The 56,594-nt window shown below is 61.1% G+C and carries 48 protein-coding genes and 8 pseudogenes (2 of these 56 only partly in view); 25 read left to right on the top strand and 31 right to left on the bottom strand.

Translation table 11 applies throughout. The annotated features are described in order from the left end of the window. The 5 genes and pseudogenes from ACZ9DP_RS11890 to ACZ9DP_RS11870 form a co-directional block, all read left to right on the top strand. Positions 1–597 carry the 3' portion of an SDR family oxidoreductase gene (locus tag ACZ9DP_RS11890; RefSeq protein WP_476201839.1) on the top strand. Its footprint begins 198 nt before the window's first position, so 597 of the gene's 795 nt are visible here — the last part of the coding sequence; its start codon lies off the left edge, out of view; its stop codon occupies positions 595–597. A gap of 16 nt (positions 598–613) precedes the next feature. After that, positions 614–1,312 (top strand): HpcH/HpaI aldolase family protein, encoded by a 699-nt coding sequence (locus ACZ9DP_RS11885; protein ID WP_476201837.1) that lies wholly within the window; start codon positions 614–616, stop codon positions 1,310–1,312. A gap of 30 nt (positions 1,313–1,342) precedes the next feature. Beyond that, entirely contained in the window at positions 1,343–1,546 is a 204-nt protein-coding gene (locus ACZ9DP_RS11880) for a hypothetical protein (RefSeq protein WP_476201835.1), read from the top strand. A 172-nt stretch (positions 1,547–1,718) separates the two neighbouring features. Then, positions 1,719–1,887 (top strand): annotated as a pseudogene (locus ACZ9DP_RS11875) (DDE-type integrase/transposase/recombinase); the annotation flags it as partial. 110 nt (positions 1,888–1,997) lie between these two features. Then, positions 1,998–2,107 (top strand): annotated as a pseudogene (locus tag ACZ9DP_RS11870) (ABC transporter permease); the annotation flags it as partial. 53 nt (positions 2,108–2,160) lie between these two features. Here the strand turns inward: ACZ9DP_RS11870 and ACZ9DP_RS11865 are convergent. Both ACZ9DP_RS11865 and ACZ9DP_RS11860 read right to left on the bottom strand, forming a co-directional pair. Then, positions 2,161–2,367 (bottom strand): annotated as a pseudogene (locus tag ACZ9DP_RS11865) (helix-turn-helix domain-containing protein); the annotation flags it as partial. A 374-nt stretch (positions 2,368–2,741) separates the two neighbouring features. After that, entirely contained in the window at positions 2,742–3,488 is a 747-nt protein-coding gene (locus ACZ9DP_RS11860; RefSeq protein WP_476201834.1) for a helix-turn-helix domain-containing protein, read from the bottom strand. A 92-nt stretch (positions 3,489–3,580) separates the two neighbouring features. Here ACZ9DP_RS11860 and ACZ9DP_RS11855 point away from each other — a divergent pair, with 92 nt between their 5' ends. Continuing rightward, on the top strand, positions 3,581–4,765 hold the full coding sequence (locus ACZ9DP_RS11855) for a hypothetical protein (protein ID WP_476201832.1): 1,185 nt from the start codon (positions 3,581–3,583) through the stop codon (positions 4,763–4,765). Positions 4,766–4,790: 25 nt separating this feature from the next. Here the strand turns inward: ACZ9DP_RS11855 and ACZ9DP_RS11850 are convergent, their stop codons facing one another. From ACZ9DP_RS11850 to ACZ9DP_RS11815, 8 genes are read right to left on the bottom strand one after another with little or no spacing between them, the layout of a single operon-like run. After that, on the bottom strand, positions 4,791–5,804 hold the full coding sequence (locus ACZ9DP_RS11850) for a succinylglutamate desuccinylase/aspartoacylase family protein (protein ID WP_476201830.1): 1,014 nt from the start codon (positions 5,802–5,804) through the stop codon (positions 4,791–4,793). A 31-nt stretch (positions 5,805–5,835) separates the two neighbouring features. Further along, positions 5,836–6,180, bottom strand: a complete 345-nt coding sequence (locus ACZ9DP_RS11845; RefSeq protein WP_476201828.1) for a RidA family protein — start codon at positions 6,178–6,180, stop codon at positions 5,836–5,838. 37 nt (positions 6,181–6,217) lie between these two features. Then, positions 6,218–7,528 (bottom strand): alanine racemase, encoded by a 1,311-nt coding sequence (locus ACZ9DP_RS11840; RefSeq protein ID WP_476201826.1) that lies wholly within the window; start codon positions 7,526–7,528, stop codon positions 6,218–6,220. Continuing rightward, the gene (locus ACZ9DP_RS11835; protein ID WP_476201825.1) at positions 7,521–8,477 is read right to left on the bottom strand and encodes an amidohydrolase family protein; all 957 of its coding nucleotides are present in this window, start codon (positions 8,475–8,477) and stop codon (positions 7,521–7,523) included. The genes ACZ9DP_RS11840 and ACZ9DP_RS11835 overlap by 8 nt, the downstream gene beginning before the upstream one ends. Then, the gene (locus tag ACZ9DP_RS11830) at positions 8,474–9,415 is read right to left on the bottom strand and encodes an ABC transporter permease (RefSeq protein ID WP_476201823.1); all 942 of its coding nucleotides are present in this window, start codon (positions 9,413–9,415) and stop codon (positions 8,474–8,476) included. Before ACZ9DP_RS11830 ends, ACZ9DP_RS11835 begins: the two co-directional genes overlap by 4 nt. Then, positions 9,412–10,374, bottom strand: a complete 963-nt coding sequence (locus ACZ9DP_RS11825; RefSeq protein WP_476201822.1) for an ABC transporter permease — start codon at positions 10,372–10,374, stop codon at positions 9,412–9,414. Before ACZ9DP_RS11825 ends, ACZ9DP_RS11830 begins: the two co-directional genes overlap by 4 nt. After that, complete coding sequence (locus tag ACZ9DP_RS11820; RefSeq protein WP_476201820.1) at positions 10,371–11,885, bottom strand: sugar ABC transporter ATP-binding protein; 1,515 nt, start codon at positions 11,883–11,885, stop codon at positions 10,371–10,373. Before ACZ9DP_RS11820 ends, ACZ9DP_RS11825 begins: the two co-directional genes overlap by 4 nt. 21 nt (positions 11,886–11,906) lie before the next feature. Next, a complete protein-coding gene (locus tag ACZ9DP_RS11815; RefSeq protein WP_476201819.1) occupies positions 11,907–12,977 on the bottom strand; it encodes a substrate-binding domain-containing protein in 1,071 nt (356 codons plus the stop codon). A 215-nt stretch (positions 12,978–13,192) separates the two neighbouring features. Here ACZ9DP_RS11815 and ACZ9DP_RS11810 point away from each other — a divergent pair, with 215 nt between their 5' ends. Next, positions 13,193–13,984, top strand: coding sequence for an IclR family transcriptional regulator (locus ACZ9DP_RS11810; RefSeq protein ID WP_476201817.1), 792 nt, complete (start codon positions 13,193–13,195; stop codon positions 13,982–13,984). Positions 13,985–14,161: 177 nt separating this feature from the next. On the opposite strand, the pseudogene ACZ9DP_RS11805 reads toward ACZ9DP_RS11810, so the two are convergent. Continuing rightward, positions 14,162–14,300: pseudogene (locus ACZ9DP_RS11805) on the bottom strand (AraC family transcriptional regulator); the annotation flags it as partial. Between the two features lie 142 nt (positions 14,301–14,442). Then, positions 14,443–14,747: pseudogene (locus ACZ9DP_RS11800) on the bottom strand (hypothetical protein). A 383-nt stretch (positions 14,748–15,130) separates the two neighbouring features. Here ACZ9DP_RS11800 and ACZ9DP_RS11795 point away from each other — a divergent pair. Continuing rightward, positions 15,131–16,321, top strand: coding sequence for a Fic family protein (locus tag ACZ9DP_RS11795; RefSeq protein WP_476201816.1), 1,191 nt, complete (start codon positions 15,131–15,133; stop codon positions 16,319–16,321). A gap of 221 nt (positions 16,322–16,542) precedes the next feature. Then, entirely contained in the window at positions 16,543–17,019 is a 477-nt protein-coding gene (locus ACZ9DP_RS11790) for an N-acetyltransferase family protein (protein WP_476201814.1), read from the top strand. A 151-nt stretch (positions 17,020–17,170) separates the two neighbouring features. Here the strand turns inward: ACZ9DP_RS11790 and ACZ9DP_RS11785 are convergent, their stop codons facing one another. After that, on the bottom strand, positions 17,171–18,022 hold the full coding sequence (locus ACZ9DP_RS11785; RefSeq protein WP_476201813.1) for a sugar phosphate isomerase/epimerase family protein: 852 nt from the start codon (positions 18,020–18,022) through the stop codon (positions 17,171–17,173). A 322-nt stretch (positions 18,023–18,344) separates the two neighbouring features. On the opposite strand from ACZ9DP_RS11785, the gene ACZ9DP_RS11780 reads away from it, so the two are divergent. The 4 genes from ACZ9DP_RS11780 to ACZ9DP_RS11765 are packed head-to-tail and all read left to right on the top strand — an operon-like array spanning position 18,345 to position 22,154. Further along, positions 18,345–19,232, top strand: a complete 888-nt coding sequence (locus tag ACZ9DP_RS11780; protein ID WP_476201812.1) for a sugar phosphate isomerase/epimerase family protein — start codon at positions 18,345–18,347, stop codon at positions 19,230–19,232. A gap of 60 nt (positions 19,233–19,292) precedes the next feature. Then, on the top strand, positions 19,293–20,459 hold the full coding sequence (locus ACZ9DP_RS11775) for a mandelate racemase/muconate lactonizing enzyme family protein (RefSeq protein ID WP_476201810.1): 1,167 nt from the start codon (positions 19,293–19,295) through the stop codon (positions 20,457–20,459). 5 nt (positions 20,460–20,464) lie between these two features. After that, on the top strand, positions 20,465–21,157 hold the full coding sequence (locus ACZ9DP_RS11770; protein ID WP_476201809.1) for a FadR/GntR family transcriptional regulator: 693 nt from the start codon (positions 20,465–20,467) through the stop codon (positions 21,155–21,157). A gap of 22 nt (positions 21,158–21,179) precedes the next feature. Then, on the top strand, positions 21,180–22,154 hold the full coding sequence (locus tag ACZ9DP_RS11765) for an NAD(P)-dependent oxidoreductase (protein WP_476201808.1): 975 nt from the start codon (positions 21,180–21,182) through the stop codon (positions 22,152–22,154). 85 nt (positions 22,155–22,239) lie between these two features. On the opposite strand, the gene ACZ9DP_RS11760 is transcribed toward ACZ9DP_RS11765, so the two are convergent. The 6 genes and pseudogenes from ACZ9DP_RS11760 to ACZ9DP_RS11735 form a co-directional block, all read right to left on the bottom strand. After that, positions 22,240–23,319 (bottom strand): ABC transporter ATP-binding protein, encoded by a 1,080-nt coding sequence (locus tag ACZ9DP_RS11760; RefSeq protein ID WP_476201807.1) that lies wholly within the window; start codon positions 23,317–23,319, stop codon positions 22,240–22,242. Continuing rightward, positions 23,319–24,428 carry an ABC transporter ATP-binding protein gene (locus ACZ9DP_RS11755; protein WP_239601527.1) on the bottom strand — a complete coding sequence of 370 codons (1,110 nt, stop codon included), beginning with the start codon at positions 24,426–24,428 and terminating at the stop codon, positions 23,319–23,321. The genes ACZ9DP_RS11760 and ACZ9DP_RS11755 overlap by 1 nt, the downstream gene beginning before the upstream one ends. A 197-nt stretch (positions 24,429–24,625) precedes the next feature. Further along, positions 24,626–25,585: a carbohydrate ABC transporter permease gene (locus ACZ9DP_RS11750; RefSeq protein WP_022713859.1), complete on the bottom strand. Its 960-nt coding sequence runs from the start codon at positions 25,583–25,585 to the stop codon at positions 24,626–24,628. Position 25,586: 1 nt separating this feature from the next. Continuing rightward, a complete protein-coding gene (locus ACZ9DP_RS11745; RefSeq protein WP_022713860.1) occupies positions 25,587–26,492 on the bottom strand; it encodes a carbohydrate ABC transporter permease in 906 nt (301 codons plus the stop codon). 148 nt (positions 26,493–26,640) lie between these two features. Then, positions 26,641–27,948, bottom strand: coding sequence for an ABC transporter substrate-binding protein (locus ACZ9DP_RS11740; protein ID WP_476201805.1), 1,308 nt, complete (start codon positions 27,946–27,948; stop codon positions 26,641–26,643). A gap of 370 nt (positions 27,949–28,318) precedes the next feature. Beyond that, a pseudogene (locus ACZ9DP_RS11735) lies at positions 28,319–28,961 on the bottom strand (TetR/AcrR family transcriptional regulator). A gap of 101 nt (positions 28,962–29,062) precedes the next feature. On the opposite strand from ACZ9DP_RS11735, the gene ACZ9DP_RS11730 reads away from it, so the two are divergent. The 4 genes from ACZ9DP_RS11730 to ACZ9DP_RS11715 are packed head-to-tail and all read left to right on the top strand — an operon-like array spanning position 29,063 to position 32,774. Then, positions 29,063–30,259 carry a Tm-1-like ATP-binding domain-containing protein gene (locus tag ACZ9DP_RS11730; RefSeq protein ID WP_476201803.1) on the top strand — a complete coding sequence of 399 codons (1,197 nt, stop codon included), beginning with the start codon at positions 29,063–29,065 and terminating at the stop codon, positions 30,257–30,259. Positions 30,260–30,271: 12 nt separating this feature from the next. Next, the gene (locus tag ACZ9DP_RS11725; RefSeq protein WP_476201802.1) at positions 30,272–31,114 is read left to right on the top strand and encodes a phosphoenolpyruvate hydrolase family protein; all 843 of its coding nucleotides are present in this window, start codon (positions 30,272–30,274) and stop codon (positions 31,112–31,114) included. 25 nt (positions 31,115–31,139) lie between these two features. After that, positions 31,140–31,553 carry a cupin domain-containing protein gene (locus ACZ9DP_RS11720; protein WP_074071283.1) on the top strand — a complete coding sequence of 138 codons (414 nt, stop codon included), beginning with the start codon at positions 31,140–31,142 and terminating at the stop codon, positions 31,551–31,553. 33 nt (positions 31,554–31,586) lie between these two features. Further along, positions 31,587–32,774: a M24 family metallopeptidase gene (locus ACZ9DP_RS11715; RefSeq protein WP_074073003.1), complete on the top strand. Its 1,188-nt coding sequence runs from the start codon at positions 31,587–31,589 to the stop codon at positions 32,772–32,774. 69 nt (positions 32,775–32,843) lie between these two features. On the opposite strand, the gene ACZ9DP_RS11710 is transcribed toward ACZ9DP_RS11715, so the two are convergent. Next, positions 32,844–33,437 (bottom strand): DJ-1/PfpI family protein, encoded by a 594-nt coding sequence (locus ACZ9DP_RS11710; RefSeq protein ID WP_194731672.1) that lies wholly within the window; start codon positions 33,435–33,437, stop codon positions 32,844–32,846. Between the two features lie 55 nt (positions 33,438–33,492). Next, the gene (locus tag ACZ9DP_RS11705; protein WP_239601512.1) at positions 33,493–34,191 is read right to left on the bottom strand and encodes a GntR family transcriptional regulator; all 699 of its coding nucleotides are present in this window, start codon (positions 34,189–34,191) and stop codon (positions 33,493–33,495) included. A 92-nt stretch (positions 34,192–34,283) separates the two neighbouring features. Between ACZ9DP_RS11705 and ACZ9DP_RS11700 the strand changes: the two genes are divergently transcribed. From ACZ9DP_RS11700 to ACZ9DP_RS11685, 4 genes are read left to right on the top strand one after another with little or no spacing between them, the layout of a single operon-like run. Beyond that, positions 34,284–35,309 (top strand): Ldh family oxidoreductase, encoded by a 1,026-nt coding sequence (locus ACZ9DP_RS11700; RefSeq protein WP_476201800.1) that lies wholly within the window; start codon positions 34,284–34,286, stop codon positions 35,307–35,309. A gap of 5 nt (positions 35,310–35,314) precedes the next feature. Beyond that, a complete protein-coding gene (locus ACZ9DP_RS11695; protein ID WP_476201798.1) occupies positions 35,315–36,544 on the top strand; it encodes an iron-containing alcohol dehydrogenase in 1,230 nt (409 codons plus the stop codon). 15 nt (positions 36,545–36,559) lie between these two features. Further along, on the top strand, positions 36,560–38,047 hold the full coding sequence (locus tag ACZ9DP_RS11690; RefSeq protein WP_476201797.1) for an NAD-dependent succinate-semialdehyde dehydrogenase: 1,488 nt from the start codon (positions 36,560–36,562) through the stop codon (positions 38,045–38,047). A gap of 11 nt (positions 38,048–38,058) precedes the next feature. Beyond that, the gene (locus ACZ9DP_RS11685; RefSeq protein WP_476201795.1) at positions 38,059–38,895 is read left to right on the top strand and encodes an alpha/beta hydrolase; all 837 of its coding nucleotides are present in this window, start codon (positions 38,059–38,061) and stop codon (positions 38,893–38,895) included. Between the two features lie 444 nt (positions 38,896–39,339). Here ACZ9DP_RS11685 and ACZ9DP_RS11680 read toward each other — a convergent pair whose 3' ends face one another. The 6 genes and pseudogenes from ACZ9DP_RS11680 to ACZ9DP_RS11655 form a co-directional block, all read right to left on the bottom strand. Beyond that, the gene (locus ACZ9DP_RS11680) at positions 39,340–40,230 is read right to left on the bottom strand and encodes a ribokinase (RefSeq protein ID WP_476201794.1); all 891 of its coding nucleotides are present in this window, start codon (positions 40,228–40,230) and stop codon (positions 39,340–39,342) included. Beyond that, positions 40,227–41,099 (bottom strand): MurR/RpiR family transcriptional regulator, encoded by an 873-nt coding sequence (locus tag ACZ9DP_RS11675; RefSeq protein WP_476201792.1) that lies wholly within the window; start codon positions 41,097–41,099, stop codon positions 40,227–40,229. Before ACZ9DP_RS11675 ends, ACZ9DP_RS11680 begins: the two co-directional genes overlap by 4 nt. Continuing rightward, positions 41,096–42,069, bottom strand: a pseudogene (locus ACZ9DP_RS11670) (ABC transporter permease). The gene ACZ9DP_RS11675 and the pseudogene ACZ9DP_RS11670 overlap by 4 nt, the downstream one beginning before the upstream one ends. 17 nt (positions 42,070–42,086) lie before the next feature. Then, positions 42,087–43,595: a sugar ABC transporter ATP-binding protein gene (locus tag ACZ9DP_RS11665; protein WP_476201790.1), complete on the bottom strand. Its 1,509-nt coding sequence runs from the start codon at positions 43,593–43,595 to the stop codon at positions 42,087–42,089. Between the two features lie 62 nt (positions 43,596–43,657). Then, the gene (locus tag ACZ9DP_RS11660) at positions 43,658–44,704 is read right to left on the bottom strand and encodes a sugar ABC transporter substrate-binding protein (protein ID WP_476201788.1); all 1,047 of its coding nucleotides are present in this window, start codon (positions 44,702–44,704) and stop codon (positions 43,658–43,660) included. 26 nt (positions 44,705–44,730) lie between these two features. Continuing rightward, a complete protein-coding gene (locus tag ACZ9DP_RS11655; RefSeq protein ID WP_239601483.1) occupies positions 44,731–45,720 on the bottom strand; it encodes a sugar phosphate isomerase/epimerase family protein in 990 nt (329 codons plus the stop codon). Between the two features lie 367 nt (positions 45,721–46,087). Here ACZ9DP_RS11655 and ACZ9DP_RS11650 point away from each other — a divergent pair. After that, a pseudogene (locus ACZ9DP_RS11650) lies at positions 46,088–46,356 on the top strand (XRE family transcriptional regulator); the annotation flags it as partial. 57 nt (positions 46,357–46,413) lie between these two features. On the opposite strand, the gene ydiJ reads toward ACZ9DP_RS11650, so the two are convergent. The 4 genes from ydiJ to hglS are packed head-to-tail and all read right to left on the bottom strand — an operon-like array spanning position 46,414 to position 53,706. Continuing rightward, complete coding sequence (gene ydiJ, locus ACZ9DP_RS11645; protein ID WP_476201786.1) at positions 46,414–49,449, bottom strand: D-2-hydroxyglutarate dehydrogenase YdiJ; 3,036 nt, start codon at positions 49,447–49,449, stop codon at positions 46,414–46,416. A gap of 33 nt (positions 49,450–49,482) precedes the next feature. Beyond that, positions 49,483–50,718, bottom strand: coding sequence for a pyridoxal phosphate-dependent aminotransferase (locus ACZ9DP_RS11640; RefSeq protein WP_476201784.1), 1,236 nt, complete (start codon positions 50,716–50,718; stop codon positions 49,483–49,485). 14 nt (positions 50,719–50,732) lie between these two features. Next, complete coding sequence (amaB, locus tag ACZ9DP_RS11635; protein WP_476201782.1) at positions 50,733–52,265, bottom strand: L-piperidine-6-carboxylate dehydrogenase; 1,533 nt, start codon at positions 52,263–52,265, stop codon at positions 50,733–50,735. Between the two features lie 46 nt (positions 52,266–52,311). After that, positions 52,312–53,706 (bottom strand): 2-oxoadipate dioxygenase/decarboxylase HglS, encoded by a 1,395-nt coding sequence (gene hglS / locus ACZ9DP_RS11630; RefSeq protein WP_476201780.1) that lies wholly within the window; start codon positions 53,704–53,706, stop codon positions 52,312–52,314. Positions 53,707–53,813: 107 nt separating this feature from the next. Between hglS and ACZ9DP_RS11625 the strand changes: the two genes are divergently transcribed. The 3 genes from ACZ9DP_RS11625 to ACZ9DP_RS11615 form a co-directional block, all read left to right on the top strand. Next, positions 53,814–54,713, top strand: coding sequence for a LysR family transcriptional regulator (locus ACZ9DP_RS11625; protein WP_476202269.1), 900 nt, complete (start codon positions 53,814–53,816; stop codon positions 54,711–54,713). Between the two features lie 299 nt (positions 54,714–55,012). After that, positions 55,013–56,041, top strand: coding sequence for a LacI family DNA-binding transcriptional regulator (locus tag ACZ9DP_RS11620; RefSeq protein WP_239601474.1), 1,029 nt, complete (start codon positions 55,013–55,015; stop codon positions 56,039–56,041). A 259-nt stretch (positions 56,042–56,300) separates the two neighbouring features. Next, positions 56,301–56,594: the start of a sugar ABC transporter substrate-binding protein gene (locus ACZ9DP_RS11615; RefSeq protein WP_476201777.1), read on the top strand. 648 nt of this gene lie beyond the right edge of the window; the window shows 294 of its 942 coding nt (coding positions 1–294); it begins with the start codon at positions 56,301–56,303; the stop codon falls past the right edge of the window.

Raw genomic sequence — 56,594 nt, 5'->3', positions numbered from 1 at the left:
CGCGAAGAGATCTTCGAGGCCGTCACGTGGATCAAGGATAGCGTCGGACCCGTCGACATCCTGGTGAACAACGCCGGCAGCGCAAGCAAGGTGCTGAACGCGCGTTTCTTGAGCGAGGCCGAGTGGAACGCTACCATCAATGTCAACCTGACGGCCGTCTTCAACCTGACCCAGGCAGTGCTTCCTGACATGATCGCCAGGGGTGAGGGAACGATCATCACGGTCTCGTCGCTCGCCGTGATCAACCCCAACCTGCTCGGCGGAGCGGCCTATGGCGCTGCCAAGGCCGGCGTCAAGAACTTCATGACCTTCCTGCACAACACCTATCGCAATCAGGGGATCCGGGCGACGACGATCCTGCCCGGCGAGACGAATACGCCGATCATGGACAATCGCGCGCGGCCTCCTTTGAAGGAGGAACGGGCCGTCATGATGGATCCTCATGACGTCGCCCGTGCGATCGCCCTCTGCGCCAGCCTGAACAAGAGCGCTGTGATCCCCGAGCTTCACATCTGCCCGACATTCATGCGGGACACGTCCGCAGACATCGAAATTGCGCGTTGGGTCGGAGCGCCCGCCGATATGCCGATAAAGTAGAATTGGGAGGACATTGATGAACGGAGCGAAGTTGCGCGCGCGGCTGCAGGCCGGCGAGGCAGTCACCATGTATACGCCTCATCACTCGTCGTCGGGCCTGGCAGCCCGACTGGTGGAGCTCGGAGCTGATTCCGTGTTCGTCGACTGCGAACACGGAAGCTGGAGCTTCGAAGATGTGCGCATGACTGCGCAGATCGTCCGGTCCGTTGGCGGAGCGGCGATCGTCCGGCCTCATTCACACGAGCGCCCGCTCATCATCCGCTACCTGAATGCTGGCGCTGATGGAATCATGGTCCCGATGGTGGACACGGCCGAGCAGGCTCGCGCCATCGTCGATGCTGTCCGTTACGCACTTCCGTCCGACTTCGACAAGCGCCTCGTGGTGGCGATGATCGAGACGATGGATGCCATAGACAATCTCGACGAGATGCTGAAGGTTGATGGCATCGACGTCTTCTTTGTTGGACCTGGCGATCTCTCGCAGAATATGGGCTATCCGCCGGCTCCACCCTTCGGCGAGCCGCGTCCTGAAGCGGTCGTCGACAAGGTCGCGGTCGCCGTCGACAAGATCCGCGCAGCAGGCAAGGTTGCTGGCACGCTGGTCACCGCCGACGAACTGCCTCATTGGCTGCAGAAGGGTGTTCAGTTCCTCTACATCCACACAGATCCCTTCCTGCGCCGCGGGATTGCCGGCATCAGGCAGACGCTTGCTTGAAAATGGAAGACGACTGGATGACCTCCACTGGTGACCGGTTCACAGAAGGGCCTTGTGCTGGCCCCGAAAGACGAAGGCTGTGAGGCAGCAATCTCCGTCGTCGACGTAACCGAGGCGATGCCGTCGAGCGGGACGTGGATCGATCGAGCAAGGGCGTTACCAGCAGGTGGAGCCACCATCGACGCTGAAACTGGGGACGACGGGCAGATTTCGGCTTCATTGGCCGGGGCGTAGCAAACATAATCGTCTCCGCAAGACAATGACCCAACCTTCAGTCTCGTTTCAAAATTGAGAGAGAACTCTTCTGTACCGCGGTGTCCAAGAGCATCGAAGCGTCGGCGCTCAAGTCAAAGCACCTTCCGATCAGTTGGTCGCGCTTAACGAGGAACATCGACAGCTGAAGGCTTGGCATCTGGACGAGGTTGTAATTTCCATCGAGGGCCGAAAACACTGGCTTTGGTACGCCGTCGACCAGCATGGTTCGTTCTCAATGAGATCATTCAGACTCTCCGAAATACCAACGCCACCAACGCTTGCGGATACGGCTTCTGAAGAAGCGGCTCGCTCCAAAGCGAGCGGATGAGAGACGATGGCGATGTTAAAGTCAAAATGCACGCTGCGTGAGCGGGAATAATCGTCGCGATCTCTCTAATTACGATGGTCCACGATTTGTCATTGGGCCGTACCGGTGATGGCGGCGGTCAATGTCGCGTCGATGATCTTCATCCTCGCGTGATCTTCCTCTTTGAAAAATTCGGCGGATTTTCCGTCCAACTCCATGGTGGCAGCAAATGAGCAGCATCGATATCGAACTCGTTTCCGTCAGCAAATCCTTCGGGGCGATTCCCGTCGTCAAGGACAAGGTCGATGTGACTGACGCCGAGCGCTTGAGCGAGTTCGTAGAGCGTGACGATCGTTGGATTGCGCTTTCCCCTCTCCAGGTCGCTTAAGTACTGCTGGCTGAAGCCCGGCCGCAATTCCACCTCCTCCTGCGTCAGACCCTTTTCATGACGCAGGCGCGCAAAATTTCGGCCGACCAGCGCGCGCATATCCATGCGTCAGCGATGCCAGTCCGAACTCTGTTGGGCTGCCCTTCACAAGGCCTCAGTTGAAGACGGTGCCGTAAAACGCTTCCATAAAGCCTCCTCCAGGTAGCGCCCGAGCGCTCCAATCCTTGTGCTCGCAAGCTCAGGCCATTCCCCGTGTTTTCTTGAGCATCGTCGCCTCAGCAGCCCACTCCAAGCTTAGCGTGGTCAACGGTGTGGAAGACTCCGGGACAACTGGTATGTCATGCTTACCACGGAAACATCGCCTGGTACGTGAGACCAAGCCGTGCATATGCACGAAAAGCGCGCCAATCGCTGCGTTGTTATTGACTGCGAAGATCGCGGTCGGCCGCGCCTTCTGTGAGCGATCGCCGTGGACGTTCCTAATTTCGGGCTGCGTCACGAAAGCGAGCAGTGAATCCGGTGAGATGGCGGAAGCTGCGAGCAAAGGCACTCAATTCGCTATAGCCCAGTTGATCGGTGATGACCGGGATCGACAGGCGCGTGTTGGCAAGCAAACTCTTCGCGATCTCCATCCGCACAAGGTTGCGCAGTTCAGCATAATTGACACCGCATTCGGCAAGCTTGCGCTGGAAGCTGCGTAGGCTCATGCCGAAATCTCCCGCCGCGTCCTCTATATCGATGCTCGCATGCCGGCAAAGCGCTGCAGCGATCCATGCCTTAAGCGCCGTGACAAGATCGAGGCGTTTTTCACGGCGACAGAGAAGATCCGACAGTTCGCTGGCGATACGCAAATGGTGTTGGGCGTCGCCGCCGGTGCCAATCGGACGATCGAGAAACCTCTTAAGAAAAACGATTGCGTTTTCCCGGCGCCCGAATGCTAAGGGACAAGCAAAATGTGAGCGATAAAGCGCCAGATTGTCACCGGGCATGTGCTCAAACTCTATGCAGGACGGCCTCCAATCCTCTCCTATCGTCGTTGCGAGCAACGAGTTCAGCACGCTCTCTGTGAAATCCGCATCCTGGGTTTTATGGCGCACCGTGTTGTCATGGATCGAATAGGAGAAGCGCGCAAAGTCGTTCTCCACCACCAGTGCGGAGCGGGTATGTGTGGCGGTCTTCGTGCTGACCACGGACAGAAGCATGACCTCAGCGACGAGATAATCCATTCAGGAGGGACTTGACGATTAAAGGCCCATTACAGAAGACACTATTATGGACACGTGTTCTATAAAATGGACAGATTTGTAGGGAGTACGCCATGCATCTTTCCATCTGGGCTTACCCCTGGGATATCCAGGACCAGGGGCTCGCAGCACTTGCCGCCGACCTTCGCGGCCGTGCGGGCCTCACAACGGTCAGCCTGGCGACCTCCTATCATGCTGGCCGGTTCCTTCAGCCGCGGAGCCCGCAGCAAAAGGCCTATTTCCCCGAGGACGGGACGGTCTACTTCCGGCCGGATGAAAGCCTATGGCAGGACAAGGTGATCCGGCCGCTGATGGCCAGGAACGTGGACGAGCGCGGCGACATGCTGGAAGCGCTCGTCAGGGGACGCGACACGACGGGTCTCAAGGTCTCCTGCTGGACGGTCTGCCTCCACAATACCCGTCTCGGCATGCTACATCCCGATCACGTGACGCGGAACGCCTTTGGCAATCCCAACTATTACAACCTTTGCCCCTCCAGCCCGGCAGCGCGCGCCTATGTTGTCACCCTCGTGCGCGACGTCACGACGAACTACCAGCCCGATATGGTGGAACTCGAAAGCCCGAACTTCATGGGATTCGCGCACGAATACCATCACGAGAAAGACGGTGTCGGCTTGAACGGCGAAGACGATTTCCTTCTGTCACTCTGCTTCTGCGACCATTGCACGGCGCGCGCCGAAAAGACCGGCGTGCCGGTCGAAGGTGCGCGCAGATCGGTCGTGCGCTTCATCGCGGAACTCTGCGAACGGGCTGTTCCAGAACGGCAGTTTCCCGACTTCCCGGCAGCCGGGATCGATGCCTTTCGCGACCATCCTGATCTGCACGGCTATCTTGCCTGGCGCAGCGAACCGGTGACCAGCCTGATCGGCGAGATCAAGGCGGCCGCCGATCCGGCGACACGCATCGTGCTCATCGACCTGAAGGACGGCTGGCTCGGCGGCGTCGATCTCGCAGCAGTCGGCAAGCTCTGCGACGGGGTGATCCTCTGCTGCTACGACATGGCGCCGGGTGTCGTCGGCAATGTCATTCGGACCGGGCGGGCGGCAATCGGACCGGGAAAGTTCCTCGGGGTTGGCCTGCGCGTCTTCTATCCCGAGGTCGGCGAGCCTGCGGTCCTGGCCGCACGCGCCAAGGCCGCCGTCGATGCCGGCGCTGACGGCGTGAACTTCTACAACTACGGCCTCATACCGGCAAAGCGACTCGACTGGGTCAAGGCTGCGATCGACGTCATCACGTAAGCGGATCAGCGCTCATGCCATCTCCTCAGGATGCGATGGGTTCAGCGACCTGGATCAGGCAGTCGCCGGCCTGGCCGTCGCAATGCAGCCTGTGGGAAATGACAATGCCGCTCTCGACGAAGCGCAGCTCTTCCTCCGGCTGCTCCAGGCGTTCCAGGTCATGATACCATCCGGCAAGTTCGCCGGCGGAAACGGTGGCGCCAAGTGCGACGGCCGGCTCGAACCAGCCTCTGCGGTTCGCATAGATGCCCTGGCTGTGCCGGGACAGTGAAAGCAGTTGCAATGGTCCCGGCTCGGGGAGCGGTGCGCGCGACAAGACCGGACGCTCGATGATGCCGAGCGTCATGAGCAGCTGGTCGATCGCCGCCGCCGTGAAGGCCATTGTCTCAGGCGTCACGGTGCCGCCGCCGCCGAACTCTCCGGAAAGACCGACGGTCCCCGCCCGCCCGGCAGCCCCCATCGATGTCGGTGCGGTCGGCCCGTTGTCGGCGATGAAGGCATGCGATGCGCCGATCGCCCGCATCAGCGAGACGGACCGCTCGAAGCGGGCGCCATCCGCCTGCCGCTCGATCAGCGTACAGGGCAGGTGCGCCATGGATGTGCCGCCCGAATGCAGGTCGAGCATGACGTCATGGCGCGGAAAGAGCTCGTGTTCGAGGAAATGAGCGAGGCGCGCCGTCGGTGACCCGGTGGGATCGCCGGGAAACGCCCGATTGAGGTTGCCGCCGTCAAAGGGCGAGCAGCGCTTGCCCGCCATCACCGCCGGCAGGTTCGCCATCGGCAGGACGGTGACGGCGCCACGGATTTCGGAAACCTCCAACAGGCGCATCAGCCGGCCGAGCTGGAGTTCGCCCTCATACTCGTCGCCGTGATTGCCGGCCATCAGCAGCAAAGACGGCCCCTCGCCATTCTTCAGGCGAAGGACCGGAATGCGGATCTGATAATAGGGCGAACGGTCGATCGAATAGGGAATGGCGAGGTGGCCGGCCTGCCGGCCCTCGCGCGAAAAGTCGATCGGATTGACGAGGCCACTGTGCATGATGTCTCCAGTGCGGACGGTTGCGATGCCGTCAGAGGGCGGCGACCGCGGTCATTTCGACGCGCAGATCAGGATCGGCGAGGCGTGCCTCGACGCAGGCGCGGGCCGGCGGGTTTTCGACGTCGATCCAGCCATCATAGACGCTGTTCATCGCATCGAAATCGACGATCGCCGGCAGGAAGACGTTGACGGCGATGAGGCGCGAGCGGTCGATACCGGTTTCCTTCAAGAGGGCATCGATCTTGCCGAGCACATCGCGGGTCTGGTCCTCGATGCCCGCCTTGCGATTTTCTGCGACCTGGCCGGCAATATAGACGAGACCGCCGTAGCTGACGGCTTGGCTCATACGCGAACCCTTCTGATAGCGCTGGATCATGGGCGGGCTTTCCTTTTCTTGCTTTTGGAGGGAGAGGTCAGCCGAAGCTGGTCAGATAGGCCGCCGTCACCGAATGGTCCGGGTCGAGGCCGTAGAGGATGGCATGCCGGTCAAAGCAGGTGCAGGGATGCGAGATGCCGTACTCGATGACGTCGCCCACCGCGACGTCGCTATCGTCGGCAAGGGCGACGAAGGCATGCTGATCGTTGAGGCGGAAAACTTCGGCGCCCATGAGATCGGCGAGATACGCACCATTGCGATAGAGCGCCAGCGGCCGCGGCAGGCCCTGGTCCATCGCCACGTCGCGCATGCCCATGCCGCAGATCGCAAGCTGCGCTTCGGGCCGCGACAAGACTTCGGCCCAGACCCGCACCGCCGGACGGAAACCTGCGGTCGCCGAAACCGTCTCGCCGCCGATGCGGAAACCGCCGCGAGCATCGAGGCCGGCAAGGCCACGCTCGTAGATGCCGTGATCGTAGAAGAAGATCGCGCCGCTACGCAGCACGAGCCGGCAGGCGGGATCGGCCGCAACGGCGGCTGCAAGCCGCGCAACCACCACGTCGAAAAAGACCGAGCCGCCAGCCGTGACGAGGATCGGCCGCTCGTCGCCTATGCGGGCGCGCACCTTCGGCAGGAAATCCGCCGTCACCGCCATCAGAGCGCCGATGCGAAGCATCGTCTCTTCCGCATCGGCGGTCGCGGCCGCACCCTCATAGGCGGCGATGCCGGTCAGCCGGAAGGTCGGCGTCTCCACCGCAAGGATCGCGTAGAGGATTGCCTCGGCGGCGGCGGCGCTGCGAACACCGGCGCGGCCGGCGCCGAACTCCACCAGCAGGCCAAGGGGCGGCAGATCTGCACGCTGCTGCCAGGCTGAGCGAAGCGCATCGACGAGCGCTGTCGAATCCACGAAGACATGCAGTTCCGCATCGGGATAATCGGCGAGAAGGGCCGCAAGCCGGCGAGCAGCGGCGGCCCCGCCGATCTCGTTGGCAAGGATCAGGCGGCGCTGTCCCGCCTTGAGCAGGACGGCGGTCTGGCGGATGTCGGCGACCGTTGTGCCCCAGGCGCCTGCCGCCAGAAGCGCGTGCGCCAGCGCTGTCGACATCGGTGTCTTGGCGTGCGGCGCGATTTCGGCGCCGTGGCTCTTCACATAGGCCATCATCAGTTCGACATTACAGGAGAAGGCCTGCCGGTCGAGCGAGATCAGCGGCAGGGCCATCCTGCCGTCATAGGGTTTCCATCCCTGCTTGCCGATTGCAGCAAGTGGGAGCGGCGGATTGCCTGGTGGAAAGCCTCGCACCCGCTCGTCGATCAACACGTTTTCCGTCGCGGTATGAAGGTCAGACATGGTAGCCCCTCCTGATCTCGACCTGATCGGCGATGCCGAGGCGATAGGTGTCATTGGCAGTGGCAAAGAACAGGGCGCGCTGCTCCTCGAGAGACAGCTGCGAGGCGACCGTGCGGAAAACCTGATAAACCTCATCGAAAGAGGCGTGCAGGCCCGCGACCGGAAAGTCGCTCGCGAACATGGAGCGTGCCGGGCCGAAACAATCGAGGCAATGCTCAATCACCGGCCGCAGGCTGTCGAGCGTCCATTCGTTGTCGTAGGCGACGAGGTCGGAAATCTTCAGGCGCACGTTCGGCTCGCTACCGAGCGCCCGCAGGCCGCGGCGCCAGAGCGCCATGCCGTCCTCCGTCCGATCAGCGGGGCTTCCGCCGTGGTTGAGCACGAAAAGCGTTTCCGGAAAAGCCTGTAGGAGCTCGAGCGCTTCGCTCATCTGCCAGGGATAAAGCATCAGATCGAAGACCAGCCCGAGCCGCGTGGCCTCGGCAAGCCCCGCCCGCCAGGCGGGATCGCCCATGCGGTTCGGGCGCGGAGCAAAACTCTTCGCCGCTTCCGGATGCCAGCTGACGATATCACGGATGCCGACGACATTCGGGTTTGCCGCTTCCGCCTCGAGCAAGCGTATGGCGTCCGGCCCGTCGAGAGGAACGCGCGCGATATAGCGATGCGCGACGCCGGAGCTTCGGTCGAGGCCATCCAGCCAGCGGCTTTCTTCCAGCGGGTGCGCATCGGACCAGCCGGCCTCCACATGGACCGTTGCAACGACGTTCTGGCGCGCGGCGTCGGCGCGATAATCGTCGATGCCGTAGTCGCGCAGGATCGGCGCGAAGCTTCCGAAAACCATCTCTTCGCCGGAAGCCCGCGCCTTCTGGAGCCAGGGATGACGTTGCAGCCCAAGGTCCCAGAGATGATGGTGCGGGTCGATCACCGGCCCGTCGTAGCGCCTCGTCATCTGCGCGCCTCGCGGCCGGAAACGAGCAGAAGGGCAAGGATCAGCGTGCCGAACATGATCGACCGCCAGCCGGGCGAGGCGTTGACCACAGTGATCAGCGCCGTCGTCGTGACGAGCAGGGTTGCCCCCGGAATGGTCCCGGCATAGGTGCCGCGGCCGCCAAGGATGGAGGTGCCGCCGAGCACGACGGCGGCGATCGACGTCAGCAGATAGGGGTCGCCGATGCCGACATAGCCTTGCCGGTTCATGCCCAGCACGAGAATGCCCGCAAGCCCTGCGAAAAAGCCCGACAGAGTATGGACGATCAGCGTGTTGCGGGTGACGCTGACGCCGGAAAGCCGGGCAGCCAGCGGATTTGCCCCAAGCGCCAGCAAACGCGCGCCGATCGGCATGCGGTGGACGAGCAGGAGGACGACGATCGAGACGACGAGCCACAGAATGATGCCGGCCGGAATGCCGAGCGGCCGCGCCTGCCCGAGCAGAATGACCGCCGGGTTGCTGACGGTGACCGCGCTGCCGCCGGCGACAATGACGAGCAAGCCCTGCAGGAAGGTTGCCATGGCAAGCGTCATGATGATCGGCGGCACGCGAAGATAGGCAGCACCCGCGCCGTTCATGAGGCCGATGCCGGTGGCGATGGCGAGGGCCGCCGCGATGCCGACGAGGCCGGTCGGGTCCCAGGCCGGCGAAATAAGCGGCAGCAGGATCGCCGTGACGGTGATGACCGCGCCGACGGAAAGATCGATGCCGCCCATAAGGATGACGAGCGTCTGCCCGGCTGCCACAATACCGATCACCGTGGCGAGTTCGAGCAGGTAGCGCAGGTGGCCATAGGCACCGAAACCACGCAGCGTGAAGCTTGCGACGATCCAGACGAGTGTGACCAGAAGGAAGGTCAGGAGCGGCGGATTGCGGAACGCGGACCTGATCGTGTTCATCGCCTTGCCCTCCATTGCGCGAGAAGTTCCGGCACCGCGACCGCGCCGACGATGATCAGGCCCTGCGCGACATATTGCGCGACCGGCGGGAAGCCCAGGAAGAACATAACGTTGATCATGACCGAGAGCAGCAGGCTGCCGCAGATCGCGCCACGCATCGTGCCCTTACCGCCAAGGAAACCCACTCCGCCGAGCACGGCGGCGGCGATCGAGTTCAGCGTGAAGGGCGTACCGATAACAGGATCACCCGAGCCGGTCTGGGCAGCGACGAAGAGACCGGTCAGTGCTGCGAGAAGACCGGACAGCGCGAAGGCGACGACCTTCACCCGTTCGACCGGGACGCCGGAGCGGAATGCGCCGACCGGATTGTCGCCAGCCGCGTAGATGCCGAGGCCGAGCGGCGTTGCGAGAAAGGCCTTCCAGAGCGCCAGGATGACGACGAGCAGCAGGAAGGCGACGGGTGTGTGGCCGGCCAGCGTCGTCGACAGCCAATCGGGAATGAACCCGCCCGGCCGCGGCAGCAGGATGAGTGCGACCCCGCCGATGATGAAGGAGCCGGCGAGCGTGACGATGATCGCAGGCAGCCTCAGATGCGTCACGATGGCGCCGATGACGGCGCCGATCGAAAGACCGGCGAGTGCGACCGCAAGAATGCCGCCCGGCACGCCGAGCGCTCCTTCCATCGTCGTCGCGGCAATCACGGCTCCAAGGCTGACGAGCGGGCCGATCGCCAGGGTGATGCCACCGTTCAGCATGAGAAGCGCCTGCGCCATGGTGACGAGCGCGAGCGGGAACCAGTTCTGCGTGAACTTCGAGAAGCCGCCGATGGAAAGGATGCCAGGAAAGAGCAGCGCATAGAGGATGAGAAAGGCGGCGACAACCAGATAGAGGCCGGCAAGGCCGCGGTTGCGGCGAAGCTGGATCGAGCCGTAGAGCCGGGATGACGAATTTGTGCTCATGCTGCCTCTCCCTGCGTCGTGGTGGTGATGCCCATGGCCGCGCCGACGATCGCTCCTTCGCTGATTTCATCTTGCGATAGCACCGCCGCGACGCGCCCCTCGCGCAGAACCACGACACGATCGCAGAGATGCACGAGCTCCGGCGTATCGGAGCTGGCCAGAATGACGAGCCGCCCCTCGGCGGCGAAGGCACGGAGCATGAGATAGATTTCTCGCTTGGTCTCGATATCGACGCCGCGCGTCGGATCGTTGAGGAGCAGAACGGAGGGATCGAGCGGCAGCCATTTGGCGAGCGCCACCTTCTGCTGATTGCCGCCGGAAAGCGCCTGCACCGGGCGGTCCGTATCGCCCTTGATCGTCAGCCGGCGCGCGAGATCGGCGACCAGGCCGTTTTCCGCCTGCCGGTCGCGCAGCCCCTTGCCGGCAAGCCGTCCAAGCGAGGGCAGGATGAGATTGGATGCGATGGAATGGGGCAGCACCAGCCCGTCGTGCTTGCGGTCGGCCGGGACATAGACGATGCCCGCGGCATTCGCCTCGCCGACATGGGCGGGCAGGCCGGATTTGCCTGATACCTCCGCTCTGGAAGCCGCGGCCGGAATCGCGCCGTAGAGGCCAAGCAGCAGGTCTTCCTGCCCTTGTCCCACGAGCCCGCCGATGCCGACGATCTCGCCGGCGCGGGCGGAGAAGCCGACGTCACGCACCATGCCGGCGGAAAAGCCTTCGACGCTGATGCGCATCGCGCCGGGTGTTGCGGCCAGGCGCGGCGGGAACAGGTCGCCGGTCTCGCGGCCGACCATGAGGCGCACCAGGCCTTCGCCGTCGATGCCGGACAGCGACTGGTCCGCGGTGACCAAGCCGTCCTTCAGCACCGTGACATGCGAGCAGAGCGCCTGCACCTCATTGAGGCGGTGGGAAATATACAGAAGTGCCGTGCCGCGGTCCCTCAGCGTCTCGATCAGACGGGCAAGGATGCCGGCTTCGTGAGCGGAGAGCGACGAAGTCGGCTCGTCCAGAATAAGCACGCGTGGTTTCCGGAACAGCGCCTTGGCGATTTCCACCATCTGACGGCGGCCAAGCGCGAGATCGGCGACCGGCATGTCGAGCGGTTCGGTGAGCCCCACCATGTCGCAGACATCCCGAACGCCGCGATGGAGTGCTCTGTAATCGATGAGACCGAACCGGCGCGGAAACGCGCCGAGCCCGACGTTTTCGGCAATCGAGAGACTGGCCGTGAGGCTCAGCTCCTGCTGAACCACGGCGATACCCGCCGCGCGCGCAGCCGCCGGGCTGAAGCGCCCGACGGACTTGCCGTCGACGAGGATGGAACCACCGTCCGGCTGGAGAGCACCGGACAGGAGATTGATCAGCGTGGACTTGCCGGCGCCGTTTTCGCCGAGCAGGGCGTGAACCCTGCCCGGCAGAAGGGCGATATCGACGCCCTTCAAAACGGGATTGCCGAAAAATCCCCTGCACACGTGCCGGGCTTCCAGCAGGGGTCTTTCTTCCGTCATGACGGCTTCCCTCAACGCGGATTACTTGGCAAGCAGCTTGTCGAAGAGCGCCTTGTCGTAGTCCGAGTAGATATAGCCGTCAGCCGGGAACTTGTCGGCCCGTGCGAGGTAGCTGCCGATCGTGCTGTCGTCGATGACAGGCAGCGGCACCTTGACGAAGGCCGGAACGTCCTTGCCTTCCAGCGCCTGTACAGCCGTGTAAACGGAAAGCGCGCCGAGCCAGTTGGGCTGCATGGTCGCCCAGCTCTTCAGTCCCTTCTCCTTCCAGAGCTCCAGGAACTGCCGGGCGTTTTCGCCTGTTGTCGGCACCTGGTCGCGGCCCTGGCGCTCGAAGGCGAGGACGGAGCCGGCCGATAGCGCGCCGCCGAGCGACAGCACGCCGTCGATTTCGGGATTGGCGAAGAGCAGGCTGGTCATCGCTTCCTGTGCCGGCGCGACGTTATATTCCGTGTTCGTCTCGGTGATCACCTGGAGACCGGGATTGGCATCGAGGACCGGCTGGGCGCCCTTGCGGCGGTCGTCGCTCACCGAAATGCCGGCCGGGCCGTTCATGACGATGATCTTTCCTTTGCCGCCGAGCTGGCTGACCATCCACTTGGCAGCGGTCGCGCCCCATTCGTTGGAATCGGTATTGATCTTCGCAGTCACCTTGTCGGTGTTGACGAGGCTGTCGAAATTCACGACGGCGATGCCCTTGTCGCAGGCATCGGAAATGACGCGGTCGAGCGCGTTGGAGGAACCGGCGATCACGACGATGGCGTCGACATTGGCATCGATCATCGACTGGATATGCTGGATCTGCGTCTGGGCGTTGCCCTGCGCGTCCGTAATCATCAGGTCCTTCACGAGGCCAGCCTTCTTCAGCTCCTCCACTTCAGCCGTGATGGTGCCTTCGGTCTGCTTCATCCAGGTCGGCACCGAATAGATGTTCGCCCAGCCGATGGTATAGGGCGCCTTCCTGTCACCCTTGATGCAATTGGCGGCGGCTGAGGCCGTGCCGGCCGAAAAGACGAGGAGCGCCGCCGCGGCGGCGGCACCCGCAAGAAGGCGGCGGCGTAGCGAAGCGGAAATGCCATTTTCAAGATTCTTCATGTCGATCCCCTTTTTTGTGGGCGGCAGCGTTGGCTTGCCATCTATGTCCAATATACCGTACATATGATCTATATACCGGACGAGGTGATCTTATGCCGATTTTTTTACCTCGCAAGAGGGGTGGGAAGATTTCATTCGCGATGAATGACGGGATCGATTGACAGATGCGGCAGACGGCTTGAAAAGCTCTGCCGGACAAAAAAGGATCGACAGCAATGGATGCAGTTCAGGACGAAGCAGCCGGCAAGCGCGCCCGAGGGCTCGACCGCGCCTTCGAGATCCTCGAGTTCCTGCGCCAAAAACGGCAGGCCCTGAAGCCGAACGAAATCGCCGCGCAGATCGGCGCGCCGCGCTCATCGGTTTACGAGCTCGTCAACCTGCTGCTGCAGAATGGCATTCTGGAATTCACGGGCGGCGAAGGGCGTGTCTATCTCGGCCGCAAGCTGTATTTCCTCGGCACAGCCTATGAGAACCATTTCGATTTCACCCGCGAATGCGAGGCGGCGTTGGAACAGCTTGCCGACGAGACGCGGGAGACGGCGCAGTTCTGCATGCTGGACGGAAACAGATACACGGTCGTTCGCATGCGCGAAGGCGCACGCCCATTCCGCATTTCGACGGATGTCGGGCAGTCGGTGCCGATCCCGTGGACGGCGTCGGGCCGCCTGCTCGTCGCGCATCTGTCGGATCAGGAAATCTTGAACTTCATTCCGCCGCAGGATTTCCGCCTGCCGACGGGCGAGTGGCTCGATCCGCAAACCTTCATCGCCGAGGTGCGCCAGGCCGAGCGTGAAGGTCTCTTCACGTTCAACAGCATCGTCGACAGCTTCACCCACTGTTTTGCCGTACCAGTGCGGGGCGAAGAAGGTCATGCAGCCGCAACGCTCTGCCTCGTCACGCCGCGCGACGACGGCCTTGCGAACCGGGACCATTATCTCGACTGCCTGAAGAAGGCCGCCGCGAGCCTAGATCAAGCCCCAATGCGACCAAAACGAAGCTGGCCGTAGAACTCGATGGCGCGAAGGCGTTGGTTTATCACCAAGGAAACTTCATTCCTTCCTTTGCTGGTATGACAGACTAGCGGACCGTCGGCGCGCGAGGTGGCGCAAATCCAACCGAAGCAGAGATGACAACTGGGAGCGCGCTCAGGCCCACCCGATCCTTGCTACTTTCCGGGCAGACTCCTATCGGAATGACCTAGGCGGCTCCCTATACTTCTTACGGAAAGCGGTCGCCAGGTGGGCGGAATCGGAGGAGCCTGTTTCGAACGCGATTGCCAGTCATCGAGAGCACACTGTTCTCGATCAGGAACCGTGCATAGCGCGGCTTGCTCGGCCGCCGTAGGCCATTGCCGGAAAGCGGATAGCATATCTCTGTTTCGATGCCGCAACTTGGAAGCGCCGATAATCTGTAGCCCCGCTAATCACGACGCGACGAACCCATTCAAGGATTTCGGCGCGAGTTTTTAAATCCCTGACCCGTCGAAGTTCTGGTCCTCGTCGCCTTCCCAGGGCAAGGGCATCGAGGTGCGACTGAGGTTGGCCGAGGCATCGGCATCCAACACTTCAATTCCGGTTCGGCATATCCGATGATCTGCCCGGGCGAGGAATCAGACGCGCGCCAACCTTCTCCGCCAAATTGATCGCCATTCGACCAGTACGCGAGGTCAACTTCCGCCGGACCTTGTTCGGACGGTCGGATCGTGACGAGGACTCGACTACCGTCTTTCGGTGCGCTTGCCATATGGCGCCAACGGTCTGGCTCGTCCATCGTTTTTTCTCCTAGCTTGCTACAGGTTGCGAATGTCGCCTCGCCATCGAAAGCGGTCGACTCAAACTTTGCACAATCCCTATTGATTGATTATCGATCTCGGTGGTTGACCCCAGTAATCCAATGGCATGACAGCCAGCAAATCTCGGGTTCCATTGGCCTGTGGAGGCGGACATCGATTATAGACTCGCCGCGGGCGCAAATATCGCGCTCGTGTTCACGTCGCCGAAACGGCGTTAATATGATCAAACTAGGTGGCCGGTTCGATTCCTTTCAAGGCAGTTGACTGAGCCTCGCTTAATTAAGAGCGCTTATCTTAGCCTCTTCCTTATTTAAGCGAAATGCCTCTTGCTTAAATAGCGACCGAAAATCATACTCCGGCCATGTCTGATTCTGAACCCAATCAGCGGCTCGGCCGCTTTGTAGAAACATCCGCTGCCGGCGAAACGGTGCGGGCGTTCATACCGCCGCCATTGCCGCCCCTGCCTGCTATTGACGTGCTTTCACTGTTGGAGCGCCTTAGCTTGGCGGAGCGAGCTCTCGGACGCTTAGACGGCATCACGATGCTGCTCCCGCGTCAGGAGCTCTTTCTCTATATGTATGTCAGGAAAGAAGCGGTTCTATCCTCGCAGATCGAAGGGACACAGTCGACGCTTTCCGATCTCCTGCGGTTTGAGACCGAAGCGCAGGCGGGGCAACCTGTCGATGATATCCGCGAAGTATCGAACTACGTCGATGCCATGATGCATGGCCTGGAGCGGCTAGACGCCATGCCGATGTCGCTACGTTTGATCCGTGAAATGCACGCGCGATTGCTGCAAAGTGGGCGCGGCGGCACCAAGAATCCTGGAGAATTCCGACGTTCGCAAAATTGGATTGGAGGGACGCGGCCTGGCAATGCACTCTTCGTGCCGCCGCCTGTTACGGAGATGGACGCCTGTCTGAATGCGCTTGAGCGTTTCATGCACGAAGATCGGTCGCGACTGCCAGCACTAATCAAGGCTGGCCTTCTGCACGTCCAATTCGAGACGATCCATCCATTTCTGGATGGTAACGGCCGTATCGGCCGCTTGCTAGTTACGCTGTATCTTTGCATGAACGGCGTTCTGCATAAGCCGCTACTCTATCTAAGCCTTTACCTGAAGACCCACAGGACGGAATACTATCGGCTGCTCCAGGAAGTCCGAGAACGAGGGAATTGGGAAGCTTGGCTCGACTTTTTTCTCACCGGTGTTGCCGACACCGCCAACCAGGCATTTGACGCCGCCACTCGGATCGTCGACGTCTTCAAGGAAGACCGTGAACGCATCACAACCGAAAGCGACCGAGCGGGTTCAGCCCTTCGCATTCACGATCTTTTTCAGCAGAATCCGTTTTTGACGGCCAATCAGCTCGTTCAGAAGACAGGCCTATCTGCGCCCACCGTCAATGCAGCACTCATAGACCTGGAACGTTTCGGGGTAGTTGAGGAGGTGACGGGCCGCAAGCGAGGTCGCGTTTTCAGCTATCGGCGGTATCTCGCGATCCTTAGCGAAGGCACTGATCCCTTGCCCGCAACCGCGCGAATAAACTGAATTACCTACAGATCGGGGGTTGGATTCTGCTCAAGACCAAAGAGATCAATCAAGTTCACCTCGCTGCTTTCACGAATTGGCGGTAACTAGAGACGTAGTGACCCGGAGCCGTGTTCGGCCGCGGTTTCGCCGGAGCCGAAAAGGAATAAATGCCGCCGACTTGACATCAGCGACTGTCTAAACCCATAGCTTCCGCCAGTTAATTTAAGGGATTTTCTGTCGTGTTGACCATACGTGAGGCTGTCCGTGAAGATGCGGCGACGCTTTTGGGTTTCATTCGCGAGCTCGCGATCTATGAAAAAGCTGACCACGAAGTCGCCGCTACCATTCAGAAGATCGAAGAGTCGATTTTCGGCACGAACTCTGTGACTCGCGCATTGATCTGCGAACAGGATAGCGGGCCGGTTGGCATGGCTATCTGGTTCTTCAATTACTCGACCTGGCAGGCAAAAAACGGACTCTATCTCGAAGACCTGTATGTGACGCCAGCGGCGCGCGGATTGGGTGCGGGCAAGGCTCTGCTCAAACGACTGGCTGAAATCGCTCTCGAGACTGGCTGTGGTCGGTTTGAATGGAGCGTACTCGACTGGAACGAGCCAGCAATCCGCGTCTATGAAGCAATCGGCGCTGAACCCATGAACGAATGGATCCGTTATCGTTTGTCTGGGGAGGTGCTTAAGAATTTCGCGGCAGGCTAGGGAACAGGAAGCCTTTGGATCTAGGGCATGTCGCACCTGAAAATAGAATGCACCGTCCTTCGCTTCCGAACGTCGACCCGAGAGAGTGGAATGACGCGGTCGTTCGCGCGCCCGGATCGAAATTCGGACTGATCGATTGGCGGCACCGCGTTCATGCTGCCGCGTGCCATCCTTCGCGGATATGGCGGTAGCCTTCGCGATAGACCGCTTCCGGTGTCTCGGAAAAGTCGCGCCAGACCTTTGTCGCGGCGGCAAGGTCCTTGAGCGCCCGGCCGAAGGCTTCGATTGTCAGCCAGCCGTCGTAGCCACTCGCGCGTATCGCCCTGAACGTCTCCGCCCAGGGAATGTGGCCGCGCCCCGGTACGCCGCGGTCGTTTTCCGAAATGTGGACATGGACGATGCGGTCCCTGTTTCGCGTGAAGGCGCCGATGGGATCGGCCTCCTCGATATTGCTGTGAAACGTGTCGTACATAGCGCGGATATTGGGATGCCCGACCGCGTCGACATGGGCCGCAAGGGCGTCCATCGTGTTGAATAGGTAACATTCAAAGCGGTTCAGCGCCTCGAGCCCGATCGTGACGCCGCGCTTTGCTGCATGATCGCCGATCGCGCGTTGCGAGGAGACCGAGCGCTTGAGTTCCGCCGCGCTCGGCCCGCTTCCGGAAAATTGGCCGAGCGTCGAATGCAGCGGCCCGCTCAGCATCTTGGCGCCGAGCGCATCGCTGCAGTCGATTGCCCACTTCATATAGTCGATGCCGCGTCTGCGGGTAGTGGCGTCGGGGGCGATCAGGTTCGTCGAGGGGTCGCCCATGGCGGAAACGGCGGTCCGTTCCAGGCCTATCCGGTCGAGCAGGGCCCCCAGCCGACGGTAGTCGTCGGGCGTCCCCGAAAAGATCGGAATCTCGACGCCATCAAACCCGGTGTCCTTGATGTCGCGAAACAGTCCCTCGTGCTTCCGGCCGACACTCGTCGTCCACAGGAACATGCACATGCCGATCTTCATGTCTCCTCCCTCTGGGCCTTCGGCCCCTGGTGTCCATCGCAATCTGGTCATACCAAAACTGGACATCCGGTCAAGCCAATTCTGGGCGTCGCTCGTCTGCAGGATTAGCGCAAAATCCAGATCTCAACATTAAACCTCGGTATAATAAGATATATCCCCGTTTCTCGTTCCGTCTTGCATAGGATGAGAAATTGCGCTAGATCTTTCAATCAGCGATAATTGGCCGAACCAGATTACCGAAATGGCGGGGACTGGCCGACGAGAAGGTGACCGTTTGCCGCCCTCGGCGGTTAAGCGAGCCGCAACAGCCTGGGAGGACCTCATGCATCTTTCAACACACAACTGGATGCGGGCGGAACCGCTCGCCGTCACGCTGAAGCGTATCAAGAAATACGGCTACGAGAGCATCGAGATATCGGGCGAGCCGACACAGTACGATGTGAAGGAAACGCGCGCGCTGCTCAAGGAACACGGCATCCGCTGCTGGGGCGCCGTCACGCTGACGCTAGGCGAGCGCAACCTTGCCGCCAAGGACGAGGGCCAGCGCGCCAAGTCGGTGGATTACGTCAATAGCGTCATCACCATGGTCAGCGAACTCGAGGGCGAGATCGTCACGCTTGTGCCGGCGACCGTCGGCAAGGTAGTGCCGGACGCGACCGAAGACGAGGAGTGGAAGTGGGTGGTCGACGCCACCCGCGAGTGCTTCACCCACGCGCAGAAGAAGGGGGTGCGGCTGGCGATCGAGCCGCTCAACCGCTTCGAGACCTATCTCTTCAACCGCGCCGCTCAGGCGCTGGCGCTGGCCGATGCGGTGAGCCCGGAATGCGGCGTCTGCCTCGATGCCTTCCATCTCAATATCGAGGAGGAGGACATGTACGACGCGATCCGGCTGGCCGGGAAGCGCCTCTTCGATTTCCACGTCGCCGACAACAATCGCTTCGCCGCCGGCCTCGGCCAGCTCGACTGGCCGAAGATCATCGGCACGCTGAAGGAGATCGGTTATGAGGGCGCGGTGACGAACGAGTTCGTCGCCCCCGTCGATCGCACGCCGGCCGCCAAGTACCCGGACATGGTGGAGCGCAGCCCCGTCGATATCCCGCCGGAGCAATTGAAGTTCATCCAGGACCACGGCTCGAGCCTTCTTACCGAGAAGTTCTACGACGATCAGATGCGGATCACGGCCGAGACGATCCTGCCGCTGATCAAGTGACGAACGGAAAGGCATATGTTCTCGCGGCCTGCGAGGTCGTGAGGGCGGGAGATCCGACACATGCGTATCAAATCCGTAGAGGCCTGGTGGGTGAAGATTCCCATCGCGGCGAGCCGCCAACACCGTAGCGACTTCGGCCGACTGACGTCCTTCGACGCCGCGATCGTGCGTATAGAGACGAATGACGGCATCGTCGGCTGGGGAGAGGGCAAGAATGCCGCCGGCAGCGCAGGCACCTATGGCACGCTGGTGCATATGCTGAACCAGGAGGTGGGGCCGAAGCTCATCGGCCGTGACCCTGCCGACATCTCCGCCATATGGGAGATGCTCTACAACGGCGTACGCCACGAGATGGCGGCGATTTCGGGTCACGCCATGCCGGAGATCGCGCGGCGCGGTCTATCCGTCGCGGCGATCAGCGCGGTCGACATGGCGCTGTGGGACATTCTCGGCAAGTCACTCGGCGTCCCCGTCTGGAAGCTCTTGGGTGGCCGCAAGGCGGACAGGTTGCCTGCCTATGCTTCGGGTGGTTGGGAGAGCGCGGACCGGATCGGCGAGCAGCTCCAGTCCTATATCGCGGCCGACGGCTTCAAGTCGGTCAAAATGCGCGTCGGCGCGATGGACCGTGCGCCGCATGTCTCGGCGTCGCGGGTGCGGGCGGCTCGCAAGGCGATCGGCCCCGACATCGACCTGATGGTCGATGCGCACGGCACCTATACGGTCGCCGAGGCGAAGCGCTTCATCCAGATGGTGGCGGATTGCGACCTCGCCTGGTTCGAGGAACCGGTGATAGCCGACGACAAACCGGGCATGGCGGAGGTACGCGCGGCGGGTAATGTGCCGATCGCCGCGGGCGAGAGCGAGGCGACCCGTTTTGCCTTCCGCGATCTTGCGGTGCTGCGGGCCGCAGATATATTTCAGCCCGATCCGGCCTTCTGCGGCGGCATCACGGAGGCGATGCGCATCAGTTCGCTCGCCAGCGCCTTCAACCTCCGTTTCGTACCGCATCTGTGGGCCGGTGCGCCCTGTTTTTTCTCGGGCCTGCACCTGTGCGCGGCTTCCCCGGCAAGCTTCGTCATCGAGTATTCGCTCGGCGCGAATCCGATGATCCATGATCTCGTCGAGGACACTGTGTCGGTGAAGGACGGCATGATAGAGATTCCCGATAAACCCGGCCTGGGCTTCACGATCAATCAGCGGGTCCTGGAGGCTCACGCGCAAAGATAGTGACGATGAAAGAAAACTCCCTACTCTCCGATCTCGCAGGATATCTTTTCGCGAATTCGAGCGAAAACGGCCGCACGCCTTCAGAGCGGGAGCTTGCGGAGCATTTCGGCGTCAGCCGCGGCCAGATTCGCGAGGCGCTGGCGATCCTGGAGGCTATGCGCATCGTCGAGCGCCGCGCCAAGTCCGGTATCTACCTGACGACCACGGAGGCGAGCGTCGAGGCCATGGCACTCTTTGCCCGCGCCGGCGTGCCGCTCGATCCGATCCTGATCTACGAGACTGTGGAGCTTCGCAAGATCCATGAGATCAAGGCCGCGGAACTTGCCTGCCTGCGGGCGACGGAAGAGAATTATCAGCGCCTGCGCGATATCCTCGCCGCGTCCGAGGCGAAGCTTGCCGCTGGCGAGGGGCTGGCGCGCGAGGACCGGGATTTCCATCTGGAGATCGTCCGCGCGACCAAGAATAGCGTCTTCTATCGCGTGTGCAGTGTCTACTACGTGATGGGCGAGCAGCGCCTGCCGATCTATTTCGGCGACATCGCCCGCAGCCGGCGCTCGCATGAGGAACATATCCGCATCTACGAGGCGCTTATTGCTCGCGACGGCAATCTCGCCCAAGCGCTGATGAGCGCGCATCTCCAGGGTGCGGAAAGCTACTGGAAGGGTCTCATCGGCGGGCCAGCGACGGCCGCCGGATAGGCGTAACCGGCTGGGAGGGCCGATGAGCTTCATCTTTTCCACGCATCCCCTGCATCCAGCGGCCGAGGCCATGCTCAAGGCTGCGGGCGATCTGCGCGTCGCGTCCGCCGCCGATCCCGAAACGTTGCTTCGAGAAGGGCAGGGCGCGGGGATCATCGTCGTGCGCGCGCCGATCCCGCCGGCCTTCTTTCGGGATGCGCCGGCGCTTCGCGCTGCGATCCGCCACGGCGCCGGGCTCGATATGGTGCCGATGGATGCGGCGACCCGTGCGGGCGTGCTCGTCGCCAACGTGCCGGCCGTCAATGCGCCGACGGTCGCCGAGCACGTCTTCCTCGTGACGATGGCCCTGCTTCGGCGCTTCCGCCTGATGGACCGTGAACTGCGGCGGAAGGGCTGGGCGGCGGGGCGCAGCCAGTCGGACGGGGCTGTGGACCTCGGCGGCCGCACCATAGGCATCGTCGGCATGGGCAATGTCGGCAAGGCGATCTTCCGGATCGCGAAGTTCGGTTTCGGCGTGGAGGTGGTCGCCACGAGCCGGTCGCCTGAAAGCGTGCCACATGGTGCGCGCTACCTGCCGGTCGACGACCTTGTCGCGACGGCCGACGTCGTCGTGCTCTGCTGCCCCCTGACGCCGGAGACGACCGGCCTGCTCAATGCCGGGCGCATCGGCCGCATGAAGCCCGATTCTATTCTGGTCAACGTCTCGCGCGGCCCGGTGATCGATGACGCGGCGCTGATCCAGGCGCTGCACGATGGCCGCATCGGCGGAGCCGCGCTCGACGTCTTCGCAACGCAGCCACTCCCGCTCGACCATCCCTATTTCGGCTTCGATAATGTCATCGTCACTCCGCATCTCGCCGGTCTAACGGAAGAGAGCATGATGCGTATGGGAATGGGCGCGGCCAGCGAAGCCATGCGCATCATGAACGGCGAACTGCCAGTCAATCTGCGCAATCCCGAGGTGGTCGAACACTATCGCCGGCGCTTTCCGGCATAGCTCTGAGCCCCCTCGCGACAATCCGAAACGCTAGCGACCCCCCGCGGTGTCACGCGGGCCGCTGGCATCTTTCGGATCTATCAGGTCAGCTCGCGTACCGCAGGCTCATACCGCTGTTGCCGTCGAAAAGCACGACCTTTTCAGGATTCCAAGAGAAGCGCACGGACTCGTCGATCTCCAGCTCGGTGCGGGCCGGCACGGTTGCCTGCAACAGCTCCCCGTTGCCGGTTCGCAGCGTCACGATCTTTTCGACGCCATGGTTCTCCACGTCGTGCACCCGTGCTTGCCCCGGCGCACCGCTGTCGAGGAAGAGGTCCTCGGGGCGGATGCCGAAGGTGAGCGGGCGACCGTCCGTCGCAATCCCGTACCCGTTGCCGAGCGGCAGCCGGTAGCCCTCGGTGGCCACGGCCTCGCCGCCTTCAAGCGTGCCGCCGATCAGGTTCATCGGCGGCGAGCCGACCGCGCGGGCGACGAAGGTGTTGACCGGGTTGTTGTAGATTTCATGTGGCGTGCCCGTCTGCACGAGATGGCCGTTGTTCAGCACGCCGATCTTGTCGCCCATCGACATGGCCTCGATCTGGTCGTGCGTGACGAACAGGAAGGTCGCGCCCAGGTTCATCTGCAGGTTTTTCAGCTCGGTGCGCAGCGCCTCGCGCAGTTTGGCGTCGAGCGCCGAAAGCGGTTCGTCCATCAGGAAGACGCGCGGCTTGCGTACGATGGCTCGGCCGATCGAGACGCGCTGCATCTCGCCGCCCGACAGCCGGTCCGTCTTGCGGTCGAGCAGGTGCTCGATGCGCAGGGTTTTCGCGACCCGGTCGACGCGTTCCTTGATCTCTGCAGGTTCGACGCGGCGGATGGGGGATTTCAGTGGAAATTCCAGGTTCTCCCGCACCGTATAGCGCGGATAGAGCGAATATTGCTGGAGCACCAGGGCAACGTCGCGCTCGGCGGCACCCCAGTCGGCGACGTCCTGCCCGTCGATGAGGATCTGCCCTGCCGTCGGTTTTTCGAGAGCGGCGATCAGGCGCAGCGTCGTCGTCTTGCCGGCACCGGTCTGGCCGAGCAGCACGAAGAACTCGCCGTCAGCGATTTCGATGTTCAGATTTTTCAGCGCCGCGTGGTTGCCGAAGGTCTTGGTGATACCCTTGAGTTCGATATGGGCCATCAGAGTCTGATCCCGAGCGACGAGCCGGTCGCCGTGTTGAAGAAATGCGCCTGGTCGGGGTCGATGCGTGCCCAGACGGCTTCGCCCGGACCGGGGACGAATCCGCTCTTGGTGCGAGCCCTGATCATCTGGTCGCCGACCTTCAGGTCGACGATGTCGTGCGAGCCGAGCGGTTCGATGATATGCGCCTCGACTTGCATGAAGCCCTCGCGGGCCTCGCGCGAGATGAGTACCCCCTCTGGCCGGACGCCGAGCGTCAGCTTGCCGTTTTCGGCCTTTGCGTCCGAGAGACGGTTGGCAAGGGCGGCGGGGAACTCGAAGCCCTTTGCCCCACCGCTGACTTGCACGCTGGCATGGCCGCCCGTTTCGCTGACGGTCGCCTGCGCCATGTTCATGACGGGGCTGCCGACGAATTGCGCGACGAACATGTTCGCCGGATAGGCATAGACCTCGGACGGGCTTCCGACCTGCTGGAGAATGCCCTCGTGCATGATGACGATGCGGTCGGCGAGCGACATGGCCTCGACCTGATCGTGGGTCACGTAGATGGTGGTCGAGCCCTGCTTGATATGCAGGCGCTTGATTTCGGCGCGCATCTCCTCGCGCAGTTTTGCGTCAAGCGCGCCGATCGGCTCGTCCATCAGCATGGCCTTTGGGCGGCGCACGAGTGCCCGGCCGATCGCCACGCGTTGCATGTCGCCGCCCGAAAGCGCCGAGGGCTTGCGGCCGAGAAACTCGGTGATGCGCAGCACGCGCGCGATCTCGCGCACCGCCGTCTCAATGTCGCCCTTACTCATGCGCGTCGCGCGCAGCGGAAAGGCGATGTTTTCGTAGACCGTCATGTGCGGATAGAGTGAAAAGGACTGGAACACCATGGCGATGTCCCGGTCCGACGCCTTCATGTGCTGCACCGGCTGGCCGTTGATCAGGATGTCGCCTTCGTCGATGGTCTCCAGGCCCGCGACGGCGCGCAACGTCGTCGTCTTGCCGCAGCCGGATTGTCCGAGCAGCACGATGAATTCGTTGTCGGCGATGGCGAGATTGAGGTTCTTGATGACCTGGACGGCACCAAAATATTTCTGGATGCCGCGAAGTTCGATCTGCGTCATGAATGGCTGCCTTCGTCTCGTTGGTCGTCCCGCGGGATTTTGGTCGTCACCATGAAGGCGATCAGACCCGACGAGTGTCATCGTCAAGCCGTAACGGTGGAGAAACAGGTTCCAGGGCTGGCAGAGCGCGATGATGCCGAAGATCATCAGGTACTGCGAACCGGGTTCGAGATATTTCTGGCTCAGGGTGCGGAAGGTCATTTGCGGATCGCTCCGAAGCTCATGCCGCGCAGGAGATGGTTCCTGAGCAGGAAGGTGAAGATGGCGACCGGCAGCAGGAACAGGAATGTGCCGGCCGCAATCACCGTCCAGTCCGGCAGGCCCGAGCCGACCTGGCTCGGTATGAAGGGCGGTGCGGTCTGCGCGCGCCGGTTCGTCATGATCAGCGCGAATGCATATTCGTTCCAGGCCGTGATGAAGCAGAAGACGGCGGTGGCGGCGATGCCTGTCGCGGCTTCCGGGATCACGATCTTGAAGAAGGCCTGCATGCGGGTGTAGCCGTCGACGAGTGCCGCCTCCTCATATTCCTTCGGGATCTCGTCGATGAAGCCCTTCATGAGCCAGACGGAGAAGGAGAGGTTGAAGGCAGTGTAGAGTATGATGAGGCCCCAGTGCGTGTCGTTGAGGCCGACGACGCGGTACATGAGGAACATCGGGATGGCGACGACGACGGGCGGCAGCATGCGGGTCGACAGGATAAAGAAGAGAAGGTCCGCTTCTCCCTTCACCTTGAAGCGCGAGAAGCCGTAGGCCGTGAAGGTCCCCATGCCGACGGCCAGCACCGTGGACGTGATGGCGACGATCAGCGAGTTCATGAAGCGGTTCGGATAGCCGGACGGCTGGATTTCGCCGCGCCCGGAGCGGACGATCTTCTCGCCCCCGTCGAACACCATGCGCTCCCACCAGGGGGCGGCGGCATATTCTTCAGGAGTCGGCGCTCCGCGCAGTTGCGAGCGCTTGGTGAAGAGCTTCACGAAGGGCGAGATTTCCGGCTCGAAGAGCACGGTCGGCGGAATGGTGGTGGCGAGGTTGCGCGGCTTGAAGGCCGTCGAGGTGATCCAGTAGATCGGCGCCAGGAAGATCAGCGTGATGACCAGCACGGCGGCGATCGCCACCCGGTTCAGCGCGCGTTCGGAGCGGGTTTGGACGGCAGCCATCTCAGCGCTCCTTCACCTTGTTGAGATACTTGACGTAGATGTTGGTGATGGCGAGCACCATGATGAGCACGATGTAGGCGAGCGCGCAGGAGCGCCCTGTCTGCCATTCCTGAAAGGCCATCTTGTAGAGCCGGATCGAGATCACCTCGGTCGTCGGTTGGCTCGTCAGGATGTAGGCGAGGTCGAAGGTCTTGAAGGCTTCCATGGTGCGGAAGATGATCGCGATCATCAGGATCGGCGCCACCAGCGGCAGCGTAATGCGGAAGAAGGTGTAGAACGGCCCCGCCCGGTCGATAGCAGCCGCCTCGTAAAGATGCTTCGGCACGGCGGAAAGGCCGGCGAGCGACAGCAACATCACGAAGGGCGACCACATCCAGATGTCGGTGATCGCCACGGCGTAGAGCGCCATGTCCGGGTTCGACAGCCATTCAAAGGATCCGAGGCCGAGCGCGTAGTTGATGATGCCGAAGGACGGATCGTAGAGCAGCTTCCAGAAGAGGCCGACCACCGCCATCGACAGCATCATCGGCAGCAGGAGCAGCGTGGTGAGCAGACCCTTCAGCGGAATGTCGCGGTTGAGCAGCATTGCGGTGCCGAAGCCGACGATCACTTGCCCTGTCACAGAGACGATCACATACTTTGCGGTGATGGCGAAATTCGACCAGATGAAGGTATCGTTGAGCAGCTCGCGGTAGTTCTGCAGGCCGACGAAATTGGCCCGCGCGTTTGACGAGGCGCGGAAGTCGGTAAAGGAATAGCCGAGCGAATAGATCAGCGGAAAGATGTTGAAGACGATCAGAAACAGGATCGTCGGGATGATGAACAGGTTGCGGATACTAATATCGCTCATGCCGCGCGAGGCGGCACGCGATTTCGCGTCCAGGGATGTCATGACGACGGTTGCCAATGTGCTCCTCCTCAAAGAGCCCAGCGCTGGACGCAGTGATGGCATCCGGTTGCGCATTACCTGAGCATGAACAAGTGCCATGCGTCTTTTGGTTCTCGGGTGCAGAAAACGGGAGGGAGCTACGCACCCTCCCGTGCTGTATCAAGGCCTAGTGACGGCCATACTTCTTGAAGGTCGTGTTCCAGTCCTTGGCAAGCGCGTCGAGCGTTTCCTTCGCCGTGCCCTCGCCGGCGGTGACGAAGGGATAGATGCGCTGGTTCATCTGGATCAGCAGTTCGGCATATTCAGGCGTCGCCCAGAAGTCCTTCACCTTGAACATGGTCTCGTAGAAGGCCTTATTATAGGGTGTCGCATTCTGGAATTCCGGCGATTCAAGCACTTTGGCGCTTGCCGTGTAGCCGCCCAGTTCGGCCCAGCGCTTCTGGGTCTCGTCCTTGATGAACCATTCCAGGAATTTCATCGCCTCTTCCTGGTTGTCCGAGTATGAAACGACCGAGATACCCTGGCCGCCGAGCGCTGCGAACTGATCGCCGCCCGGACCTGCCGGGTTGGCGAAGAAGCCGGTGACCTTGGCGTTCGGGTTGGACGCCTCGTTGACCAGCGCCGGGAAGAAGGCGAAGTAGTTCATGCTCATCGCCGTCAGATTCTCGGTGATCGCCTGGTTGTTCTCCACGAAAAAGGTTTTGGCCCAGCCGGGAGGCGTGAAGCCGTAGAGCTCGCGATACATTTCGAGCGCCTTGACGTTCTTCTCCGAATTGATGATGCCGTCGACCTTGTAGTTCTGATAATCGCCGAGCTCGCCGCCATAGGAGAAGATCGCGTTTTCGACGCCCATCACGAGGCCGTCATAGGAGTTGTCGGTGTAGATCGCGATGCCGTAGCGCTTTTCGTTCGGACGGTGGAAGAATTCGGCGATGTCACGCATCTCGGCCCATGTCTTCGGCGGGGCGAGGTCGTAGCCGTATTTGGCCTTGAAGGCCTCCATCTCCTTGGGGTCCTCGAACCAGTCCTTGCGGTAGGACCAGCCGACGGCGTCGCCTTCAGCCGGGATCGACCAGTACTTTCCGGAGTTCGAGGGATATTCGGCGTAGTATTTCACCGTTGCCGGCGCCATGACTTCTTTGAGCTTGTGCTTATTGAAGAAGTCGGTGAGATCGACATAGTGCCCGGCTTCGGACGCAGCGCCGATCCACTGGCTGTCGCCGACGACCATGTCGTAGGCCGAGCCCTTAGCGTTGAACTCGGTGAAGGCCTTGGTCTGAAAGTCGGCCCACGGCGTGGTCTCGACAGTGACCTTCACGCCGGTTTCAGCCTCGTATTCGTTCACGAGCTCCTGAAGGTAGTTTGCCGGGTCCCACTCGGCCCAGAAGATCGTCAGTTCCTGGGCTTGTGCGGACGTTCCGCAGGCCCACATCAAGCCGACACCGGCCAACAGACCGGTCATAGTTTTGCGCATAACGTTTCCTCCCATTTATGCACGCTTCCCGCTTCGTTGCAGGCCTTCCGATCCGACTTTCCGATCCTCATGGGTGGTTGTTCGCTCTGGTGGGGCCTCCCCGACCCTTGCCCCGTTTCAGATCTCTAGCCTGAATGCTGGTTCCTTCATCTGGTAGTACCAAATATAATTATCGTCAAGAGCAACTTTCGGCGGAGATTCCGCCCGTGACTCGCCTTCAATCTCTAGATCGCACCGATAAACTCGCATTTCTGGATGTCGTCTTGTCGGGCAGTCTGATTGATGGTGGCCGATCCGGACAACAACACAAAAAGATATTCATTAAACTGGTCGAACCAGTTTTCATTTGTAGGTCGGAGGGTTGTCAATGTCATGCCTCGCTCCCCGCCTCCCGTACCGCAGCTTCAACGAGTGCCTTGGCCGCCCATGCGGCAACAGACTGTGCGCTTTCGGAGGTAAGTCCCCAGATATCCTTCAACACGATCAGCACCTCGACGCCGAAGACAAGGGAGAGTGCCTGTGCAAGGCGTTCCCGGGCCTCGGGCGCGCACGGTGCCCTGCAGGGGCCTGGTCACGCTCTTCAGGAGATCGACGCGGTGGCCGCGCGTGAACAACGGCTCGTTGCCGAGCGTGCCGGCCTGGCGCTGCGCCCACTGGTCCAGCGAAAGCTTCAGCGCCGCTTTGAAGGTGGCCTCGAACTCGTCGATGCGCGGCATCGCGGTCGCCAGCAGGTCGGCAACGCGGGTGCGCGCATCGGGACTGTCGGACGACCAGTCGAGTATGGGTCCCAGAGCCTCGTCCACCACCGCATGCACGAGCGCAGCCTGGCTTGGAAAGTAGCGGTAGGCCGTTGCGCGCGACACTTCGGCAGCCTCGGCGACTTCGCTTACCGACGGAGTGATGCCGGATTGCATGAGCCGCGTTGCCGTTTCGAGCATCAGTTTCCGCGTGCGGGCACGCGGGCCTCGCTCGACGGTTCTGGCGGTTTCGTTCTGTTGACGTGAGACATGCATGTCTTTATGATACGCGCGTCTCACAAATTTGCAAGAGCCGATCGAGTGGCTGTAAAAGTGGGATATGGCGGGGTGGGAAACCACCTGGTCGGGGAGGAGAAATGAAGCACATCTACGTGGTCGGAACGGCCGACACGAAGGGCGAGGAGCTTGCCTATCTCGCCGCTTGCGTCGAGACGGCGGGCGGCGGTGTCGTGCGCGTTGATGTCGGCACGCGCCAGCCTGCGACCGCCGTCGATATAAATGCCGAGACGGTTGCGGCCTTCCATCCGGAGGGCGTTGGAGCCGTCCTTGCCTGCGACGACCGCGGCAGGGCGGTCGAGGCGATGGGCATTGCCTTCTCGCGCTTCCTCGCCGAGCGCAAGGACATTGCCGGCGTCATCGGTATCGGCGGAGGCGGTGGCACCTCGATCGTCACCGCAGGCATGCGCCAATTGCGGCTCGGCCTGCCAAAGATCATGGTCTCGACGCTCGCGTCCGGCGATGTCGCTCCCTATGTCGATGTTTCCGACATCGTGATGATGCCCTCGGTCACCGACATGGCGGGCTTGAACCGGCTGAGCAGGGTCATCCTGCACAATGCGGCCCAGGCGATCACGGCCATGGCCAGCCGCCCCGCTGAGGTGACGGCATCGAAACCGGCTCTCGGGCTTACCATGTTCGGGGTAACGACACCTGCAGTAACCGCCATGGTCGAGCGCCTCAGGGCGGACTACGATTGCCTGGTCTTCCACGCCACCGGTACGGGCGGACGCACGATGGAAAAGCTTGCCGACAGCGGGCTCGTCTCCGGTGTGCTCGACATCACGACCACCGAGGTCTGCGACCTGCTTCTCGGCGGCGTCCTGCCTGCCACCCCGGACCGTTTCGGCGCGATCGCTCGCACAGGCTTGCCCTATGTCGGCTCCGTCGGCGCGCTGGACATGGTAAATTTCTGGGCGCCGGAGACGGTGCCGGGGCACTATGCCGACCGGCTCTTCTACCGCCACAACCCGAACGTCACGCTGATGCGCACGACGCCCGCCGAATGTGCGCAGACCGGACGCTGGATCGGCGAGAAGCTCAATCTCTGCCACGGCCCCGTACGCTTCCTCATTCCCGAGAAGGGCGTCTCGGCCCTCGACATCGAAGGCGGTGCATTCTTCGACCCGCAAGCCGACGCCGCGCTCTTTGCCGCGCTTGAGGCGACCGTGAAACCGACGGCGGCGCGACGCATCGTCCGCCTGCCGCTCCATATCAACGACCCGCAATTCGCCGAGGCCGCCGTCGCGGCCTATCGTGACATCGCCAACCCCTGAGAGACAAGATCAATGCCAGCCATACCTCGCAAGACCATCCTCGAAAAATTCCACGGCATGATCTCAGCCGGCATGCCGATCGTCGGCGGCGGCGCCGGCACGGGCATCTCCGCCAAGGCCGAGGAGGCGGGCGGCATCGACCTCATCATCATCTACAATTCGGGGCGCTACCGCATGGCGGGCCGCGGCTCGGCGGCCGGCCTGCTCGCCTATGGCAATGCCAACGAGATCGTGAAGGACATGGCGCTCGAGGTGCTTCCCGTCGTGAAAACGACGCCGGTGCTTGCCGGCGTCAACGGCACGGACCCCTTCGTGCTGATGCCGCGCTTCCTCGCCGATCTGAAGGCAATGGGCTTTTCCGGCGTGCAGAACTTCCCCACAATTGGCCTCTTCGACGGCCGGATGCGACAGAGTTTCGAGGAGACGGGCATGGGCTACGGTCTGGAGGTCGAGATGATCGCCACCGCCCACGGGCTCGACCTGCTGACGACGCCCTATGTCTTCAATGAGAGCGAGGCGATCGACATGACAGCTGCCGGCGCCGACATCGTCGTGGCGCATATGGGGGTGACGACCGGCGGCACGATCGGCGCCACCTCCGGCAAGTCGCTCGATGACTGCGTCGATGAGATCACGGCGATTGCCAAGGCCGCGCGCTCCGTGCGCGACGACGTCATCGTGCTCTGCCACGGGGGCCCGATTTCCATGCCTGAGGATGCGCGCTACATCCTGGAGCGTTGCCCTGGCTGCCACGGCTTTTACGGCGCAAGCTCGATGGAGCGCCTGCCGGCAGAGGCGGCGATCCGCAAGCAAACGGAAGAATTCAAGGCGCTCGCCATCGGCGCGGTCGTCTGAGGACGGACACGGAGGAGGCCGTTTCATGGCAAAGGACGCGTATTTCATCTATCCAAAGGATGTGAGCGCCTTCGGTTTCGACTGGGGCAAGCTGTCGCTGACGGTGGCGCCGGAGGTCAACGGCGCCAACCGTTTTTCCGGTGGTGTCGTCGACCTGCCGAGTGGCGAGGGCCATGCCCGCCACAATCATCCGGGGGCAGAGGAGATCATCTTCGTCATCTCCGGCGAGGGCGAGCAGATGGTTGAGGACGAGAACGGCAATCCGATCACGACGAAGGTCGGGCCCGGCTGCACGGTCTATGTTCCGGAAAGCCGCTTCCATTCGACGAAAAATACCGGCGCGGAGCCCATGCAGCTCTTCGTCGTCTATTCGCCGGCGGGGCCGGAGCTTGCGCTTCGCGAGCTGCCGGACTTCCGCCTGCTGCCGCCGGGCTCCTGAAGCCGGGCCATGCATTTTCTGGGAGGAAAAACGGTGAACATCAATGCAAGGGAAACAAGGCCCGCCGTGCCGCCGTTCGATACGGCCAAGCTCGACCGGCTCATGGAGGAGGCAGGTATCGACGTCATCGTCGCCACCTCCAAGCATAACACGCAATATCTGATGGGCGGCTACAAGTTCATCTTCTTTGTGGCCATGGATGCCATCGGCCATAGCCGGTATCTGCCCGTCGTCGTCTACGACAGGGGCGCACCTGACCACGCCGCCTATCTCGGCAACCGAATGGAAGGCGGCGAGCACCAGAACAATCCATTCTGGACACCGACCGTGCACACGGCGACCTGGGGCACGATCGATGCCGCAGCACTTGCCGTCGAACATCTGAAGAAGATCGGCAAGGCGGGTACGCGCATCGGCATCGAGCCGGCGTTCCTGCCGTCGGATGCCCGCGATGCGCTTGTCGCAGGCCTCGAGGGCGCGCGTTTCGTCGATGCGACGCATACGCTCGAACGCCTGCGCGCGATCAAGACGCCGGACGAGCTTGCCAAGCTGCGGACGGCTTCCGAACTCATCACGGAAGCGATGAACGCGACGATCGCCGGCGCCCGGGAGGGTTCGACGAAAACGGAGATCATCGAGCAGCTCCGGCGCGAGGAGACGACCCGCGGGCTCCACTTCGAATATTGCCTGCTGACGCTCGGCTCCAGCCACAACCGCGCGGCCTCGCCGCAGGCCTGGGGGAAGGGCGAGGTCCTGTCGATCGATTCCGGCGGGAACTATCACGGTTATATTGGCGACCTCTGCCGCATGGGCGTGCTGGGCGAGCCGGACAACGAACTCGAGGATTTGCTCGCCGAGGTCGACGCGATCCAGCATAAGGCTTTTGCCAGGGTTCAAGCTGGCGCTTTCGGCCGCGAGATGATCGAGGCGGCCGAGGCGGAACTGAAGGCGTCGCCTTCTGCGGTCTTCACCGATTTCTTCTGTCACGGTATGGGCCTGATCAGCCACGAGGCGCCGTTCCTGATGACCAATCACCCGGTCGCCTATGAGGGGATCGACGCGGACCGGCCGCTGGAGGCCAATATGGTGCTGTCGGTGGAGACGACGATGCTGCATCCGAAGCGCGGCTTCATCAAGCTCGAGGATACGCTCGCCGTCACCGAGACGGGCTACGAGATGTTCGGCAGCACGGGCCGGGGCTGGAACCGCGGCGGCGCGTGATTGCAAGCACCACCGCAAAAAAGGTCCGGCAGATGTCACCTGCCGGGCCTTTCTTTTTGTCCTGTCGTCTCAGGCGTGATGGATTTCCGTGCCGAGAACCTTTAGGCATTCGCGGATGAAGGCGGCGAGCGCCGTCCAGCCCTTGGCTGAGACCATCGTGCCATCGACATAAGCTTCCGTCGGCGACAGATCGACATAGGTGCCGCCGGCCAGCGTCACTTCCGGCTCACAAGCGCCGAGCGCGCCCACCTTCTTGCCGCGCACGACGCCATCGACGGCGATTAGGATCTGGACGCCGTGGCAGATAGTGAAGATCGGCTTCTGCGTTTCATGGAAGTGGCGGACGATCGCCTGAACGCGCTTGTCGGTACGAATGTATTCAGGCCCGCGACCGCCGGCGCAGTAGACGGCGTGGTATCCGTCGAGTTGCGCCTCGGCCTCCGAGAAGGTCTTGTTGATGACGACGTTGTGTCCGAGCTTTTCCGTATAGGTCTGGTCGCCCTCGAAGTCGTGCAGCGACGTCTTCAGAATGTCGCCCGCTTTCTTGTCGGGGCAGACGACGTGCACCGTATGGCCGACGGCCTCCATGGCCTGCTGGTAGACGAAGATTTCGTACTCCTCGGTGAAATCGCCGGTGAGCATCAGGATTTTCTTGCCTGGCATGGGTTCTCCTCCTCGTTGTCAGGTCGGGCAGGCACGTCCTTGCCTGCCGGGTTGCTCAGATTTCGTCGAATGCCGGCAGCAGCCGGTCGCGCGAGTGTTCGATATGGATGCGCATTGCGTTCGCCGCGGCGTCGGGGTCGTGAGCCGCGAAAGCATCGAGCAGCGTCTGATGCTCGCCGAGCGCCTCCTCGGTCACGCGACGATGGAACATCAGGCGGAAGATGTGGAAATGCGTGTGCTGGAATGTCAGCATCTCGCGGATCAGTTCGTTGCCGGCAAATTCCATGATGCGGTCGTGGAAGATAGCGTCCTGGCGGGCGAAGGTCGAATAGTTCGTCCGCTCGTCCCTGTTGTCACTACGCGTCATCACGCCTGCGGCCTCCGTCAGGATAGCGAGCCTTTCGTCGTTCATCGCTTGGGCCGCCTTCGCAGCGCCGGCGGGCTCAAGCAGCAAGCGGAGTTCATAGAGTTCGTCGAAGCGGTGGCGCGTGATCTGGGGTGCGGCACGATAGCCGACGAGATGCTGCTTGACGACGAGACCCTCGCCTTCAAGCCGACCGAGTGCTTCGCGGATCGGAGTGTGGGAGACGTTAAACGCCTTGACCAGGTTGTCGACCGTGATGCGCGCACCCGGCGCGATCTTCAACGACATGAGCTGGTTGAAGATCGCTTCGTAGACGTCGCCGGCCAGGCTGTTGGCGCGCTGTATCTGGGTCGCGCCCGCTGAAGGTTCGTTGGGTCTCGTCAAAATCATCTGCTGTCTTGCCCCTTGACAGGTTCAATCGCTAGCACGATGCTGCGGCCAATACAATCCTATATCCTATACGATTTAATATAGGGGGAAATATGCGGATCTCCGAAGCGGCAGCCCTTGCGCTTGCCACCCGCCTGCTGGAAGAGCACGGCGCACCGCGTGACCATGCGGTCCTGCAGGCGCGTGTCCTGGTGACGGCCGAGATGAAGGGGCACCCTTCGCATGGCCTGCACCGCCTTCCGCGACTGGTCGAACGGATCGAGCGCGGTGTCATTGACCCTGAAATGAAGGGCACGCAGCGCTGGCGGGCCGATGCGGTGATGGAGGTGGAGGGTTCTTCGGGGTTCGGCCCTGTCGTCGCCATGGCGGCGATCGAGCGGCTTGCACCCCACATTCCCGACCTGGGCATCGGCCTTGTCGCCGTGCGCAATGCGAACCACCTCGGCATGCTCGCGCATTATGTGGAGGCCATCGCCGCGATGGGTTTCGTCGGCATAGCGCTCTCGTCGAGCGAGTCGCTGGTTCATCCCTTCGGCGGTACGCGGGCCATGCTCGGCACCAACCCCGTCGCGATCGCCGTGCCGACCGCCGAGGAGCCGCTCGTGCTCGATCTCGCCACCAGCCTCGTGTCGATGGGCAGGATCCATCACCACGCGGCGACCGGCAGGCCCCTTCCCGAAGGATGGGCGCGGGATGCGGAGGGCTACCCGACGACCGATCCGGTTTGTGCCAAGGCCGGCGCGATCGCGCCCTTCGGCGACGCAAAGGGCTACGGCCTCGGCATTGCGATGGAACTGCTGGTGGCAGCCCTTGCGGGCTCGGCGCTCGCGCCTGATGTGCGCGGCACACTGGACAGCCAGTCGCCATGCAACAAGGGCGACGTCTTCATATTGATCGAGCCCAGTCTGGCGCCGGGACTGCCTGCGCGGCTGTCGGCCTATCTCAATGCCGTGCGCGCCTCACCGCCGGCCGAGGCCAGCGAGCCGGTCCGCGTGCCGGGCGATCGTGCCCGCCGGCGACGGGCGGCGGCGAGCCGCGACGGTTTCGATATCGACCCGCGCCTCTGGGAAGACCTCAACGCGCTTTCCCGCTCCCGCATACTGGCCTTCGAAGGATAAAGATCATGAGCCTGTTTGCCGTCCTGAGGCTGCCGCGCGAAATCCTGTTTGGCATCGGCCAGCGCCATGCGCTCGCGAGTGTCGCCGGTAGGACCGGCCAGCGCGCACTCGTCTGCACGGATGCGCGTTTTGCCGCGACACCCGTCTTCGCTGAAGTGATCGCCGCGCTCGAAGCTGCCGGCATCGCGGTCGTGGTGTATGACCAGACGCTGCCGGACGTGCCGCGCGATACCGTCGCGGGTTGCGTGGAGGCCACGGGCGGCTTTGCGCCCGATATGGTGATCGGCATCGGCGGTGGCAGTTGCCTCGACATGGCGAAATGCTCCTCTCTGCTGCTCGCCCATGGCGGCGGGCTCGCCGATTACTATGGTGAGTTCAAGGTGCCAGGACCCGTCCTGCCGGTCATCGCCGTGCCGACGACTGCGGGCACCGGCTCCGAGGTCACGCCCGTCGCGGTCGTCTCCGATCCAGACCGCACCCTGAAGGTCGGCATTTCGAGCCCCTATCTCATCGCCGCAGCGGCGATCTGCGACCCGGAACTCACGCTCTCCTGCCCGCCGGGGCTTACGGCGATTGCAGGTGCGGATGCGCTGACGCATGCGATCGAAGCCTTCACGGCCATGCGCCGCCCCGGCGATGTGGAACTCGCGCAGCAGCATGTCTTCGTCGGCAAGAGCGATCTCTCCGATCAGTTCGCGCTTCATGCCATCCGGCTCCTCAGCCGGAGCCTGGAAAAGGCCTTCGTCGACGGCTCGGACATCGATGCGCGCGCCGATGTGATGATGGGCGCGCTTTCGGCCGGCTGCGCCTTCGGCACGGCGGGCACCGCTGCGGCCCATGCGGTGCAATATCCGGTCGGTGCCGTGACCCATACGGCGCACGGCCTCGGGGTCGCCACCATGCTGCCCTATGTGATGACCTATAATCGCCGCGTCGCCGCCAGGGAAATCGCTGTTGTCGGCAGGGCGCTCGGCCTCGATCCAGCCTGCGTGGAGGACGAGGAGACGCTTGCCGATGCGGCGATCGGCGAGGTAAGGCGCCTCTTCGCCGCGATCGGCATCTCGCCGACGCTCGCCAGGCTCGGCCTGCCGGAAGACCGGCTTGACTGGACCGCTGAGCAGGCGCTCGGCATCGGCCGGCTGATCAAGAACAATCCGCGATCCTTCGATTCGGCCGCCATGCGCGGCCTGGTTCGCGCCGCCTATGACGGCGACCTGGCCGCTTCCGCCCTCTGACCTTGAGAAAACATCATGAACGCCAACCAGCATCCTTCGCATCCCGATCACGATCGCTTCGGGTTCCGCTCGTTCTCCCACGGCCTCTATATTGGCGGCGCCTGGCGGCCGGCCGCGGGCGAGGGTCGGATTCAGGTGATCGACCCCTCGACCGAGGCCGCCATTGTCGCCGTGCCCGATGCGACTGTCGCGGATGCGGCGGCGGCCGTGGAGGCTGCTGCAAGCGCGACAGAACGCTGGCGCGAGACGCCGCCGCGAAAGCGTTCCGAGATCCTGCGCCGCTGCTTCGAACTCATGGTGGAACGCTCCGAAATGCTTGCCACACTCGTTTCGCTCGAGAACGGGAAGGCCTTGCGCGACGCGCGCGGCGAGGTGGCCTATGCGGCGGAATTTTTCCGGTGGAACGCGGAGGAGGCGGTGCGCATCTCCGGCGAGTTCGGCATTGCCCCGTCCGGTGCGAACCGAATCGTCGTCGATTACCAGCCTATCGGCATCTGCGTTCTCATCACGCCGTGGAACTTCCCGGCCGCAATGGCGACCCGCAAGATCGCGCCAGCCCTTGCCGCAGGCTGCACCGTCATCCTGAAGCCCGCGAGCGAGACGCCACTGACGGCCTATGCGCTTGCAGCCCTCTACGAGGAGGCTGGCGTGCCGCCGGGCGTCGTCAACGTGCTGACAACGTCGACACCGGGCCCCGTCATCGCCGCCATGCTGGCCGACCCGCGCGTGCGAAAACTCTCCTTCACAGGCTCGACAGGCGTCGGCCGCACGCTTCTGGCGGAAGCGGCGAAGAATGTCATCTCCTGCTCCATGGAACTCGGCGGCAACGCGCCGTTCATCGTTTTCGACGATGCGGACCTCGACGCGGCGATCGAGGGCCTGATGGTAGCGAAAATGCGCAATGCGGGCGAGGCATGCACGGCCGCAAACCGCATTTATGTCCAGGCCGGTATCCACGATGCCTTCGCGGAAAAATTTACCCAACGCATGGCCGCTCTCAGGGTCGGCCCAGGTGTGGATTCTGATACAGAATGCGGTCCGATGATCACGCGCAAGGCGGTGGAGAAGATCGACCGGCTCGTTGCGGACGCCATTTCGCGGGGCGCGCGCGCGCTCTGCGGCGGACGGGCACCGGCAGGACGCGGCTTTTTCTATCCACCGACCGTGCTTGCGGATGTTTCCCCGGCCTCCGACATGAACCACGAGGAGATTTTCGGTCCCGTGGCGCCGCTCTACCGTTTCGAGAGCGAGGCAGAGGTCGTCGCAGCCGCCAACGATACGGAACATGGCCTCTGCGCTTACATCTATACCCGCGACATCGGCCGTGGCATGCGCATATCCTCGAAGGTGGAGGCAGGCATGATCGCCCTCAATCGTGGACTGGTCTCCGATCCCGCCGCCCCCTTTGGCGGTGTCAAGCAGAGCGGCCTCGGACGTGAAGGAGGGCAGCATCACGGGATCGCGGAGTTCATGGAAGCCAAGTACATTGCGACAAGTTTCTGAAGGAGGAACCTGTGGCCGCCGATCCGTTCCGCATTCGTGACCATGTCGCAAATTTCGACGACATTGTCGACGATATTCGTACCCGCAGCAGCGCCACTCGCCGCACCGTCGCCATGGAGGCCAACGTCGCCTACGGTCGCGAGTCGGGCGAGACGCTCGATATCTTCCTGCCAAATAGTGCCGGGTCGGGCATGCCGATCCACATGTTCATCCATGGCGGCTATTGGCGTATGTTCTCCAAGGAAGACTATTCCTGCGTCGCTGAGACCATCACCCGCGCAGGCGCGGTCGCCGCTATCGTCGATTATTCGTTGATGCCCATCGCGAGGATGGAGGTCCTGATCGGTCAAGTCCTGAAAGCCAAGGCTTTCCTGCTGGCGCATGCCGATCGCTTTGGCGCCACGCCCGGGAGATTTTCCGTCAGCGGCCACTCCGCTGGTGCACATCTTGCGACCTTTCTCTTCAATCGCTCGGTAGAGCCCTCGGGTGTAATTGCTGCTTTCCTGCTTGGCGGGCTATACGATCTCGAACCCTTGCAGACATCTTTCCTTCGTGACGAGATCGCCTTGAGCGACGAGGAGGTGCGACGGTTTACGCCGATGCATCGCGAGCACGACACTGCAACGCGCGTAGCCATCATGACCGGCGAACTGGAGACTAACCCCTTCGAAACCCAGGCAAATGCCTTCAAAGACATTCTTGTCACCCAAGGGCTTGAAGTGCGTGCATCGCGCGTTGCGGACGGGGATCACATGAGTACGGTTCGCGATCTCGCCGTCGTTGGCACACCTATAGCGGCGGCATTGCACGCCTTAATTGCCAATGATGCCTGGGAGAAACCGCGGTGAGGATGGCTCAACCGTTCGGGCCTGTCGCAAAAGATATTCGTAGGCTACAATCGACCGCGGGGGCCGTAACAAGAATTGTTCAAAATCATCCGGTAGGCATCATCCTGATAGGGCGCGCCGAACTATAGCAGCTCTCCCGTGACAGGCGCAGCTCACGCGTCCTTCAGGGCAATTGCCGAAAACACCTCTTGTGCGAGGGCGCGTCAGTGCACCCATGCGATCTCAGCGCGAGCTCCTCCAATAATCGTTGGCAAAGCCGCCGATCGTCATCTCACGCTATAAAATAATTATTCCGTCGTGATGGATGCACGATGATGCCTGCCTTAACCGTCGGCAAACTCCAATGCGGACGCAATCAGTGATTTATACACGCTTCGCGGGGAGGTGCCCGCAACAATGGTGATGAGCATAGGCGTCCCGTTTCGGCAAACAGCCGAATTTCAACTACTGAACGGTGTCGCGCGGCGTACTGACAAGCACGGCGGCTGCATGATTGGCGGCGCAGAGCGCGTCCTCCATGCCGGTCCCTCTTGCGATTTCAGCGGCCAGCACGCCGGTGAATTCGTCGCCGGCGCCATGGGTGCTGACGAGCCTTACCTTGATAGCCTCGATCAAAAATTCCTTGCCCGACTTCGTCGCGCAGGCAAGGCCCTCGCCCCCCGCTGTGACGACTGCGGCTGGATACGTTCGGGCAAGCAGACGCGCGGCGTCGAGAGCGCCCGCAAGCGAGTCGAATACGGCGACATCGGTCAGTTGCTCGGCTTCGATGGCATTGACGACGATGATGTCGACCAGTTCGCAGAGTGAGGGAGACAGATCGCGAGCCGGGGCTGCGTTGAGGATGACGCGCCCGCCGGCTGCTTTCATTGCCTTGGCGGCGGCGACATTGGCCAGGTCGGGCACCTCGTTTTGCAGAACAAGTACGCTTTGCTCGCTGAACAGCTCCGCTGCTCGATCCACATCCGATTGTCCGAGCAAGAGATTGCTTCCGGACACGATCACCGCTCCATAGTCGCCCTCGCTGTCGAAGATCGCTACGCTCATGCCGCTGCCAACGTCATCCGCTACCTTGACGAAGCGGTGGTCGACGCCTTGACGACCGAGATTTTCCACGAGCGCGCGGCCGAAGTCATCATCGGCGACCGCGCCAATCATTGCGGTCCGGATGCCGGTCTTCGCCGCTGAGACCGCCTGGTTGCCGCCCTTGCCGCCACACTTCGGGTGCCAGCTCTCTCCCGCCACTGTTTCGCCTTTTCGCGGTCGCGCCGGGCCATGCACCATGATGTCATAGTGCAGACTTCCGAAGACAATAACGGAGGGGGAGGCGATCGTCATACGATCTTGTCCTTGCGTTTTGATGCCACCGCCGACATCGTTTTTTCGAGGTTCTTTTCCGCGGCGTCGTAGTTGCGTTGAGCGACCGCGACAAAGAGCGCGTCGAGAATGTTGAGCTGGGCGATCCGGGCAGCAGCGTTTTCGCCCATCAGGGGGGAGCCCTGGGCCGTCGAGCAGAGAACGATGTCGGCGATCTGCGCCAAGGGCGAGCCCCCGTAATTGGTGATCGCGATCGTTCGTGCGCCACTCCTTCTGGCCAGCTGCACTGCATCGATTACTGCCGTGGTGTTGCCGGAATGAGAGAAGGCGACCGCCACATCATCCGCTCCCAGCAACGACGCCGACATCAGCATCATATGAGAATCGTCCTGCACGCCCGCTCTTACCCCGATCCGCAGGAACTTATGGGCGACATCTCTCGCGATCTGGGCAGACCCGCCGACGCCATAGAAATCCCTCTGCTCAGCCTTCGCAAGGAGGTCCGCCGCTCTGTCGAAAGCATCGACGTCCAGGATCGCCAGCGTTTCCTCGAGCGCATGGATCGAGGTCCTGAATACCTTCTGGATGATCTCCCGCGAGCTATCTTCAACGGAAAGCTCCTGATGCATCTCGGCCGTCGGAAGCTTGTTGTAGTTCGACACCGCCGAGCGGAAATCCCGGTAGCCGTTGAAACCGAGCTTTTTAGTGATCTTCACCACCATGGCCTCGGATACCCCGGCCTCGGTTGCGATGTCCTTGAGCGCGGTGTCCTCCGAGAAATTACGCAATCCGAACACAGTTTCCACGACCCGTGCTTCCAAAGGGGTGAGCCGAGGCATCATCATCCGGATACGTGGGCCCACCGCCTTGAGATCATTTGCAGAATTCATCCTCTACCCCTTGTGACGCGATCGATCATCATCGCGACCAGGATAATAAGACCAGTGGCCAGAAGTTGATAGAAGGCCTGGACGTTCATCAGCGTCAGTCCGTTGCGCATCGCGCCGAGGATGATCGCACCGAAAATAGTGCCGATGACGCTTCCCTTGCCGCCCATGAGGGATGCCCCGCCGATCGCGGCCGCTGCGATCGCGTCGAGTTCCCAGAGATTGCCAAGGATGGGCTCTGCTGCGCCAAGGCGACCGATCAGGATCATGGAGGCCAGGGCGGCGAGGACGCCCGAAATCACATAGGCGGTGATTTTGGTGACGGCGATCGGCACGCCGGCGACATAGGCGGCCTCTTCGTTCCCGCCAACGGCCAAAAGGTATTCACCCAGAGGTGTCTTTTTGAGGAGCATCCAGGCAAGCAGGGCGACGACAGCGACCATGATAACGGGATTGGGGATGCCCATCAGCGAACCGTTGAACAGTGCTCGAAGCCCTGGGGAACGCCAAGCACCGGATTGCCGCCCGTATAGATCAGCGCAATGGCGCGATAAGTGCTCAGCGTACCAAGGGTGACGATGAAGGGCTGCAGTCCGGCGTAGGCGACTAGAACACCGTTGACGAGACCGCAAATGGCACCGATGCCGAGGCCGGCCAGGATGGCGAGAGGAACGGGTATGCCCGCAACAAGCAGCGTCGCCGTGATCACGGCGGCGATCGCCGCAGTCGGGCCTACCGAAAGATCGATGCCGCCGGAGATGATCACCAGCGTCATCCCGAGGGCCAGGCAGGCATTGATGCTCGATTGCTGCAGGATGTTGAGCAGATTTCGCTGGGATAGAAAGTCAGGGGCAAGCAAGCCAAAGAGCACCACGATGGCAATCAGGCCGATCAAGGTGCCGGTATCTCGTACCGAGAAAGATCCGAACAGTTTGGACGAGGGCACTGCGGCATTCTGGGTCGTGTCAGACATGGAATTGTTCCTGTTGGTCATGCCGCGCCAGGGCGACTGTCGGCCTTCCCGACGGCATGGGAGACGATGGTTTCTTCGGAAAGCTCGTCGCGACCGAGTTCTGCGACGATAATGCCGTCACGCATGACGAGGACGCGGTCGGAGACCCGCATCACTTCGGGAAGCTCTGAGGAGACGACGATCACCGAATGACCTTCTGCAGCGAGGGCCTCGATCAGGTGGTAGATTTCGGATTTCGCGCCAACGTCGATGCCTCGCGTCGGTTCGTCGAACAACAGGATGCGCGAGCCCGCCGCCAGCCACCGTGCGATGATCGCCTTCTGCTGGTTGCCGCCACTAAACAACCTGATCTGGCGATCGAGCTGGAATGGTCTGAGGTTGACGCGTTTGAGCAGGTCGTCTGCAGTCCGCTTGAGTTTCCGGTGGTTGATGAACCCGCCTTTCGAGAAACGGTTCATCGATGGCAGCGCCACATTGATGGTGACGGACCGGCCGGGAATGATGCCTTCGCGCTTGCGCTCTTCGGGAAGGAGGCCGATGCCTGCGGCAATGGCCGCGCGTGGATTGGAGAGAGTGAGCAGCTTCCCGTCGACCTTGACGGTGCCCGACGTCACCTTGTCGGCACCTGACAGCGCGCGCAAGAGTTCAGTCCTGCCCGAACCAACGAGACCCGCCACGCCCAGGACCTCGCCTTTGTGAAGGTCAAAGGATATGTCGCGGACGCGAGCCGTGTTGAGGTTCCGCGTCTCGACACTCGCCGTCGTCGTTGCGTGCGAGTGGTGCTCCTCGGCCAGGAGCTCGCGGCCAACCATCATCGCGATGACCTCGGCCGTTGCGGTTTTCCTCAGATCGACCCTCCCGACGACCTTACCGTCGCGCATGACCGTGGCGCGCTGGCAGACCCGGAACACCTCGTCCATCTTGTGGGACACGTAGATGATTGAGACGCCGCTCGCCGCCAGCCGCTCGATGATATCGGCCAATCGTTCGAATTCGCTAGGTGTCAGGCTCGACGTGGGTTCGTCCATGGCGATGATCTTCGCCTTGTCCAACAGCGCGCGGGCGATCTCGACGACCTGCCGCTGCGCAACCTTCAGCGTGGAAATGGGAGCGGCCGGATTGATGGAGGGATCGATCATCGCGAGCGCCTCGGCTGCGCGCCGTTCCTGTTCCCGGCGATTGACCACGATGCCGCCGAAACGGGTCAGCGAGTGACCGAGGAACATGTTCTGCGCCACAGTGAGATGCGGCACCTGTTGAAGCTCCTGGTGGATCATGGCGATCCCGGCCTGGCGAGCGCTTTCGGGACGCTTGAAGTGATGGGCGGCACCGTCGACCCTGACTTCCCCTTCCGTCGCACGAAAGACACCAGACAGGATTCGAAGCAATGTCGACTTTCCCGCGCCGTTCTCACCGAGCAGCGCATGGACCTCACCGGGCGCGACGTCGAAGGAGACATCGGAGAGCGCTTTGACGCCGGGAAAGACTTTGGAGATATTCTCGAACGCCAATCTGGGAGTAGCCATGGAAATCCGACCTTTCAGAGTTTGGACGGCCGGCCATGCCGACCGTCCCGCTTGGGAGGCGTTTACTTTCCGGCCGCTTTCATCAGCGCCGAGCGCACATCGACACCTTCGCCTTGGAAGTCGTTGATGTTGTCCTTGGTGATGAGAGCCTGTGGCGTTGCGACAACCCGCGGCAGCTTCTGGCCCGCGACGAGGCGGAGCGCCACTTCCATCGCCACTTCACCCGTCAACACTGGGAAGCTGTCGACTGTACCCGTCAGTTCGCCCGCCGCGATCGACTTGTAGGCATCAGAGATGCCGTCCGTGCCGAAGACGACGACCTTGTCCTCCAGGCCCACGGCTTTCACGGCCTCGACAACGCCAAGCGCCATGCCATCGTTATTGCAGTAGAAGCCGACGAGGTCGGGATGCTGCTGGAGGATATTGGTTGCCGCATCATAGGACATCTGACGATCCCAATTGCCGGGCACGCTCGCGACGACAGTGAATTTGCCGCCTTCTTCGATCGTGCTCTTGAAGCCGTCAGTGCGCTGGACGGCTGCATAAACACCCGCCTGACCCTCGACTATTGCGACTTTGCCGCCATTCGGACGGTTCTCGATGAACCATTTTGCGACTCGGACGCCGTTGTCTCGCTGGACATTGCCGACGTAATGCTCCGCCTGCGGGATCACAGCATCGTTGACGTTAACGACAGGCACGTTGGCGGCCTTCGCCTGTTCAATGACGGGCTGGAGGTTGGCGTCGGTTTGCGGCGACACCAGCAGCACGTTGTAGCCCTGGGTGACCATGCCCTCGGCGATCGTCAGCTGGCCGAGCTGGTCACCCTCGCTCTGGGCGGCCTGATAAGCCACCGTCGCGCCGACTTTGTCCGCGAACTTCTGATAGCCTTCGCCGAGCGAACGCCAGTATTCATTGGTCAGGGTCTTGGAGACGCCACCGACCTTGAAGCCCTCGGGCAGCTTCGGTAGCGCACCGAGTGTCGTTTCCAGTTTGGACCAGTCCATGCGGTCTGGTTCAGAATCCGAATTGAGGGGCTTCAGTTCCTGTGCTGTCGCGATGCCAGCACAAAGGGTTGCGGCGAGAGCCACAGCGAAAATTCTCTTCATGTTTTCCTCCCGGAGGGTTTGGTGGTTCAGTGCTCCGCGCCGAACATCAGCTCCTGTACGATGGCCTGCGTAGAAACGGCGTCCTGTCGGTCAATCGCGCTTGCGAGGCGATTGTCCTGCTCGAGGCGGTCGACGACCTTCAACATCCGCTGGACGGTCTTGATGTTGACCTCGCATTCGTGGACCGGATCGAGCCCGGTCATATCGGGGAACGTGTCGAAATAAATCGCGCCGTCATAGCCGTCGCGCCTGATCTGGCGGAGTAACTCGATGGTCTGAAGCGTGTGGACCGCGCCGACCATTAGGCCGTCGTCACGCTTTGCGTAGCCGTCATTGAGATGGACACCAAGCACGCGGCTGTGGCGGGCGATCAAGGCGGCAGCGAATGCAGGCTGCTCATCGGCGTAGAGCACATGCGCGAAGTCGAGCGTGACGCCCAGGTTCTTCGCACCGACTTCCTTGATGGCGAGCAACGTCGTGGCCGCATCGGGCATCAGGCTATAGGAGCGGGGCTCGTTCGGCTTATACTCGATCGAGATCAGGCAATCGGGATCGTGCTCACAAACTTCACGGATTCCATCTATTTCGTGTTGCCACATTTTCTCATAGTCGGCCTGGAATGCATAATCGAAGCCGTCTTGGCCAAGCCATATCGTCATCAAGCTCGATCCGGCTTCACGGGCGGCATCGATCCCTTTCTTCGTCAGATCGATCGCCTCGCGCCGGACGGCTTCATCCGGATGTGTGAAAGCGCCGAGCTTAAAGGCAGGATTTGTATAGTAGCGCATAGCGAAGCCATTGATCGAAAGCCCGAGATTGCTGAGCCTTTGCGCAAGTTCCTTGGGATTCTCACTCACGTGGTCGGGATAGTTCAGGTCGAGGTCGGTCAGGCCTTTCACCCGGGCGGCGCGGTTGGCCATCTGCACGACCGACGGCTTTGTAGACTGGCCCGGCCATTCCCGATGAGCGGCGGAAGCAAATGAATTGAGGCGGGTGGCAAAGCGTGTCGGGTTCAAGGCATCGGTCCCATCTGTGAAGTTATACACTACTTCACAGTTTATGATATCTTTGTAAAGTATGAATCCTTTCTCGGTGTAGGAATTGTGTGCTGCGTTGCAAAATGCAGGCACTACCTGACTTCTTGTGCGGCAGGTTGATGCCGCTGAGTGGGTTAGCCCGAAGGTCCAACTTCAGGGTTCGATCTGCTCAGTGATCCCAAGTGCGTCGTCAACTTCTGGCCGGCTACCAGACGGTGCTTTCGAGCCTCGCGGCAGCAATAGCTGAGTAGCCCGCAGATTTCCGGTCTTCTAGCAAATCTGCGTAAGGAACGCTCGGCCGATGCTCCAAGATTGCAGGGTCAACAGTTGGATTCCCATCAAAGGGCCGCTGGCTCGCGAGGATATATTTCCGGTAGAGGAAGTGGCCGAGCCGGCTGATGAGCTGCAGGCCGCGTTGGCCCCCGCACGGGAACGCGGCCGACGTCGCGTGGCGGAAATCCTCGCCGAGGACGACATGCTGAGCGCGAAAGCGTTCGCGGATCTCTCGGCGTTTCGCGTGTCACTTTCACCACAAATCGTCAGAATGGACAGGTTCTCGGTCTCGACGGGGCCAAACGGGGTTTCCGTTTCCCGTCATGGCAACTCGTTATGGACCGCTGATATCGAACCTCACAACAGCAACTCAGCCTCTGGCTGATTCGGAACGACACTTCAATCGAGCATAGTGTAGATCACCTCTAGCGGGTGAGGTGGAGACCTACCATCGATCATCTTTGCCTGGCATCGGCACGAATACCCTGTGGCCATGACGACCTTGTTTTCTGATGCTTCAGCTACAGACGGCGCCCAACTCATAGCGTAAAGCTGCTCCGAGATACCGCGGTTGCGGACCTCGTGACCAAAGGTCCCGGCCATTCCGCAACACCCTACATTTTCTACATGCACACTTGCGCCAAGAGCCTGAAAAACCGACTTCCACTGGTTTGAGGCGGACGGAAGGTTGCTCCGCTCGGTACAATGAGGAAGGAGGCTGTATTTGCGTGACGGCGATGGAATAGGTTTAATCGATAGCCTGCTCAAATTCTCTGCAAGCCATTCTTGCGGAAGAAGAACGGTCGCCTTGCGACCACTCGTCCGTAATCCGTGATACTCGCTGCGGTAAACAAGCGTCATTGAGGGATCCAACCCAACGAGAGCAACGCCGGCGTCTGCTAGGGCCCGGAGGTAACGTTCCGTCTTTGCGGCCGCTTTCTCGAAACGACCGAGGTACCCATGAACGTGTAATGCTTTACCATTGTGATGGCATGCGGCGAGATACGGGATCAAGTCCAGCTTACGAGCAACGCGAATGGCTGCAATCGCCACGTTTGGTTCGAAATGAGATGTGAAGCTGTCGAAAACAAATACTACAACCCGATCCTTTTCATCTGGCGATAGCTTCTCGATCTCTCTCGCGTGAGCGATCTCGACACCCAAACGGCGGACTTCCTGGGAAAATGAGCGCCGCGGTAGAAGTGGAAGCGCCGTCAACCCAATCGCTCGCATCAGCCGCTTGCCAGGCGATGTGCCAGCGACGAGATTGTAGAGCGGACGGATCCGCGCCATCAAAGGGAGGGTGGTTTCGATACCGGAAACCACCGAGTCCTTTAGTGGACGCAAGTAACGGCCATAATAGAGCTCCAGAAACTTAGAACGGAACGCCGGCACACTGACCTTCACGGGACACTGCCCGGCACAAGCCTTGCAGGCGAGGCAGGTGGCCATTGCTTCTCGCACCTCGTGGGAAAAGTCGTTACGGTTTCTCGGGTTAAGGCTGTTTATAACACGTGCCGTCAGGCTCAAGAGTGGGTGTCGCCGGCGCAGACGTACGGACTCTCTGCGTGGATCAATGCCCTTCTCGCCAAGCAGTCGCAGCCATTCCCGCACAAGCATGGCGCGTCCTTTTGGCGAGTATCGCCGATCGCGGGTCGCCTTGTAGGAGGGACACATGGGGCTCGTCTCGTCGAAGTCGAAACAAGCGCCATTGCCGTTGCAATAGGCGGCATTGTCGAAGGCGGCGCGTATTTCGTTACCGATTATGCGATCGAAAGCGCCCCTCAAAGGCACTTCGTCGATCTTGAGCAGTGACGCGGTGGACGGCGCGGCGATCTTGCCCGGGTTGAGGCGGTTGTTCGGATCGAAAGCCCGTTTGATGTCTTGGAGGCAAGGATAAAGGTCGCCGAAGAATTCCGGCACATATTCCGAGCGCACGCCCTTACCGTGCTCGCCCCACAGAACGCCGCCGTGTTTGCGAGTGAGCGCCACTACGGCGTCGCTGATCTGGCGCAGCAAAGGTACGTGATCGTCACGGGTCAAGTCGAGTGCCGGCCGTACGTGCAGCACCCCTGCGTCGACATGACCGAACATCCCGTAGGAGAGGCCCGCCCTGTCAAGTAGCGCGCGAAATTCACGGATATACGCAGCCAAGTTCTCAGGCGGGACAGCTGTATCCTCGACGAAGGCGACCGGACGGACGGGGCCGTCCACATTGCCGAGCAAGCCGACAGCGCGCTTGCGCATATTCCATACCGCCTCGACGTCGGCATGCCCGCGGACCACAGTATAGCTGAGGCGGTTGATATCCAGTCCCTCATCGAGCACCGCCGTGACCGCTTCAAGCTTTCGTTGGAGTTCGGCCTCATCGTCGGCCAGCACCTCGACGAGATTGATGCCGTTTGCCACGCCTGTGTGGCTCTCAGGGAAGAACCGGGCTATGTCGGTCCAGACGATATCGTTCTTTGCAAGCCCCAGCACCTTCTCGTCGATCGTCTCGACAGAGGCAACATTGAGGGCGCTTAGGGTGCGAGCGTCTTCCAGCGCGGCGTTGAAGTCGCTGTAGCGGATGTTGACGAGGGCGGCCTGCGCCGGGATCGGCAGAAGATTGAGTTCTGCCTCGGCGATCATGGCAAGGGTGCCTTCCGAGCCGCTCAGAACGGCGTTCAAATCGAAGCGGCCGTCGGCGCGACGGATATGAGCTAGATCGTAGCCGGTCATGTAGCGATTGAGGTTGGGAAAAACCTCCTCTATGCGATCGCGCTTTTCTCGTGCGATGCGCTCAACCGTCCTGTGAACGTCGCCGATTCGGTCACCCCTCGCCAGGGTCTTGGCAAGCGCTTCTTCGTCCATCGGACGCGACCACCAGTCGGAGCCGTCCATAAGCACGATACGAAGCCCAAGCACGTGATTCGAGGTCTTGCCGTAAAGGCACGACCCTTGGCCGCAGGCGTCGGTCGACACCATGCCACCGATTGTGGCCCGGTTCGAGGTTGAAAGCTCCGGCGCGAAGAACAATCCGTGTGGCTTCAAGGCTCGGTTCAACTGGTCCTTGACAACACCTGCCTGAACTCGAGCGACCTTTCTCGCCTGATCAATTTCCAGGATCCGGTTCATGTACCGTGAGCAGTCCACCACGATACCGGAGGTGAGCGACTGGCCGTTCGTCCCCGTGCCGCCCCCACGCGGGGCGATGGTGAGATCCACGAAACGAGGATCGGAAAGCGCTTTTGCAATCTTCTTCAGGTCGTCGGCATCCCGCGGAAACAGAATTGCTGTCGGGGTTACCTGGTAGATAGAATTGTCAGTCGCGAAGACAGAGCGCGACATTGCGCGCTGTTCCACGTCGCCATTGAACCCGACTTCGCCGAGCCTCTCGACGAAGCCGGCCGGCAACTGCTGTTTTCCAAAAGCGGAATGGAGACGCGGTATCATCAGTTTATACGCACCTCGAACCAGGCAATGACATCAATTCTGCAATGCAGAGCAAGCATGCTTGAAACGATTGAGTGCTTCCATCAATTCGGCTTCCGAAGTCGCGTACGAAATCCGAAAATAGGGAGATAGGCCAAAGGCCGAGCCAGGGACGACCGCGACGTGGGCCTCTTCTAGAAGATAGTCGGTGAAGTCATGGTCGGCTTCGATCTTCTTCCCTTTCGGTGTCAGTTTGCCCAAAACGCCGGCGCAACTGGAAAAAGTATAGAAAGCACCCTCCGGAGTACGGCAATCCAACCCGTCGATTTCGTTCAGGCGCTCGACAACAAGATCGCGACGACGACGGAAGCTCTCCTGTCTCTCCTTCAGAAACGTCTGGGGCCCGTTCAGAGCCTCAACCGAGGCAGCCTGGCTGACCGAACAGGGGCAGGACGTCGCCTGGCTCTGGATCACCGCCATCGCTTTGATCAAAGCCTTCGGGCCACCCGCATAACCGATGCGCCAGCCCGTCATCGCGTAGGCTTTCGATACACCGTTGATCGTCAACGTGCGATTCTTCAGTCGAGGCTCGATCGCGACAGGTGTCGCAAATGCGAAATCCTCGTAGACGATGTGCTCGTACATGTCGTCGACCATCAACCAGACCTGCGGATGACCGATCAAAACATCCAGGAGGGGGCGGTAATCCTCGGCGGTGTAGGCAGCGCCCGATGGATTGGACGGCGAGTTAAGAAGAATCCAACGGGTTTTTGATGTGATTGCCTTTTCCAGCTGTTCGGCCTGGAGACGGAAGTTGGCCTTGGCGTCGCACGGGATAACAACTGACACACCACCGCAAATCTCGACGATGTCGGAATAGGAAGTCCAGTAAGGCGTCGGGATGATCACTTCGTCGCCGGGATCGAGCGTCGCCATAAAGGCGTTGAAGAGGATCTGCTTGGCGCCTGTCGCAACCGTAACCTCGTCGATATCGTAGTCGATGCCGTTTTCCCGTCTGAACTTTTCGACGATCGCCTTCTTCAGGGCCGGCGTGCCGTCCAGCGCGGTGTATTTCGTTTCGCCAGCGTCGATGGCAGCCTTAGCCGCCTCCTTGACGTTCTCCGGCGTATCGAAATCAGGCTCGCCCGCTCCCAGCACGATGATCGGCAGACCATCGCGCTTCATTGCAGCGGCGCGTGCGCCGATCTGGAGAATCTTCGAAACGCCAACCGAGGCGATCCGTGAAGCCGGTTTGAAGCCCGCTTCTTCGATTTTTGTTGAGATCGTCATGAAACGCGCCATTCCTATTCGATGTCAAAAGAAACGCCCTGTGCCAGGGGCAGCGACTTCGAATAGTTGATCGTGTTCGTCGTACGGCGCATGTAGGCTCTCCAGGCGTCGGAGCCGGATTCACGGCCGCCTCCCGTTTCCTTTTCGCCTCCGAACGCACCGCCGATCTCTGCACCCGACGTGCCGATGTTCACGTTGGCGATACCACAATCGGAGCCATCGGCAGCTACGAATCGCTCGGCTTCCCTCATGTCGAGGGTGAAGATCGAGGAAGACAAGCCCGCACCCACCGCATTGTGATCGGCGATGACCGCATCGAAATCGCTATATCTCATGACGTACAGAATAGGTGCGAAGGTTTCTTCCAGAACCGGGCCTTCATGCTTGGGCATTTCGACAAGCGCCGGCTTGACGTAGAATGCCAGTTCGTGACCGACATCCACACGTTGCCCACCCAAAACGGTGCCTCCGTGCTCCTTGGCTTCAACAAGTGCCTTCTGCATGTTTTCAAAAGCGATTTTGTCGATCAGCGGTCCGACCAACGCTGTCGACTGCAGCGGATCCCCAACAGAGACGCTCTCATAGGCCTTTTTCAGGCGCGGTACGAGCTGATCATAGATGCTTTCATGGACGAACAGGCGACGCAACGTCGTGCACCGCTGGCCAGCCGTGCCCATCGCGCCAAAGGCGATGGCTCGAAGCGCCATGTCGAGATCAGCTGACGGGCATACGATGCCGCCATTGTTGCCGCCAAGTTCCAAGATGGCGCGAGCGAATCGCTTGGCCAGCCGCGGGCCGACGTCGCGGCCCATGCGAGTGGAACCCGTCGCTGACACGAGCGGAACCTTTGGATGATCAACGAGCACCTCACCGATCGCTCGATTGCCGATCAGAACCTGGGAGAGGCCTTCCGGAGCCTCGCCATAACGCTTGAGGGCGCGTTCGAGAATCGCCTGCGACGCCAATGCTGTAAGCAGCGACTTCTCCGATGGCTTCCACACGATGCTGTTGCCGCAGACCAAAGCCAATGCTGCGTTCCAGGCCCAAACGGCGACCGGGAAATTGAAAGCGGAAATGATGCCGATGACACCGAGGGGATGCCAGGTTTCCATCATACGGTGGCCCGGGCGCTCGGTAGCAATTGTGAGACCGTAAAGCTGGCGGGAAAGGCCGACAGCGAAATCGCAGATGTCGATCATTTCCTGCACTTCGCCCAATCCCTCGGAAGGAATTTTGCCTGCTTCGATCGAAACGAGGCGGCCCAGATCCGTTTTGGCGGCACGTAGTTCCTCGCCGAGGAGACGAACAAGTTCGCCACGCTTCGGAGCGGGCACGAGGCGCCACGTCTGGAAGGCTTCGTGAGCCTGTTCGATCACCTTGGTCGCCTCTGCCGAACTCATCGCTTTCAGCTTGCCCGTTTGTTCGCCAGTGATCGGAGAGAAGGCAACGATGTCGCCTTCGGTGTAACGTGATTTTGCCACGCCGAGGCGGCCGAGTATCGCGGCGGCTTCTTCAGTAACGGAAACAGTCTTTACGGAAACGTTCATTTTGGGACTCCAGGTCGGCTTCTGCTTGCGCGATTTCTGTGACGGTTCACTCGGCGGCGGGACGATTTTTCAGTTGCGAGACGCAGGCATCCAGTGAAGCTTTCTCAATTTGCGCATAATGATCAAATTCGTTCAGCACTTGCGCACCGAGGTCTGCTTCGAAGCGCTTTTGATTTGGACTCGCCACGAATTCCTGCTGAGCGCCGTCGCCAAGATTCGACTGGAAAATGCCGGCTGCGCTGACGGGAAGGAAATCCTCGTAAACGATGGGGTCAAACTGGATCAGGCCGTCTGCAATGAGGGATTCTATGCTTGCACCCGGCAGCACAGAGCCTTTCTTCCCTTTCTCCGTAAGCGAGTAACTGAAATACCCTAGCCCATCAGAGCGGATGGCCGGCCAGTTGTCGGGGAACGCATGAAACGTTTGCGCAAGCGTCGCTTCGTAGGTCTTGGCGTTCGAGCCATCCGCAGCCGGTCGCACAACCTTGCGGGATTCGTCGAGAAGCTTGTCGTAAAGACCCCTGCCTTTTGGGGTAAGGGCGATGCCCCGCTGTTCGATCTCGCCGAAGCGCGCCGTATGGGAGCCGGCTTTCCAGCCTCCCCGACCGTCCTCAAATGACACCGCTTCTTCAAGCGCCTTAAAAGAGGTCTGGCGCAGCAGGACCGGGCAGTCGCGCGTCGGCGGTCCTTCAACCACCGCTTTAGGGGAAATCCCGGATTCGGGCATCAGCGCCTGTACCTTGTCGATATCAAGCGTGCGAGGGGTGAGGTGGTTGATGTGTGGTCCCTTGAAGGAAACGACATCGGCGATCAGGCGATGGGCATCGTGCAGACGATGATACATATCGCCATCGACTATAGCTTTGTCATGCCAGCGGAATGTCTCCAACACTTCCGCAACGAAACGATCCGCATCCTCGTTGCACAGCCCACCTTCGACTTCCGCCTTTTCGGTCAGCTCGACCGCGCCGCTGGTGAAAATCTGCCGCTTGGCGAGAATGTCAGCCGCTTCCTTGCGCAAGGTCTCGTCCGCGATAAGGTCGAGGCGAAGCAAAGACGTAAAGACCCGAAAAGGGTTGCGCTTAAGGGCTTCCTCGCCGACCGGTCGAAACGCAGTCGAATGGACGGGCACTCCTGCCGTGGATAGATCGTAGTAGCCAACTGGATACATACCCATGACCTCAAAGACGCGCCGCATCATCGCAAGCTCGTCCGCCGTTCCCAAGCGGATTGCGCCGTGACGCTCCTCAGATATCCGATCAAGATTGTCTGTCGCTTCAAGCCGAGCCCTAAGTTCGGGCTTGGCGGCAAGTGCTTCCTTGTTAACCCGGGCCACAAGATCCATCAGAGTTCCGTAAGCAGGGACCTCGGTGCGATACATGGCCGACATCGCTCCAGAAAACGCGGCACGGATGTCGCTCGACGTGACATGCTTCGTCATTGTTTTAGACCTTTGAAGAGTTTGTGACTTGATGTTGGAAATGCAATATACTCTTCTGTGGCAGCCACGTGTTGTGACTCGTGCGGCTAACTTTATGCGAAAATGGAATAGGTATGCGCCGAAGTCTAGTGCCAGACATTGTGACCCTTCAAGCGTTTGAATGTGCGGCCCGCCACGCGAATTTTTCTCGCGCAGCAGAAGAGCTAAACCTGACCCAGAGCGCGATTAGCCGCCAGATTGCAGATCTGGAGCGACAGACTGGCCTCAAGCTTTTCGAGCGCATTCGTCAACGTGTCATCCTTTCTGAGGCCGGACAAAGGCTACTGCCGGAGGTTAAGGATCTTCTTGCACGATCGGAACGGCTTATGATCGATGCCGCGGCAGCAGGTCGGACGCGCGCATCGCTAAAGATAGCGACACTTCCAACCTTCGGCGCGAAATGGCTCGTCCCCCGCCTTGGGCGTTTCCTCGCGACGCATCAAGATGTTGCGCTCACGATAGAATCTCGTTCGAAGCCCTTCAGCTTCATGGAGGATAGTTTCGATCTCGCTATCCACTACGGACAACCTATATGGGCAGGTGGCACCCCAACGTTCCTCTGCCATGAGACCGTTATGCCGATAGCAAGTTCAGCACTCGCCGAACGGGCGAGGCAAGAGGCAGCAGGCGATCTCTCTACCATTCCATTGCTACACCTCACCACGCGGCCAAAGCTATGGTCGGACTGGTTTCGACTGCAAGGTTCGATCGTAGACAATGCATATGTCGGGCTCCGATTTGACCAGTTTTCGATGATGGTGGCAGCAGCGATAGCCGGGCTCGGTGCGGCGCTTCTGCCAACTTATCTGATAGAGGAGGAGCTAAAGACCGGCATGCTCCTACCCCTGACGTCCAGCACGATGAGAACCGAAAACGCGTATTACGTCGTCCGCCCTGAGGAAAAACAGAGCCTTCCCATCGCCGATGAGTTTCAGGAGTGGCTACGCTCTGAAGTACAAGACGATTAAATGCGTGCGGACAACGGATCATCATCCAACCGATCAACCATCGCGGCATTTTGCCAGACATGCAGCGTCTCTCGGCGGATCGTCGGTCCAAACGATGACCTTGCAGTGACCTCACGATTCTAGACTTGACGCCCGCGGCGAGGCGGCGTGACGCATCAAACTCCACTTACATCGTGAGCGAAGGGGCTGCAGCTAGAACAAGGACAGATATTTTTTGCATTGCTGATTGGTTTCTCTCAATCCGCATGACAATCTATGTCACATTGTGAAGAAACCCTATCTTTCCTGAGGTGATCTAGATGAAGCGTCCCACGATTGCGGACGTCGCAGAAGCGGCTGGCGTTAGCGTTGCAACAGTCGATCGCGTGTTAAATGCCCGACTCCCCGTGCGCGAAGAAACATCAAAACGGGTGTTCTCTGCTGCCGAGCGGGTCGGATTCCACGGCACAAATATAATTCGGCAGCGAATGCTGGCAGATTTGCCTTCCTACAATCTGGGCGTGGTTTTGCGCAAAGAACGCCACGCGTTCTATCAAGCATTTGCCGAAGAACTGCAGGCCGCCGCACGTGCGGTCAAGGACCGGCGTCTTCAAGTGCATGTGCAGTTTGCAAAGTCCGGTGAGCCCGGTGAGATTTCGGAGCTGCTGCTCGGCATGAAGGGAAAGGTACAGGCAGTTGGTGCTATCGGACCAGACCATCATGACGTCACATCGGCGGTGAGCGCTCTCAAATCCAAGGGTATTCCTACCTTCTCGCTGCTTTCCGACTTTGCCCAAGGCGTGCGGGAGGCATATCTCGGCACGAACAATATGAAAGTTGGGCGGACCGCCGCATGGCTCCTGTCCAAGCTGTCGCATTCACCCGGAAAACTGCTCCTGCTTCTAGGTGGTCACCGATTTCACGGGCATTCGCTACGCGAGACTGGATTTCGCAGTTATATGCGGGAATACGCTCCGGAGTTCGAGGTGCTGGATGCGCTAATCAACCTTGAAACCCGGCGCTTGACGTATGAATTGCTGATGGACGCCGTTTCTCGCCATCATGACCTGGTGGGTGTTTACTGCATCGGGGGCGGGATGGAAGGCGCGATCGAAGCTTTGCAGGAAACGAACAAAGGCGAAAAGATCGGCTGCCTCGTCAATGAACTGACGCCAGAATCACGACAGGCGCTACTTGAACGGCGCATCACCGGCGTATTTCAGACGCCCCTGCGTGAATTATGCGCTGACCTCATTGCCACCATGGTTCATACGATCGAACACGGCATGGCAGAAACGCCGGGACAACGCTTCCTCCCCGCACAGCTTTGGGTGCCTGAGAGTCTGTGATGGTTTGATGGATTCTATCATGCACAGCTGCATTGTTTCTATCAGCGCTGATAGCCGGTAGCCGTCAAGAGACGTTGACGACGGCCCTCCACTAGGAAATTGTCCTGCCGGGTGGTGGAGACAGGAGGCTGCCCCACCGGGATAACTAAAGCCCTGACCAACCGATGATGGAGATCATTGATCTTCGTCAGCGAATTCTTGTTGCCAAATGACTGACCTGGGGCTTTTGGCCCCGCGATAACCTCTGGAGGAGAATGAAATGAAAAAGCACCTGATTATTGCAGCTTTCGCCAGCATGTTGGCGACGACCGCGTCGGCCGAGACGATCGGCGTCTCGATGGCGCTCTTCGACGATAATTTTCTCACGGTTCTTCGAAACGGCATGACCGACTACGCCAAGACCCAGGACGGCGTTACACTTCAGATCGAGGATGCGCAAAACGACGTTGGTAAGCAGCTCAGCCAGGTCCAGAACTTTGTCGCCTCCGGCGTCGACGCCATTATCGTCAATCCAGTTGATACGGATGCGACCGTTGCGCTCTCGCAGGCTGCC

The organism is Rhizobium sp. USDA 4016, from assembly GCF_056279705.1.
Note: the sequence above shows the minus strand (reverse complement) of the source record. Positions and strands in the feature narration are given on the sequence as shown.

Excerpts from the sequence above, each read along its gene's own strand:
- ACZ9DP_RS11675 (WP_476201792.1), bottom strand. The coding sequence starts at position 41,099 with ATGAATTCTGCAAATGATCTCAAGGCGGTGGGCCCACGTATCCGGATG.
- ACZ9DP_RS11820 (WP_476201820.1), bottom strand. The coding sequence starts at position 11,885 with ATGACGGAAGAAAGACCCCTGCTGGAAGCCCGGCACGTGTGCAGGGGA.
- ACZ9DP_RS11885 (WP_476201837.1), top strand. The coding sequence starts at position 614 with ATGAACGGAGCGAAGTTGCGCGCGCGGCTGCAGGCCGGCGAGGCAGTC.
- hglS (WP_476201780.1), bottom strand. The coding sequence starts at position 53,706 with ATGACGAAGCATGTCACGTCGAGCGACATCCGTGCCGCGTTTTCTGGA.
- ACZ9DP_RS11620 (WP_239601474.1), top strand. The coding sequence starts at position 55,013 with ATGAAGCGTCCCACGATTGCGGACGTCGCAGAAGCGGCTGGCGTTAGC.
- ACZ9DP_RS11855 (WP_476201832.1), top strand. The coding sequence starts at position 3,581 with ATGCATCTTTCCATCTGGGCTTACCCCTGGGATATCCAGGACCAGGGG.
- ACZ9DP_RS11795 (WP_476201816.1), top strand. The coding sequence starts at position 15,131 with ATGTCTGATTCTGAACCCAATCAGCGGCTCGGCCGCTTTGTAGAAACA.
- ACZ9DP_RS11850 (WP_476201830.1), bottom strand. The coding sequence starts at position 5,804 with ATGCACAGTGGCCTCGTCAATCCGATCGACTTTTCGCGCGAGGGCCGG.
- ACZ9DP_RS11695 (WP_476201798.1), top strand. The coding sequence starts at position 35,315 with ATGAGCCTGTTTGCCGTCCTGAGGCTGCCGCGCGAAATCCTGTTTGGC.
- ACZ9DP_RS11660 (WP_476201788.1), bottom strand. The coding sequence starts at position 44,704 with ATGAAGAGAATTTTCGCTGTGGCTCTCGCCGCAACCCTTTGTGCTGGC.
- ACZ9DP_RS11755 (WP_239601527.1), bottom strand. The coding sequence starts at position 24,428 with ATGACGCAGATCGAACTTCGCGGCATCCAGAAATATTTTGGTGCCGTC.
- ACZ9DP_RS11710 (WP_194731672.1), bottom strand. The coding sequence starts at position 33,437 with ATGCCAGGCAAGAAAATCCTGATGCTCACCGGCGATTTCACCGAGGAG.
- ACZ9DP_RS11640 (WP_476201784.1), bottom strand. The coding sequence starts at position 50,718 with ATGACGATCTCAACAAAAATCGAAGAAGCGGGCTTCAAACCGGCTTCA.
- ACZ9DP_RS11680 (WP_476201794.1), bottom strand. The coding sequence starts at position 40,230 with ATGACGATCGCCTCCCCCTCCGTTATTGTCTTCGGAAGTCTGCACTAT.
- ACZ9DP_RS11705 (WP_239601512.1), bottom strand. The coding sequence starts at position 34,191 with ATGATTTTGACGAGACCCAACGAACCTTCAGCGGGCGCGACCCAGATA.
- ACZ9DP_RS11840 (WP_476201826.1), bottom strand. The coding sequence starts at position 7,528 with ATGTCTGACCTTCATACCGCGACGGAAAACGTGTTGATCGACGAGCGG.
- ACZ9DP_RS11665 (WP_476201790.1), bottom strand. The coding sequence starts at position 43,595 with ATGGCTACTCCCAGATTGGCGTTCGAGAATATCTCCAAAGTCTTTCCC.
- ACZ9DP_RS11750 (WP_022713859.1), bottom strand. The coding sequence starts at position 25,585 with ATGGCTGCCGTCCAAACCCGCTCCGAACGCGCGCTGAACCGGGTGGCG.
- ACZ9DP_RS11720 (WP_074071283.1), top strand. The coding sequence starts at position 31,140 with ATGGCAAAGGACGCGTATTTCATCTATCCAAAGGATGTGAGCGCCTTC.
- ACZ9DP_RS11730 (WP_476201803.1), top strand. The coding sequence starts at position 29,063 with ATGAAGCACATCTACGTGGTCGGAACGGCCGACACGAAGGGCGAGGAG.
- ACZ9DP_RS11830 (WP_476201823.1), bottom strand. The coding sequence starts at position 9,415 with ATGAACACGATCAGGTCCGCGTTCCGCAATCCGCCGCTCCTGACCTTC.
- ACZ9DP_RS11740 (WP_476201805.1), bottom strand. The coding sequence starts at position 27,948 with ATGCGCAAAACTATGACCGGTCTGTTGGCCGGTGTCGGCTTGATGTGG.
- ACZ9DP_RS11775 (WP_476201810.1), top strand. The coding sequence starts at position 19,293 with ATGCGTATCAAATCCGTAGAGGCCTGGTGGGTGAAGATTCCCATCGCG.
- ACZ9DP_RS11860 (WP_476201834.1), bottom strand. The coding sequence starts at position 3,488 with ATGGATTATCTCGTCGCTGAGGTCATGCTTCTGTCCGTGGTCAGCACG.
- ACZ9DP_RS11725 (WP_476201802.1), top strand. The coding sequence starts at position 30,272 with ATGCCAGCCATACCTCGCAAGACCATCCTCGAAAAATTCCACGGCATG.
- ACZ9DP_RS11845 (WP_476201828.1), bottom strand. The coding sequence starts at position 6,180 with ATGATCCAGCGCTATCAGAAGGGTTCGCGTATGAGCCAAGCCGTCAGC.
- amaB (WP_476201782.1), bottom strand. The coding sequence starts at position 52,265 with ATGAACGTTTCCGTAAAGACTGTTTCCGTTACTGAAGAAGCCGCCGCG.
- ACZ9DP_RS11835 (WP_476201825.1), bottom strand. The coding sequence starts at position 8,477 with ATGACGAGGCGCTACGACGGGCCGGTGATCGACCCGCACCATCATCTC.
- ACZ9DP_RS11765 (WP_476201808.1), top strand. The coding sequence starts at position 21,180 with ATGAGCTTCATCTTTTCCACGCATCCCCTGCATCCAGCGGCCGAGGCC.
- ydiJ (WP_476201786.1), bottom strand. The coding sequence starts at position 49,449 with ATGATACCGCGTCTCCATTCCGCTTTTGGAAAACAGCAGTTGCCGGCC.
- ACZ9DP_RS11760 (WP_476201807.1), bottom strand. The coding sequence starts at position 23,319 with ATGGCCCATATCGAACTCAAGGGTATCACCAAGACCTTCGGCAACCAC.
- ACZ9DP_RS11825 (WP_476201822.1), bottom strand. The coding sequence starts at position 10,374 with ATGAGCACAAATTCGTCATCCCGGCTCTACGGCTCGATCCAGCTTCGC.
- ACZ9DP_RS11780 (WP_476201812.1), top strand. The coding sequence starts at position 18,345 with ATGCATCTTTCAACACACAACTGGATGCGGGCGGAACCGCTCGCCGTC.
- ACZ9DP_RS11815 (WP_476201819.1), bottom strand. The coding sequence starts at position 12,977 with ATGAAGAATCTTGAAAATGGCATTTCCGCTTCGCTACGCCGCCGCCTT.
- ACZ9DP_RS11810 (WP_476201817.1), top strand. The coding sequence starts at position 13,193 with ATGGATGCAGTTCAGGACGAAGCAGCCGGCAAGCGCGCCCGAGGGCTC.
- ACZ9DP_RS11690 (WP_476201797.1), top strand. The coding sequence starts at position 36,560 with ATGAACGCCAACCAGCATCCTTCGCATCCCGATCACGATCGCTTCGGG.
- ACZ9DP_RS11700 (WP_476201800.1), top strand. The coding sequence starts at position 34,284 with ATGCGGATCTCCGAAGCGGCAGCCCTTGCGCTTGCCACCCGCCTGCTG.
- ACZ9DP_RS11770 (WP_476201809.1), top strand. The coding sequence starts at position 20,465 with ATGAAAGAAAACTCCCTACTCTCCGATCTCGCAGGATATCTTTTCGCG.
- ACZ9DP_RS11785 (WP_476201813.1), bottom strand. The coding sequence starts at position 18,022 with ATGAAGATCGGCATGTGCATGTTCCTGTGGACGACGAGTGTCGGCCGG.